The 57,671-nt window shown below is 44.4% G+C and carries 54 protein-coding genes and 1 pseudogene (1 of these 55 cut by a window edge); 28 read left to right on the top strand and 27 right to left on the bottom strand.

Features of this window, described 5'->3' with window-relative positions; genetic code table 11:
* Window positions 1-402: 402 nt before the first annotated feature.
* Window positions 403-1,431, bottom strand: coding sequence for a DNA polymerase III subunit delta (holA, locus tag RCO84_RS03640; RefSeq protein ID WP_144152239.1), 1,029 nt, complete (start codon window positions 1,429-1,431; stop codon window positions 403-405).
* 257 nt (window positions 1,432-1,688) lie between these two features.
* On the opposite strand from holA, the gene RCO84_RS03635 reads away from it, so the two are divergent.
* From RCO84_RS03635 to RCO84_RS03620, 4 genes are all read left to right on the top strand, one after another.
* A complete protein-coding gene (locus tag RCO84_RS03635; RefSeq protein ID WP_022120899.1) occupies window positions 1,689-2,147 on the top strand; it encodes a type I restriction enzyme HsdR N-terminal domain-containing protein in 459 nt (152 codons plus the stop codon).
* 355 nt (window positions 2,148-2,502) lie between these two features.
* A complete protein-coding gene (locus RCO84_RS03630; protein WP_118065241.1) occupies window positions 2,503-3,756 on the top strand; it encodes a nucleotide sugar dehydrogenase in 1,254 nt (417 codons plus the stop codon).
* 102 nt (window positions 3,757-3,858) lie between these two features.
* Window positions 3,859-4,326 (top strand): MaoC family dehydratase, encoded by a 468-nt coding sequence (locus tag RCO84_RS03625; RefSeq protein WP_006847353.1) that lies wholly within the window; start codon window positions 3,859-3,861, stop codon window positions 4,324-4,326.
* 3 nt (window positions 4,327-4,329) lie between these two features.
* The gene (locus tag RCO84_RS03620) at window positions 4,330-5,181 is read left to right on the top strand and encodes a TerB family tellurite resistance protein (RefSeq protein WP_317583948.1); all 852 of its coding nucleotides are present in this window, start codon (window positions 4,330-4,332) and stop codon (window positions 5,179-5,181) included.
* Between the two features lie 252 nt (window positions 5,182-5,433).
* Here the strand turns inward: RCO84_RS03620 and RCO84_RS03615 are convergent, their stop codons facing one another.
* From RCO84_RS03615 to RCO84_RS03605, 3 genes are all read right to left on the bottom strand, one after another.
* Window positions 5,434-6,990 carry an IS1182 family transposase gene (locus RCO84_RS03615; protein WP_317583945.1) on the bottom strand — a complete coding sequence of 519 codons (1,557 nt, stop codon included), beginning with the start codon at window positions 6,988-6,990 and terminating at the stop codon, window positions 5,434-5,436.
* A 179-nt stretch (window positions 6,991-7,169) separates the two neighbouring features.
* Window positions 7,170-7,997 (bottom strand): zinc ribbon domain-containing protein, encoded by an 828-nt coding sequence (locus RCO84_RS03610; RefSeq protein ID WP_117728080.1) that lies wholly within the window; start codon window positions 7,995-7,997, stop codon window positions 7,170-7,172.
* Between the two features lie 66 nt (window positions 7,998-8,063).
* Entirely contained in the window at window positions 8,064-8,855 is a 792-nt protein-coding gene (locus RCO84_RS03605; RefSeq protein ID WP_287572855.1) for a Nif3-like dinuclear metal center hexameric protein, read from the bottom strand.
* A gap of 274 nt (window positions 8,856-9,129) precedes the next feature.
* On the opposite strand from RCO84_RS03605, the gene RCO84_RS03600 reads away from it, so the two are divergent.
* From RCO84_RS03600 to RCO84_RS03580, 5 genes are all read left to right on the top strand, one after another.
* On the top strand, window positions 9,130-10,254 hold the full coding sequence (locus RCO84_RS03600) for an agmatine deiminase family protein (protein ID WP_317583942.1): 1,125 nt from the start codon (window positions 9,130-9,132) through the stop codon (window positions 10,252-10,254).
* 29 nt (window positions 10,255-10,283) lie between these two features.
* Window positions 10,284-11,159: a carbon-nitrogen hydrolase gene (locus RCO84_RS03595; RefSeq protein ID WP_154481142.1), complete on the top strand. Its 876-nt coding sequence runs from the start codon at window positions 10,284-10,286 to the stop codon at window positions 11,157-11,159.
* Window positions 11,160-11,238: 79 nt separating this feature from the next.
* Window positions 11,239-12,147, top strand: a complete 909-nt coding sequence (locus RCO84_RS03590; RefSeq protein ID WP_144152233.1) for an AEC family transporter — start codon at window positions 11,239-11,241, stop codon at window positions 12,145-12,147.
* A 175-nt stretch (window positions 12,148-12,322) separates the two neighbouring features.
* Window positions 12,323-14,092, top strand: coding sequence for a TonB-dependent receptor domain-containing protein (locus tag RCO84_RS03585; RefSeq protein ID WP_317583939.1), 1,770 nt, complete (start codon window positions 12,323-12,325; stop codon window positions 14,090-14,092).
* 106 nt (window positions 14,093-14,198) lie between these two features.
* Entirely contained in the window at window positions 14,199-14,951 is a 753-nt protein-coding gene (locus RCO84_RS03580) for a NigD1/NigD2 family lipoprotein (protein ID WP_317583938.1), read from the top strand.
* Between the two features lie 70 nt (window positions 14,952-15,021).
* On the opposite strand, the gene RCO84_RS03575 is transcribed toward RCO84_RS03580, so the two are convergent.
* Both RCO84_RS03575 and RCO84_RS03570 read right to left on the bottom strand, forming a co-directional pair.
* The gene (locus tag RCO84_RS03575; protein WP_153081227.1) at window positions 15,022-15,120 is read right to left on the bottom strand and encodes a smalltalk protein; all 99 of its coding nucleotides are present in this window, start codon (window positions 15,118-15,120) and stop codon (window positions 15,022-15,024) included.
* Window positions 15,121-15,189: 69 nt separating this feature from the next.
* Window positions 15,190-15,726: an HU family DNA-binding protein gene (locus RCO84_RS03570; RefSeq protein ID WP_317583936.1), complete on the bottom strand. Its 537-nt coding sequence runs from the start codon at window positions 15,724-15,726 to the stop codon at window positions 15,190-15,192.
* 724 nt (window positions 15,727-16,450) lie between these two features.
* Between RCO84_RS03570 and RCO84_RS03565 the strand changes: the two genes are divergently transcribed.
* Window positions 16,451-16,594 (top strand): hypothetical protein, encoded by a 144-nt coding sequence (locus tag RCO84_RS03565; protein WP_317583934.1) that lies wholly within the window; start codon window positions 16,451-16,453, stop codon window positions 16,592-16,594.
* Window positions 16,595-16,626: 32 nt separating this feature from the next.
* A complete protein-coding gene (locus RCO84_RS03560) occupies window positions 16,627-17,292 on the top strand; it encodes a DUF1016 N-terminal domain-containing protein (protein WP_317583933.1) in 666 nt (221 codons plus the stop codon).
* A 264-nt stretch (window positions 17,293-17,556) separates the two neighbouring features.
* On the opposite strand, the gene RCO84_RS03555 is transcribed toward RCO84_RS03560, so the two are convergent.
* From RCO84_RS03555 to RCO84_RS03545, 3 genes are read right to left on the bottom strand one after another with little or no spacing between them, the layout of a single operon-like run.
* Entirely contained in the window at window positions 17,557-18,063 is a 507-nt protein-coding gene (locus RCO84_RS03555; protein WP_144152222.1) for a very short patch repair endonuclease, read from the bottom strand.
* A gap of 24 nt (window positions 18,064-18,087) precedes the next feature.
* Window positions 18,088-18,450: a helix-turn-helix domain-containing protein gene (locus tag RCO84_RS03550; protein WP_144152220.1), complete on the bottom strand. Its 363-nt coding sequence runs from the start codon at window positions 18,448-18,450 to the stop codon at window positions 18,088-18,090.
* 11 nt (window positions 18,451-18,461) lie between these two features.
* Window positions 18,462-18,761, bottom strand: coding sequence for a type II toxin-antitoxin system HigB family toxin (locus tag RCO84_RS03545; protein ID WP_006847328.1), 300 nt, complete (start codon window positions 18,759-18,761; stop codon window positions 18,462-18,464).
* Between the two features lie 262 nt (window positions 18,762-19,023).
* Here RCO84_RS03545 and RCO84_RS03540 point away from each other — a divergent pair.
* Window positions 19,024-19,158, top strand: a pseudogene (locus tag RCO84_RS03540) (PDDEXK nuclease domain-containing protein); the annotation flags it as partial.
* 156 nt (window positions 19,159-19,314) lie between these two features.
* Here RCO84_RS03540 and RCO84_RS03535 read toward each other — a convergent pair.
* Together RCO84_RS03535 and RCO84_RS03530 are read right to left on the bottom strand one after the other, a co-directional pair.
* Entirely contained in the window at window positions 19,315-20,421 is a 1,107-nt protein-coding gene (locus RCO84_RS03535; RefSeq protein WP_182429190.1) for a PDDEXK nuclease domain-containing protein, read from the bottom strand.
* A gap of 42 nt (window positions 20,422-20,463) precedes the next feature.
* A complete protein-coding gene (locus RCO84_RS03530) occupies window positions 20,464-20,673 on the bottom strand; it encodes a hypothetical protein (RefSeq protein ID WP_287797278.1) in 210 nt (69 codons plus the stop codon).
* Window positions 20,674-20,906: 233 nt separating this feature from the next.
* On the opposite strand from RCO84_RS03530, the gene RCO84_RS03525 reads away from it, so the two are divergent.
* Window positions 20,907-21,233 carry a nucleotidyltransferase domain-containing protein gene (locus RCO84_RS03525; RefSeq protein ID WP_117587986.1) on the top strand — a complete coding sequence of 109 codons (327 nt, stop codon included), beginning with the start codon at window positions 20,907-20,909 and terminating at the stop codon, window positions 21,231-21,233.
* Window positions 21,224-21,628: a HEPN domain-containing protein gene (locus RCO84_RS03520; RefSeq protein ID WP_144152216.1), complete on the top strand. Its 405-nt coding sequence runs from the start codon at window positions 21,224-21,226 to the stop codon at window positions 21,626-21,628. Before RCO84_RS03525 ends, RCO84_RS03520 begins: the two co-directional genes overlap by 10 nt.
* A gap of 402 nt (window positions 21,629-22,030) precedes the next feature.
* Here RCO84_RS03520 and RCO84_RS03515 read toward each other — a convergent pair whose 3' ends face one another.
* The gene (locus RCO84_RS03515) at window positions 22,031-22,540 is read right to left on the bottom strand and encodes a very short patch repair endonuclease (RefSeq protein WP_317583932.1); all 510 of its coding nucleotides are present in this window, start codon (window positions 22,538-22,540) and stop codon (window positions 22,031-22,033) included.
* 81 nt (window positions 22,541-22,621) lie between these two features.
* Entirely contained in the window at window positions 22,622-23,461 is an 840-nt protein-coding gene (locus tag RCO84_RS03510; protein ID WP_118081899.1) for an Rpn family recombination-promoting nuclease/putative transposase, read from the bottom strand.
* A 326-nt stretch (window positions 23,462-23,787) separates the two neighbouring features.
* Here RCO84_RS03510 and RCO84_RS03505 point away from each other — a divergent pair, with 326 nt between their 5' ends.
* From RCO84_RS03505 to RCO84_RS03490, 4 genes are all read left to right on the top strand, one after another.
* A complete protein-coding gene (locus RCO84_RS03505) occupies window positions 23,788-24,090 on the top strand; it encodes a nucleotidyltransferase family protein (RefSeq protein ID WP_264900564.1) in 303 nt (100 codons plus the stop codon).
* 176 nt (window positions 24,091-24,266) lie between these two features.
* Window positions 24,267-26,081 (top strand): AAA family ATPase, encoded by a 1,815-nt coding sequence (locus tag RCO84_RS03500; protein ID WP_317583930.1) that lies wholly within the window; start codon window positions 24,267-24,269, stop codon window positions 26,079-26,081.
* Between the two features lie 6 nt (window positions 26,082-26,087).
* Window positions 26,088-27,815, top strand: coding sequence for an LlaJI family restriction endonuclease (locus RCO84_RS03495; RefSeq protein WP_317583928.1), 1,728 nt, complete (start codon window positions 26,088-26,090; stop codon window positions 27,813-27,815).
* 51 nt (window positions 27,816-27,866) lie between these two features.
* A complete protein-coding gene (locus RCO84_RS03490; RefSeq protein WP_317583926.1) occupies window positions 27,867-28,274 on the top strand; it encodes a hypothetical protein in 408 nt (135 codons plus the stop codon).
* An 81-nt stretch (window positions 28,275-28,355) separates the two neighbouring features.
* Here RCO84_RS03490 and RCO84_RS03485 read toward each other — a convergent pair whose 3' ends face one another.
* The 7 genes from RCO84_RS03485 to RCO84_RS03455 form a co-directional block, all read right to left on the bottom strand.
* Window positions 28,356-30,419: a DUF2075 domain-containing protein gene (locus tag RCO84_RS03485; RefSeq protein WP_317583924.1), complete on the bottom strand. Its 2,064-nt coding sequence runs from the start codon at window positions 30,417-30,419 to the stop codon at window positions 28,356-28,358.
* Between the two features lie 73 nt (window positions 30,420-30,492).
* Window positions 30,493-32,442 (bottom strand): hypothetical protein, encoded by a 1,950-nt coding sequence (locus tag RCO84_RS03480; protein WP_317583923.1) that lies wholly within the window; start codon window positions 32,440-32,442, stop codon window positions 30,493-30,495.
* The gene (locus tag RCO84_RS03475; RefSeq protein ID WP_287806410.1) at window positions 32,439-33,461 is read right to left on the bottom strand and encodes a PD-(D/E)XK motif protein; all 1,023 of its coding nucleotides are present in this window, start codon (window positions 33,459-33,461) and stop codon (window positions 32,439-32,441) included. Before RCO84_RS03475 ends, RCO84_RS03480 begins: the two co-directional genes overlap by 4 nt.
* Window positions 33,462-33,490: 29 nt before the next feature.
* Entirely contained in the window at window positions 33,491-35,773 is a 2,283-nt protein-coding gene (locus RCO84_RS03470) for a Z1 domain-containing protein (protein ID WP_317583920.1), read from the bottom strand.
* 5 nt (window positions 35,774-35,778) lie between these two features.
* Window positions 35,779-37,305, bottom strand: a complete 1,527-nt coding sequence (locus RCO84_RS03465; RefSeq protein ID WP_288572151.1) for an ATP-binding protein — start codon at window positions 37,303-37,305, stop codon at window positions 35,779-35,781.
* Complete coding sequence (locus tag RCO84_RS03460) at window positions 37,302-38,660, bottom strand: DNA cytosine methyltransferase (RefSeq protein WP_317583917.1); 1,359 nt, start codon at window positions 38,658-38,660, stop codon at window positions 37,302-37,304. The genes RCO84_RS03465 and RCO84_RS03460 overlap by 4 nt, the downstream gene beginning before the upstream one ends.
* A gap of 87 nt (window positions 38,661-38,747) precedes the next feature.
* The gene (locus RCO84_RS03455) at window positions 38,748-39,818 is read right to left on the bottom strand and encodes a hypothetical protein (protein ID WP_288572154.1); all 1,071 of its coding nucleotides are present in this window, start codon (window positions 39,816-39,818) and stop codon (window positions 38,748-38,750) included.
* A 247-nt stretch (window positions 39,819-40,065) separates the two neighbouring features.
* Between RCO84_RS03455 and RCO84_RS03450 the strand changes: the two genes are divergently transcribed.
* The 5 genes from RCO84_RS03450 to RCO84_RS03430 all read left to right on the top strand — a co-directional run bounded on the left by RCO84_RS03450 (window position 40,066) and on the right by RCO84_RS03430 (window position 46,501).
* On the top strand, window positions 40,066-40,581 hold the full coding sequence (locus RCO84_RS03450) for a hypothetical protein (protein ID WP_317583916.1): 516 nt from the start codon (window positions 40,066-40,068) through the stop codon (window positions 40,579-40,581).
* A 25-nt stretch (window positions 40,582-40,606) separates the two neighbouring features.
* Entirely contained in the window at window positions 40,607-43,183 is a 2,577-nt protein-coding gene (locus RCO84_RS03445) for a hypothetical protein (RefSeq protein ID WP_317583914.1), read from the top strand.
* A gap of 14 nt (window positions 43,184-43,197) precedes the next feature.
* Complete coding sequence (locus tag RCO84_RS03440; RefSeq protein ID WP_317583913.1) at window positions 43,198-43,758, top strand: DUF5675 family protein; 561 nt, start codon at window positions 43,198-43,200, stop codon at window positions 43,756-43,758.
* 255 nt (window positions 43,759-44,013) lie between these two features.
* On the top strand, window positions 44,014-44,976 hold the full coding sequence (locus RCO84_RS03435; RefSeq protein ID WP_317583911.1) for a phage antirepressor: 963 nt from the start codon (window positions 44,014-44,016) through the stop codon (window positions 44,974-44,976).
* Window positions 44,977-45,139: 163 nt separating this feature from the next.
* On the top strand, window positions 45,140-46,501 hold the full coding sequence (locus RCO84_RS03430; protein WP_317583909.1) for an MATE family efflux transporter: 1,362 nt from the start codon (window positions 45,140-45,142) through the stop codon (window positions 46,499-46,501).
* Window positions 46,502-46,572: 71 nt separating this feature from the next.
* Here RCO84_RS03430 and RCO84_RS03425 read toward each other — a convergent pair whose 3' ends face one another.
* From RCO84_RS03425 to nusB, 5 genes are all read right to left on the bottom strand, one after another.
* A complete protein-coding gene (locus tag RCO84_RS03425) occupies window positions 46,573-47,022 on the bottom strand; it encodes a DUF5606 family protein (protein WP_022121573.1) in 450 nt (149 codons plus the stop codon).
* 11 nt (window positions 47,023-47,033) lie between these two features.
* Window positions 47,034-47,606: a dephospho-CoA kinase gene (gene coaE / locus RCO84_RS03420; protein ID WP_317583907.1), complete on the bottom strand. Its 573-nt coding sequence runs from the start codon at window positions 47,604-47,606 to the stop codon at window positions 47,034-47,036.
* Window positions 47,607-47,646: 40 nt separating this feature from the next.
* A complete protein-coding gene (locus tag RCO84_RS03415) occupies window positions 47,647-48,627 on the bottom strand; it encodes a CdaR family protein (RefSeq protein WP_144152185.1) in 981 nt (326 codons plus the stop codon).
* The gene (gene yajC, locus RCO84_RS03410; RefSeq protein ID WP_287860344.1) at window positions 48,620-48,934 is read right to left on the bottom strand and encodes a preprotein translocase subunit YajC; all 315 of its coding nucleotides are present in this window, start codon (window positions 48,932-48,934) and stop codon (window positions 48,620-48,622) included. The genes RCO84_RS03415 and yajC overlap by 8 nt, the downstream gene beginning before the upstream one ends.
* Window positions 48,935-49,011: 77 nt before the next feature.
* On the bottom strand, window positions 49,012-50,079 hold the full coding sequence (nusB, locus tag RCO84_RS03405) for a transcription antitermination factor NusB (RefSeq protein ID WP_144152179.1): 1,068 nt from the start codon (window positions 50,077-50,079) through the stop codon (window positions 49,012-49,014).
* Between the two features lie 284 nt (window positions 50,080-50,363).
* On the opposite strand from nusB, the gene RCO84_RS03400 reads away from it, so the two are divergent.
* From RCO84_RS03400 to RCO84_RS03385, 4 genes are all read left to right on the top strand, one after another.
* Window positions 50,364-50,969 (top strand): 50S ribosomal protein L25/general stress protein Ctc, encoded by a 606-nt coding sequence (locus tag RCO84_RS03400; protein ID WP_144152176.1) that lies wholly within the window; start codon window positions 50,364-50,366, stop codon window positions 50,967-50,969.
* Between the two features lie 49 nt (window positions 50,970-51,018).
* Window positions 51,019-51,591 carry an aminoacyl-tRNA hydrolase gene (gene pth, locus RCO84_RS03395; protein ID WP_006847297.1) on the top strand — a complete coding sequence of 191 codons (573 nt, stop codon included), beginning with the start codon at window positions 51,019-51,021 and terminating at the stop codon, window positions 51,589-51,591.
* Between the two features lie 2 nt (window positions 51,592-51,593).
* Window positions 51,594-52,016, top strand: a complete 423-nt coding sequence (locus RCO84_RS03390; protein WP_022121567.1) for an RNA-binding S4 domain-containing protein — start codon at window positions 51,594-51,596, stop codon at window positions 52,014-52,016.
* 329 nt (window positions 52,017-52,345) lie between these two features.
* Entirely contained in the window at window positions 52,346-52,939 is a 594-nt protein-coding gene (locus tag RCO84_RS03385; RefSeq protein WP_317583902.1) for a porin family protein, read from the top strand.
* A gap of 157 nt (window positions 52,940-53,096) precedes the next feature.
* Here RCO84_RS03385 and RCO84_RS03380 read toward each other — a convergent pair whose 3' ends face one another.
* Window positions 53,097-56,042 (bottom strand): TonB-dependent receptor, encoded by a 2,946-nt coding sequence (locus tag RCO84_RS03380; RefSeq protein WP_317583900.1) that lies wholly within the window; start codon window positions 56,040-56,042, stop codon window positions 53,097-53,099.
* Between the two features lie 235 nt (window positions 56,043-56,277).
* Here RCO84_RS03380 and aroB point away from each other — a divergent pair, with 235 nt between their 5' ends.
* Window positions 56,278-57,324 (top strand): 3-dehydroquinate synthase, encoded by a 1,047-nt coding sequence (gene aroB / locus RCO84_RS03375; RefSeq protein WP_287860336.1) that lies wholly within the window; start codon window positions 56,278-56,280, stop codon window positions 57,322-57,324.
* A gap of 33 nt (window positions 57,325-57,357) precedes the next feature.
* On the opposite strand, the gene RCO84_RS03370 is transcribed toward aroB, so the two are convergent.
* Window positions 57,358-57,671, bottom strand: partial view of an AMP-binding protein gene (locus RCO84_RS03370; protein ID WP_317583899.1) — the 3' portion only. It continues 670 nt past the right edge of the window; only the last 314 of its 984 coding nucleotides appear in the window; the start codon falls outside the window, past its right edge; the stop codon is at window positions 57,358-57,360.

Here is a 57,671-nt window from a genome sequence, read left to right as displayed (position 1 = left end):
TTCAGACAACAGGAAATGGCAATTTTTTCCATTTCTAGCGTATTCCAGCCCATCGGCAAGGAAACGGGCAAATTCGCAAGTAATGAAGAGGGTTAATTTAGCTAAGTTACTGATAACCAATAAAGTTAAGTCTATTTCCAGGCGAAACAGGAAAATGGGCATCTAGCTCAAAAAATCGCTTAAATCCCCCATTTTTGACCAAAAATCGCCCAAAATGAGCCCAGGTAAGCGCCCAAAAAAGAACCGAAAATCTCCTATTTTGGGCAAATTTATAATGCTAAATGCTAGTTGGCTGCTTTCTGGAAACAGGCAGCAAAGAAGGGCGAAAACGGAAACGAGCTCCTGCCAAGAGAAAACTCTCAGCAGGAGCTCGCCTACTCTCCCCCACCTCGCCCTTCAGCATCAGTGAAGGATAAAAAAGATGAGTTCTTTCATCAGTTCACCCACCGGAGTGGATGGATTATCCAGTCCCTTTATCTTCGCATCCACCTCCTTAAACTTCTCAATAATCGCCATCACTTTCACGCCCGTATAGTTCCTCATTCCTGTAATATATTCGCGCGCCGCCCAAGCTGAGCGCAAATCCAGGAATTTTGCGAGCTCATTTTCGTTCTGCCTGTTGGGTGCATAATAAGCAATCATCAGGTTTTGGAAATAAGTAAAGAGCATCGGGAGAAGTGTGAAGAGTGAACCATTCTTCGGATTGCTGTCAAAATAATTTATTATCTGATTTGCCTTGAACACATCGCGGCTGATGATGGCACTTCTCAGCTCGAAGGCATTGAAGTCTTTGCTCACCCCTATTTCTCGCTCCACAATCTCCGGAGTAACACGCCGGTCATTCTCAGGAAGAGAAATGAGCAGTTTGTCGAGCTCGGAAGTGAGTCGGTGCAAATCTGCTCCCACATGATCAGCCACCATCTGGGTAGCTTTGGGTTCTATGGTTGCCTTGCGGGTCTTGAGATATGTCTCGATGAAGCCCGGCAGATTTCGGTCGTAGAGCTTCTTGCTTTCAAAAACCACACCCGCCTTGGCAGCGAGAGCAGAAAACTTTTTACGACTGTCGAGCTTGCCGTTTTTATGACAGAAAACAAGGATGGTTGTTTTTACCGGATTTTCGAGGTACTTCTCGAGCGCTTCCAAATTCCGCAAATTCTGAGCCTCTTTCACAACCACCACTCTATACTCCGCCATCATCGGGTAGCCCTTGCACAAATCTGCCACTTGCGCACCCGTAACATCTGCTCCGAAAACCACCGTCTGATTGAAGTCACGCTCCTCGGGCTGGAGCACATTTTCTGAAATGTAGTCGCAGATCTTATCTATATAAAAAGGTTCCTCGCCCATCAGAACATAGACGGGAGAATACTTCCGAGCCTTCAAATCTTTCATGATTGACTCGTAACTTATTGCACTTTTCTTTTCTACCATTGGATTTTTTTTTGTAACTTTGCACCCAGCAAACTCCGGGGGTGCAGACAAGCATTTGCTCCGCCTCCAGGTTCGCAGTTTTCTGAGGTGCAGTTTTCAGCTGCACTTCGACTGCAAAGTTACAAAAAATAAATTGAACTGCCTATATAAAAGAGGTAGTTTTTTGAAAATGAGGTATGGTTAAAAGAAGAAAAGAAACCATATCGAAAACAGAAAAGAAAGAAATATAACCCCTATATATAATAAGGTATAGAAAAATGATTCGCTTAAATTTGCCATCTTTCGACATCAAGGTTTCGGGCTCAAAACAGCATCCCCAGATACTGGATGTGCTGCGCCGGAAGTTCATCACGCTCACTCCCGAAGAGTGGGTGCGCCAGCATTTCGTTCATTTTCTCATCGAGCACAAGGGGTATCCTGCCTCGCTGCTCGCCAACGAAATCCAGCTGAAATGTGGCGACAAGGTGCTGCGCGCCGACAGTGTGCTCTACTCCCGTGAGCTGCAGCCCCGCATGATCATCGAGTACAAAGCCCCTCACATCCCCATCACACAGAAAGTATTCGACCAGATTTCGGTCTACAATCTTCTGCTCCATGTCGACTTTCTGGTGGTGAGCAACGGGCTGGAGCATTACATCTGCAAGATGGATTATGAAAGTAAAAAATATGTATTTTTAGAGACCATTCCCGATTATTCCGATTTATTGACATTATGAGAGCGTCGGGGAATAGTCCGGAAGTTTTTAAACAGAGCTTCCCCAGCCTTCAAAATTTACGAATTTCCGCCCAACCGGCCATCCGTTTTAGAATTCGCGAATTTTGGAGGCCTTTTTGAGCACTCCTTTTCCACTCCCTTTTTGAGCACTCCTTTCTCTCCCCATCCTCTTTCTCGCGTTATTTTTTAATAAAAAAAACATTTTCATTTTGTAGTCTCCTCCTTTTATACTATCTTTGCATAAGATAAGCTGCACTCGGCAATTTGAAAGCAAGCTTTCATTGCTCTCGTTTGCATTATCTTTGCAACTAATATATATATATTAAGGTATAGACTGCCTAAAAGAACAGAAAGAAATGGAGAATAAAAAGATAAAAATCGCCGTAGCCGGAACAGGATATGTAGGCCTGAGCATCGCTACCCTGCTCAGCCAGCATCATGAGGTGGTGGCAGTAGACGTGGTACCCGAAAAGGTGGAGCTCATCAACTCGCGCCGCTCGCCTATCCAAGACGAATACATAGAGAAATATCTGGCTGAAAAAGAACTCAACCTCAAAGCCACAACCGATGGAGAAGAAGCCTATAAGGATGCCGACTTCGTAGTGATTGCCACACCAACCAACTATGATCCGGTGAAAAACTACTTCGATACCTCGCACGTAGAAGAAGTCATCCGTCTGGTGATGCAGGTGAATCCCGATGCCATCATGGTCATCAAGAGCACCATTCCGGTAGGCTACACCGAAAGCATCCGCCAGAAGACGGGCAGCAAGAACATCATCTTCGCTCCTGAATTCCTGCGCGAGAGCAAGGCACTCTACGACAACCTCTACCCGAGCCGCATCATCGTGGGCAGACCGAACGATGACGAGCGACTGGATCAGGCAGCCCGCACCTTTGCAGAACTGCTGAAAGAGGGAGCCATCAAGCAAGACATAGAAACCCTGTTCATGGGACTTACCGAGGCAGAGGCGGTGAAACTCTTCGCCAACACCTACCTCGCCCTGCGCGTGAGCTACTTCAACGAGCTGGATACCTACGCCGAAATGAAGGGTCTCGACACCAAGGCGATTATCGACGGAGTGGGTCTGGACCCTCGCATCGGCACCTTCTACAACAACCCTTCCTTCGGATACGGCGGCTACTGTCTGCCGAAAGATACCAAGCAGCTGCTCGCCAACTATGCCGATGTGCCTGAGAACCTGATTCAGGCGATTGTGGAGAGCAACCGCACCCGCAAGGATTTCATCGCCGACCGCGTGCTGAACATGGCTGGCTACTACGATTATGCCAACCAGAACAACTTCAGCGAGGAGGAAGAGAAGCCTTGCACCATCGGCGTATACCGGCTCACGATGAAGAGCAACAGCGACAACTTCCGCCAGAGCAGCATACAGGGCGTGATGAAGCGCATCAAGGCAAAGGGCGCGCAGGTCATCATCTACGAACCTACGCTGAAAGACGGAACCACCTTCTTCGGAAGCCGCATCGTAAACAACCTGGATGCCTTCAAGCAGCAGAGCCAGGCCATCATCGCCAACCGGTATGACAAGTGTCTGGATGATGTGGAAGAGAAGGTTTACACCCGCGATATTTTCAGAAGAGACTGATCTGAGTTAAAAGTTAATAGTTAATAGTTAATAGTTGAAAGCTGGAAGCTGAAGACGAAAAATAGAAAACAATAATATTTATAATAAAGAGAAAAATAAGAAATGGCAAAATTAGTAATCAATTCCTACGAGGAATTTGCATCTCACCTCGGTGAGAAGTTAGGAGAATCAGACTGGTTGCAGATTGACCAGGACCGTATCAACAAGTTCGCAGACGCTACACTCGACCCACAGTGGATCCACGTAGACGTAGAGCGCGCCAAGGTAGAGAGCCCTTACCACAGCACCATTGCTCACGGTTACCTCACCCTCTCAGTACTCCCATACCTCTGGCAGCAGATTATCGAGGTAAACAACCTCAAGATGCTCGTAAACTACGGCATGGACAAGATGAAGTTCGGTCAGCCAGTCATCACCGGTTCACGCGTGCGCCTGGTAGCCACTCTCCACGACATCCAGAACATCCGTGGCATCTGCAAGACCAGCATCAAGTTTGACATCGAAATAGAAGGTCAGCGCAAGCCAGCCCTCTCAGGCATCGCTTCTTTCCTCTACTATTTCAACAACTAAAAGATGGCAGCAGGTAAATGGATTGGTGGTGTGCTCGGTTTCATCACAGCCGGTCCGCTGGGAGCCCTGGCAGGCTATGCCCTCGGTTCCCTCTTTGAGCACGGACTGGATGCGGTAAACCGCGACAGCGACCACCATTACAACAACGCCTACGATGCCTACAGCGGCCAGCAGCACAACGGCCGCCAGGGTTTTGGCAACCAGGGCTACAGCCGCCAGCAGAGCTATGAGGGAGAGCGAAACTCCTTCATGTTTTCGCTGTTGGTGCTCAGCTCCTACATCATCAATGCAGATGGCAAGATCATGCATTCCGAGATGGAGATGGTGCGCCGCTTCCTGCGTCAGAATTTCGGCGAGGCAGCCAAGCAGCAGGGCGAGGAAATCCTCCTCAAACTCTTCGAACAGCAGAAGCAGATGGGCATGCAGCAGTACCGTTCGGTGATACAGGACAGCTGTCATCAGATACGTGCCAACATGATGTATGAACAGCGCCTGCAGTTGCTCAATTTCCTCGTCATGATAGCCCAGGCCGATGGAGTTGTGAATCCCCAGGAGATTCAGGCACTCAAGGAGATGGCCATCCACATGGGGCTTTCTGCCGAGGATGTAGACCAGATGCTGAACCTGGAAAGCGGGGCTTCTTCAACCGGCAGTCTGGATGATGCCTACCGTGTTCTGGGCATCAGTCCTGACGCCTCAAACGATGAGGTGAAGGCCGCATACCGCAAGATGGCGCTCAAGCATCATCCTGACAAGGTAGCAGCCCTAGGCGAAGATGTGCGCCGTGCAGCCGAGAAGAAATTCCAGGAAATCAACGACGCCAAAGACCGCATTTACAAGGCTAGAGGAATCTAGAAAAAAAAAGACAGATTTCTCATCTGCCTGAAACGGGAAAAAAATAAAGAGGGTGTGTCATAAGTCTATGGCGCACCCTTTTTTTGTGTGTGTTTCTATATATTCTAGTTGAATCGTAGTCTTTCTTCACAAAGGGAATCTTATTATATTGTATAGAAACTTTACTTTACTTGTTTTATCGATAACAAAACAGCCCCAAAGCTCACAAAAGGGCATAGTTATCCCTGACGATAAAAAAAACAAAATTGAGTTTTATCGTTTTATACCCAAATATTTCTTCAAATTGAATCCCATTCCGAACAATCCTAGATCCATGTAAACCTTGTCCATTCCAAAATGCCTGAATCGCTTATAATGCATATCTGCCTTCATCTGCCCAAATACAGCTTCCGGCTCTATCGGTCGCTGGCTTCTGTGTTTCAAGCCCTCTTCAGACGTTAGTAGCAGGAAGGCTTCCTTTTTATATGCATTCAGTTTATGGTTGACATATATGGTTCTGTTGCCTTTGGATTTCTTGCAGAGACTTCCAAGCGGACATCCATCACATCGTTGTGCTCTATATAATGTAATGACAGACACATAGCCGGAGTCACTTTTCGTTTGCCGTTGTCCACAAGGTTCCATGTGTTGTCCCATGGGGCAGACATAATAGTCATCATCCCTGTTGTAGTAGAAGTTCGCTTGGTTGAAGGCATCCTCCTTGAAAGGCTTATGCTGTTCCTTGTGAAACCAGTTGTACTTTACATAACCCATCATCTCTTCCATCTCTAGGTACTCGTAGTTCTCCTCCGAGCCATACCCTGAGTCTGCGGTGACGCTCTTGGATTGCTTTCCATATCTTTTCTTGTACTTATCCAAAAAAGGCTTGAAGGTCAGGGTGTCTGTTGGATTGGGATAAAGGGCGAAATTCGTCCAATATTGATTCTCTGTCGCAATTTGAAGGTTATAGGCAGGCTTTGTCTGCCCATTGTTCATGGCATCTTCCTTGAGGCGCATGAAGGTCGCATCGGGATCAGTCTTGGAGTAACTGTTTCTCTCGCCCAGTATATCCAGTGATTTTTCATACTCGCGCAGTTTGTCCGAGGCTTTGAACAAGTGATCTATCTGAGTATTTAGCTTTTGCTTCTCTCTTCCTGTAAGCTTTGCCTTAGGAAGGTTCTTCACTTGCCTCTCACACAAACGTGCACTTCTCTCTACATCCTTGGCGAAAGTGGCTGGCTCGCTGTCTTCTTCCCTAATGTCACTCCCGCCATTCAGGCGAATTTGTTCTTTTATCTGAGCCAATGCAGCAGAGGTCTTTTCCAAGAGCTTAGCCCTGTTCTTTTCCACGGTCTTCTTCCATACAAACGTGTACTTGTTTGCTTTCGACTCTATCTTAGTACCATCAACATATTGTTCCTCCAGACTAATCACGCCCTTTTCAACCAATATGGAGACGACTGCATCAAAATAAAAGTCGATGCATTTAATCATATGATTGGATCTAAAGCGGTTGATTGTTGCGAAAGATAATTGCTTACCTCCACAAATCCACATATAGCGAACATCGTATTTAAGTGCGTCCGCTATGCCACGACAGGAATAAACGCCATTGATATAGGCAAAAACAACTAAACTTAGAAGCATCTTCGGACTGTAAGGAGGAGCACCAATCCCATCATAGGTATCCATGAGAGGGTTGATGTCCATACTGCGAACAATACGATCCACCATACGAACTTTGCTGTCTTTTGGCACATAATCATCGAAAGAGTTAGGAAAAAAGCTCAATTCGTGCCGAGTTTCAGATTTTATTTGTATCTTTGCCATACTTAAAGAAGTTTTCTGCAAAAATACAAATCTTTTGCGGAAAGGCAAAGCCCGAGCTTGTGAAAGTTTGGGCTTTGTTGTAAATAAAAATGTTTTTTAAAGATTTCGTATCTGTGAAAAGGCAAAAAATAAAAAGGGGTGCGTCACAGACTTATGACACACCCTCTTCATTGTATCTTTTAATCCTCATCCTCAGTCTTTCTTCTGCGGATAGCGCGCTTGCGCTTTGGCTTCTCCTCAGTCTTAGGAGACTCAATCTTAACACCAGCCAATTCTGGGTCGATGAGGATACGGCCACAATACTCACAAGGGATAATCTTCTTGTGCATCTTGATATCGAGCTGGCGCTGAGGTGGAATCTTGTTGAAGCAACCGCCACATGCATCACGCTGCACGTAAACGATACCCAAACCATTGCGGGCACCATTACGGATGCGCTTGAAGCTCTGGAGCAAACGTGGCTCAATCTTCTTCTCGAGCTCGAATGCCTTCTCCTTCAAATTCTCCTCTTCCTCACGGGTTTCAGCCATGATAGACTCAAGCTCAGAACGCTTCATTACCAAGCCCTTCTCGCGGTCTGCCTTCTGGTCCTCAGCCTTGTGAAGGTCGTACAGGCGCTCGTTGATTGTCTGCTGCGCCTCGCGGATCTTCTTGCTGCAAAGTTCGATTTCCAGCTCCTGGAACTCGATTTCCTTGCTCAAAGTATCATACTCGCGGTTGTTGCTAACCATTTCGAGCTGCTTCTTATAACGCTCCACGCTAGCCTGAGCCTCCTCAATCTCGTGCTGCTTCTGATCGATGGCGCGGTCAAACTGCTCAATATCGGTCTGGATTTTCTCGATACGGGTGGTAAGACCAGCAATATCGTCTTCCAAATCCTGAACTTCGAGAGGCAACTCACCTCTCAACGCACGCTTTTCATCAATTGCAGACAAGGTGGTCTGAAGCTGATAGAGAGCCTTCAACTTCTCTTCCACTGTCAAATCTGTAGGATCTTTCTTTGCCATAACTTTATTTTTTTTAATGTTGAATGTTAAATGTTGAATGTTGAATGAGGCTTGCGCCCTTCCAACCTATAAATACAATATCGGATTCGTATTTATCTCCGAGATGCAGCATTTGGCATCAGGGAAATTCTCCAGGATGATGCTGCGGAAGATTTCGCCCGTAAACTGCTCACTCTGATAGTGGCCGATGACGCAGATCTGAATCTCCTGCTCGTGGCCGAAATACTCGTGATAGCTCATCTCGCCCGTGATGAAGGCATCGGCACCTGCCTTGATGGCTGCGTCGAGCAAGAAAGCACCTGCTCCACCGCAGAGTGCCACCTTCCTGATAGGACGTCGAAGCAACTGGTTGCACTGCACGCACTCCACGCCAAACCGCTCCTTGAGCATCAGCACCAAGTCGTCGGCTGCCAGGTCCTCAGCCACCTCTCCGATGACGCCCTCGCCGCCCTTCACGCCGTCCACTTCCTTCTCGCCTGCAAAGAACTGCACGTTTCGCAGTCCCAGTTTCTCGGCAATCTTGAAGTTCACGCCGCCCGCAGCCGCATCCATGTTGGTATGCATCGCCACGATGGTAATATCATTCTTAATCGCCTTGCGCACGGTACGCTGCACGTAGTTCTCGTCCGAAATTCTCGCCAGTTTGCGGAATATCAGCGGATGATGGCTCACGATGAGGTTACATCCCTTCTGGATGGCCTCTTCAACCACGGCTTCAGTAACGTCAAGACACAACAATGCCCCTGACATTTCTACCGCCTCTGTCAATCCAACTTGCAGGCCGGCATTATCATATCCTTCCTGCAAGGGCAGAGGCGCGTAATGTTCAAGGGCATCAACTACCTGTTTAATTTTCACGCTCCTATTCAATATTTATTTTTTTAGACTGCAAAGTTACTCATTTTTCCCCGATTTTATCTCCATACAGCCCTCCGTTTAAACTTTTTTAATACAAAGTTTCGCTTTTGCGCAAAATATTTCACAAAAACAGCCGATAGTTGTAGATTTTTTATTAATTTTGCAAGCATACTTCATAAAAGCAGAACGGAGCCGTCCCCAAGGAAAGGTTCCCGATGAAGAACAGAGTATAATAAATTGGTTTAGAACATCGTATCATAAAATAGTATAGCTTATGCATCAATCTACATTACCCTGCGATTTCGCACTCCCTGCCGAATGGGAGCCACAGAGCGCCATCATGCTCACCTGGCCACATGCCGGCACCGACTGGAAGCCGTATCTGCCAGAAATTACAGATACTTATCTCGAACTGGCAGATATCATCACGCGCTACGAGCAGCTGCTTGTAGCTACACCCGATGTGCCTGCCACCCGATACCAGCTCAAGAAAAAGCTCTCTGCCGAACAGATGAGCCGCGTGCTGCTCTACGAGGTAGAAAGCAATGATACCTGGGTGCGCGACCACGGCCCCTTCACCATGGTGCTGCGCAAAAAGCAGAACACCTGGATGGTGCCTTACCGCATACTCGACTTCAAGTTCAACGGCTGGGGCGAAAAGTTCAGATGGGAGAAGGATAATGCTATCACCCTGCAACTATACTATCAGGCAGCCTTCAATGCCAATATAGAGAACCACCAGGGCTTCGTGCTCGAAGGAGGCAGCATCGAGAGTGACGGAAAGGGTACACTCTTCACTACCTCACAGTGCCTGCTGGCGCCTCACCGCAACCAGCCGCTCGACCGCGACAGCATCGACCATCTGCTGCAGACTTTCTTCCAGCTCAAGAGAGTCGTCTGGCTGGATCACGGCAATCTGATAGGCGATGATACCGACGGCCACATCGACACCATCGTGAGAGTGGCTCCGCACGACACCTTATTATATGTAGGCTGCGATAATCCGGAAGATGAGCAGTATGAAGACTTCCAGGCGCTGGAGAAGCAGCTCAAGGGCCTCTTTACTTGGGAGGGATATCCTTACCGCTTGCTCAAACTGCCGATGCCCGACCCTATCTATGATGAGGGCGACTGCCTCACCACCAACCCGGAGAGCGAGGGCGACCGCCTGCCTGCCACCTATGCCAACTTCCTGATACTGAACAAGGCTGTGATTTATCCAACCTATAATCAGCCGGAAAAGGACGAGGAGGCACGCAAGCAGATTCAGCTCGCCTTCCCCGACCGCGAAATCATCGGCGTAGATTCGCAGACCATTATCCGCCAGCACGGCAGCATCCACTGCATCACCATGCAGTTGCCCGAAGGCGCCCTCAGAGACTCAACATTCCACATTTAACATTAAAAATTTAACATTAAAAGTAAAAAATGAACGTCGGTTTATTACAACTTCATAATACGGCAGATATCGCCAACAACAAGCAGCGCCTGGCAGAAGGCATCATCGACCTCGCCCATCGCGGCGCAGAACTCATCGTGCTTCAGGAGCTTCATAACTCCCTCTATTTCTGTCAGGTAGAGGATGTTGACCTCTTCGACCTGGCAGAGCCTATTCCGGGTCCTTCGACCGATTTCTACGGCAAGCTTGCCAAGGATCTCGGCGTCGTCATCGTCACCTCCCTCTTCGAGCGCCGCGCTCCGGGTCTCTACCACAATACGGCGGTAGTGATGGAGAAGGATGGAAGCATAGCCGGAAAATACCGCAAGATGCACATCCCCGACGATCCTGCCTACTACGAGAAGTTCTATTTCACTCCGGGCGACCTCGGTTTCCACCCTATCCAGACCTCTGTTGGCAAGCTCGGCGTGCTGGTTTGCTGGGACCAGTGGTATCCCGAAGCAGCCCGTCTGATGGCGCTGCAGGGAGCCGAAATGCTCATCTATCCTACCGCCATCGGCTACGCTACCTATGATACCGAGGAGGAGCAGCAGCGCCAGCGCGAGGCGTGGACTACCGTGATGCGGGGCCATGCCGTAGCCAACGGATTGCCGGTCATCGCCGTAAACCGCGTAGGTTTCGAGCCTGATCCTAGCGGTCAGACCGAGGGCATCCAGTTCTGGGGCAGCAGTTTCGTAGCCGGTCCTCAGGGCGAGCTCCACTACCGTGCCAGCGATCAGGAAGAAGAGAGCCTGGTGGTAGATATCGACCTGAAGCACAGCGAGAATGTGCGCCGCTGGTGGCCATTCCTCCGCGACCGCCGCATCGAGAACTACGGGGATATCACCAAGCGATTTATCGATTAACCCATTTTTGCCGGAAATTCTGAGAGAATATCGGGATTCCGGCATACATATATATATAAGGTATAGATTTTCAGGATAAATGGAAAATTTGGAAGTGATGGTGATACTTTTCATCATCGTGATTTTAGGTTACGTCGCCTGCAAGTTGGGATATATGGGCGACAAGTTTGACAAGAAGCTATCCAGCATGGTGGTAGATATCACCTGTCCTCTGCTGGTACTCTCGTCAGTAATGGGCGATGAGCTGCCCGACCGCACGCTCATCCTTCCCCTCCTGGGCGTAGGTTTCCTTACCTACATCCTTTTGCTGGTATTCGGTTTCTGGGTGCCGCGTCTCATCACGCGCAATCATGATGACCAGGGCATGATAGGTTTTGCGCTGATGTTTGCCAACGTAGGTTTCATCGGCTACCCTATTGTTTCAAGCATATTCGGTCCGAAGGCCATTTTTTATGCCGCGCTGCTCAACATGCCGAACACCTTTTTTATTTTTACGGCAGGTGTCATGCTCATCAAGGGCGAGTACAGCGTCAAGCAGTTCAATCCTAAGGTGCTGTTTTCTCCGGCTCTTCTTGGTGCCTTCGTTGCCGCCCTCCTGGTAGCTTTCGGGGTTCATACACCTGATATCATTGCGCGTCCGGTAACGATGGTGGGCAACATAACGGTTCCGGCAGCCCTGATGATTATCGGTTCCTCGATGGCTAAGTTGCCGGTGAAGGAGATTATCGGCAGTACTAAGGTATACCTCTCCTCGTTCTTGCGTCTTGTGGTAGTACCTCTGAGCATTTATTTTCTGTTCAAGGTATGTGGTGTAAGCAATCAGGTCAACGACATCAATACGGTTGTCATTGCGATGCCCGTAGCGAGTTTCGGCACGATGTTCTGTCTGAAATACGGCCGCAATCCTTCGCTCATCACCGAGATGACGTTCATCACCACGGTTGGCAGCATCATCACCATCCCGCTCATCACCCTCCTCTTTTCGTAATGCAGGAAGGGTGAAATGCCTGGCGTACTTGCGTATCTTACTGCAATGACACCTTTTTTACGCATTGAACGATAAATAAATCTCCATTTTTTCGTTATTCCCCGTTTTTTGCTTATCTTTGCAAATAAATTTGGCACGAAGAAATCCTTTTTACCAATAATATAAATTAGAAAAAATGAAGATAAACAACAGTACGAAGAAAAGCCTGCTCATCATCGCACTCGCGATGGCCAGCACTACTTGCCAGACACAGGCCGCCCCGATAGAACATATCGGCGACAGATACATCATGCATATTCCAGAAATGGAACTCACAGGCGAAGAATCACTCCTCGATGTGCTCATGATGTGCCCGGAAGTCATCTCATTCGACGGCAACAACATCATCGGCGGAGATCCATTCGCCAACCTCTACGGCAAGTTCGTCATCCGTATCGACAACCAGGAATACGGACTCGATTACGCCACCTTCCTCCACCATTTCAAGGCTCGGGAGATAGAAACCATCAAGGTGTGCCAGAACGCCGAAGTGATGAAGGGATGCAGCAGTCTGAAGAAAGTCATCGACATCACACTGCGCAAGAAGGAGAACGGAACCACCGGCAGATGGGGAATCTTCGGTGATACCTACGGTGGCGCAAAAGGCATCGTCAGCGTCATAAGCCAACAGGATAAACTCCGCGTGCTCAGTCATGTAGAAGGCAACTTCCAGCGCAACTCCAGCAGCGATAAGGACGCCTACCAGGGCATCTCAGGCACCACCGTGAACCACTACTCCCACGAGGGTGCCAAGCTCAATCTGCTCTGGACGCCTACCGCAAAGGATGTGCTCGAAATAGATGCGATGCAGACCTATACCCGCAACCATTTCACCCACACCCCGGCCGATTACGTGCGTGCCTATCATCTGCAGGCCGACTATACCCACACGCTCGCCGACAACGGCTCCAGCATCCTCTTTACCCTCGGTGCCGAGCATATCAGCGACAACGGCCGTACGCTGGAAGAAAACCAGACTGCGCCCTACCAGAACCACTCCACCTACCCCTTCATGGTGGTAGAATACGCCACTCCGGTCATCACCCCTGATCTCTGGATTACGGCAGGTTTCGAGGGCGGTCTCTCCATCGAGAAGAACTGCATCGCCGATTACATCAACCATTCCAACTACCAGGATTTCTACGCCCAGCTGGATTACAACATCGGCAAGTGGGGATTCATGGCAGGCGACCGCTTCCGCATCATCAACTTCCGTCCTAAGCAGATTGCGCCGGAAGAGCACTGGAAGCATACCACGCGCAACCATATCTACTCGGCGAGCGCCTATTACCGCTTCACGCCGGGTCATACCCTGCAGGCCACCTACTGCCGCCGCATCTTCAATCCCGAGTTTGGCGATTTCGTAACCGCGGGCGATATGGAGGGCACCTGGCAGCCGGTTTATACCGCCGATATCGGCAACAGCATGGCGAATGTGGTAGAGCTCAAGCATACCTACAGCCGCCCTGCCTTCGTGCTCAGCACCTCGGTGAAGAACATCCACCAGCACCTGCTCAGTGCCATCCACGACAATACGCTCGGCATCGGCTCCACCGCCTTCTGGCATCAGGGCATCCTTCGCCTCACAGCCGGAGTCAACTACTTCTGGCAGCGCAGCGAAATCCCTTCAGAGGAGGCTCAGCAGCGCAATGCAGAGTATAATCATTTTGCCGTGTTCAAGTTGGCACCGCAGCTCACAATGGCCGATGGCTGGCGCTTTACGGGTAACCTCATCTGGTGTACCCGCCGCCGCAGCGAAGCCTACACCCCGGCTAATCTCTATGCCGAAGTAGGGGTATACAAGAATCTGGGCAAGCACTGGACGCTCGAAGGCCGCTTCCACGATATGGCGAGCCAGCACTTCGGCAATCGCGCTGCCACCATCGGCTGCACGTATTATTTTTAACTTGAGCTTTTAACAATCTTTTTCTAAATCAGAAGCAAGATTTCTGTTCCTTTCTCATTTTATTATCAGAAAGAAGAAAATTTAAAAAAAGAAAGGAACATTATATATGAGAAAAATTGATTTCAAGAAGATTGGGCTGGCAGCGATGATGCTCCTGTCGGGCCTCACATTCCAGTCGTGCGATAACGATAACGATACCGACTGGGACCGCGTTTTCCCTAACGCACTGGTAACCGTGAAGAAGAGTGGCGATGCCTGCTATCTGCAGCTCGACGACAACACCACGCTGCTCGCCAAGAACCTGAAACCAACCATCTTTGACGGTAAGGAGGTTCGCGCCCTGGTCAACTACTCGCAGACCTCGGAGAAGAGCGAGAAGTATAACCAGGTGATTCACGTCAACTGGATAGACAGCATCCTGACCAAGAAGCCAGTTCCTTCGCTCGGTTCTGATATCCTGAACAGCGAGAAGTATGGCAACGACATGGTCGACATCGTTCGCGACTGGGTAACGGTAGCCGAAGATGGCTATCTCACCCTCCGTTTCCGTGCTCTCTGGGGCGGTCAGAAGGTGCATTACATCAACCTCGTTACGGGTGTGAATCCAGAGAATCCTTACGAGGTAGAGTTGCGCCACAATGTTAATGGCGACCCTCAGAACTACTGGCGTGATGCCCTCGTAGCGTTCAATCTGAACGGAGTAGTGCCTGATACCGGAGGCAAGACGGTGAAGCTTACCATCCGCTGGCGTTCCAGCCAGGGCTACAAGAAGGTAGATTTCGACTACTGTTCGCGCAAGCCTATCAGCAGCCCGAAGATGCTCGAAGGATACAGCCAGGAAGGAAGAGACATCCGATAACGCAGAAGAAAAGCAGATAAAAGCAAAAGCCCCGATGCATCACGCACCGGGGCTTTTTACTTTTTTACCTTTAAAGGCTGCTGCAGCTAGTTACACCGAGTGTGGTAGCGATAGCTGTGAGAAAGGAGATTGCAATTTGCAAAATTGTTTTCCAGGTACTTGCTTTCATAATCTTTAATTTTTAAATGTTAAGTATTAAATGTTGACTTGGTTGGGGGGTTGCCCTCAGGCGAGGGCTTTATTCAAGCCCGCCGCCTTCCTGCGTACCGCCGCCGGTAGTTCCGGAGCCGCCCTGACTGGTGTCGCCGCCCTGTTCAGTGCCGCCTGAGGTACCACCAGAGGTGCCACCCCCGTCGGTGCCGGTATAGCCGCCGTACTCCTGAATCTTGCACTTCTTGCGCAGTTCCGAGTTGCTCCAGCTTTTTGTGTTTCTCACAATCAGGTGTACACCCTCTACGCTGGCAGCCGTTACCTTCTCCTTGGTATCCTCCGCCTTCGAAGTCATACCGATGGAGAACAGGCCGAGGTCAGAGAGACGCACACTCTTACCGTCGAGAATCAACTCCTGCAGATGGTCGAGTGCATCCATCAGCACACCGTGGATAGTACCTCGGGAGTAAGGCGAACCGTGGTCAGAGATGTGGGATACGAATCCCTCGAAATTCACCTCGCGGTCGGTTACCGCTGTGGCATACCACTTTTTCTTACCAGCGTTCTCGCCGCTCTGTGGGGTACGCTGCAACTTACGATACTTCAATGTTCCTTTCTGTTCCATGATATTAAAATATTAAAGGGTTAATATAAATGTTGAATGTTGAGTGTTGACTTGGTGGGGGTGCGCTTTGTCGAGTGCAGCCTTTCTTGAATCACAGTGCAAAGAAAGTGCAAACGAGAACAGAGCTAAGCTTGCTTAAGCTTTGTCGAGTGCAGCCTTTCTTCGAAACTGCGTTGCAAAGGTACGGCAATTTTCTGATACTACCAAATTTCACCCTGCAGAGTTATGTTAAACGGATTTAACATTTCGGGTACATCCGGTTAATCTTGCCAACTCATAATTTATCGTGCGAGAAAACTATGTGATGTAAAAAGTTTCTCTATGCTTTCTCATCCCGAAATCAACAGGAAGCAAGAAATCCATCATCATCCACCGAACCCATTTTCACCCCAAAAGCGTGACAGTTGTGACGCCTCTCTCAATCCTTCTCCTCTCATTCTCCCTCCATCCTGTTTTGTAAAGAAAAAAGGAATATCTCTAAACCTGATTTCCTATAATCTTCTGAACTTCGCAAGTAAGCTCCACACACTCTAACAGGGTGCCGAGTAGTTACTTCATTTTTCATCCTTTAAAATCAGTTAAAAAATGGGTGCTCCACATAAAATGTGCAAAAGCATGATAGGATTCCCTCATAAAATGTGTATATTTGCAGCGTTATTCTCTCATAAAATGTGGGATAATAGATGATTATTCCCTCATAAAATGTGATTTTAAGATACGGATTATGGAAAGATTAGCTATCAATGAACTTCTGAAATGGAAGAATAAATTGGGTTACAAACGTACCGCTCTATGCGGTAAATGGTCTCGAATTTTATTCGATACAAAATTAATCTTTTCTCACGAAAACACAAAAGAAATCCCTTAAAAACTTGCATAAAAGAGAAATATTGCTTATTTTTGCAGCAAATAAAAAGAAAGAACGATGGCAAAAGAAAATATAAGCTGGGACGAGACATTGAAGCTAAGCAATATACCAACAATTATGGTTCTGGCTTTTACAAAAATCTCAGTCAAGATTTGAAAAATGAAATGCCTGGAGTGAAGGGATTCTCGCCAACCAACTTGAAGTACATGAGCTACTTTTATAAGCTCTATGCTCCATTGGCTGCAAATCGTCAGCAAGCTGCTGACGATTTTGAAGAGGACTTGTATAAAACAGATATTCAGCGAGTTAGAGATAAAAAACAAAATCGTCTACACGGTGTAGACGATTTCAAAATTCTATTCTTTATTCCATGGTTTCATCATCAACGTATCATCGACAAATGCAAGGATGATGTGAACAAAGAGAACTTATCCATAGCAGAAATGAGCGGTAAGAAACTCGACAGGTTCCGCAAGGTCTGCGCATCGGTACACTTTATTCCTCCTCGTCTCTACGCCTCCTATGCCACTTGTAGTCATTGTACAATACCCACAGACCGCCTCCCCCAGAGAAGAGACAGCCCACTACTCCCACTATCTGACAATATGTTTCAGATGGCACCCTACTTGATACTTTCGGATGAAGAAACATATCAATGCCGCCACACGCAAAAATCAGACACAACAGGTAAAACTTAATTTTAATCGATATTTTCTTCCTATAAAAAAGGAAACAAACCAAAGAAATACCTACCATTAACATTAAAAATAATGAAGATATTCTCCCAAAAGTAAATTCTTCATGCCTCAATAACCTAAGGCATAGCGTAAATATGGAAACAGTAACCAATACAAGACCAACTACATAACCTATCCAAATCACTTTTCGATTATCTTTAGAATCGAAAAGTGAATCCACGTTCTTCCAATATTTATCCATATCTTTCATAAGCCTAGCAGTTACTAATCACGATGCCTTGGTTCCGGCTCCGCCACCATTTCCGGCTCTTCTTCCGGCAATTCATATCTCCTGATATGATGATCTTCCAGATAGATATGATTCAGCGTAAAGGCGAGCGACTCCAGTGTCTTCTCCCTTACCGCCGGCTTCAGTTCACATTCCCATATCACGATGGTATGCCATCCCATTTCAGCCAGCCGGTGCAGCACCTCATGGTCCCTCTCCCGGTTCCTCCTGATCTTCTCCATCCAGAACCCGGTGTTCGATTTCGGCACCACATAATATTTGCACCCCTCATGTCCGTGCCAGAAGCACCCGTTCACCAGAATACAGGTGCGATATTTCCTCAGCACGATGTCCGGCTTGCCCGGCAACCGGGGATGATTGAGCCGATACCTGAATCCCCTACTCCACAGAAATTTCCTGACAAGAATCTCCGGTTTGGTATCCCTGCCCTTGATTGCCGCCATATTGTTATGGCGCTGTTCTATGGTTAAACGGTCCGACATCTTTAATTTATCATCAACATCTGTTTAACATTGCAACATCTCAGCAGGCGTTATGTTCAGAACCTTGCATAGCAATCTAGCTATTTTTAGAGTAGGCTCAGAGCGCCCTGTTACATAATCGTTAATACGTGAAGGACTTACTCCAATTTCTGAAGCCAGTTGTTTTTGAGTCATTTTCTTTTCATTTAAAGAAAGTTCGATAAGTTCAGAAACAGAAGGCTTTCCGATAGGAAAATGTTTCTTTTCGTATGACTCAACAATGTCCGACATTAATGTCAGTTCTATGGCATTCTTATCGTTGGCAGGCGTATCGTCCGTTACCAATGGCAGGAGATTTTCTATTCTGTTGAGTGCAAACTCATATTGTTCTTTCGTAATTCTATCCATAATTGTTTTTATTAAATGGTGGAACAATCTATTTTGTCATATTCACTATGTGTTCCGACAAATCTTACGAAGAGTCGGCCTATTGTAAATTTAATTACCACTACCAACCTATACCTGTTTCCTCGAATGTTGAATACGTAATGTTGATTACCTACGTAGTCAGCATCAGGAAAGTCAGTTCTTATATCAGAAAAGTTGCGCCATTCTGCTTCTTCCGCAATCTGGTACCATCTTTCCAGAGCTACTTTTGAGTCTTCTCGCCCAGGGGTCTCGTAAAACTCTTTTAGTTTCCTATGCGAAATAATTCTCATAATTCCATGATTTAAATTTTCATTGCAAAGATATATAGAAATATTGAAATACAATAGTTTCTTCCATAAATATTTTGTTTTTTAGGATTATTTATATAATTAAGCTTGTTTTTCTACTATTTAGCTTCCACTTTTCCCCCTTACGGGCTGAAGGCCCAGAAGCTCCTAGCCCAGGGCATCACCCTGGGTATAAGCGCAATCAGCCATATTGTTGTGGAGCTGTTCTATAGTCAAACGGTCCGACATACTCTTTATTTACAATTGGGGACGTGACGCTCTTCTCAACTGGCTTGATACCGACCTTTATGAGCGTGACGGCAAAGCCATCACAAACTTCCAATCCACGCTCCCTGCTGTGCAGAGTGACTTAGCGCAACAGATAACAAAAGACCCTTATCAGATCATACAAGGAACCGATGGGAATATCAGAATATCAACTATCCAAACTCTTTCCGAAAGACTTTAAGTCTTCTATGCCGACTAAAAGGTTCGACCACTTTAAAGCGGATTTGCAATCCGCAGCCGTAGGCTTTTCATATTGATATCTTACGTATCAATCCTTAGTCTCCTTTATATCAGAAAGCGTTGCTTCAATATCTTCGATTGTAGGCAACTGGCTTTGTATGTTTTCAGGCATGAGCTTAGACAACTGATATTCGGAGATGCCTATTGGCTGATTGGTTGATTCAAGAGCATATTGAGCCATCACATTGTTCTTGGTTTTGCAGATAAGCAATCCAATTGTAGGGTTGTCAGTAGGCTTCTTTTTTATATGATTTACAGCACTTATATACATCCCCAACTGTCCCAAATGTTCAGCTTTGAATTTTGTAATCTTCAGTTCTACGACAACATAACAGCGCAGTTCCAAGTGATAGAAAAGCAAGTCGGGATATACAGTGTCTCCCCCTACTTGTAGAGGAACTTGACTTCCAACAAAAGCAAAACCTGTACCCAATTCAAGCAAAAAGCGTGTTACATTTTGGGTAAGTCCTTGCTCCAATTCTCGCTCCCGATACTCACCGTCAAGTGTGAGGAAATCGAAATTATAAGGGTCTTTCAATGTTTGTGCTGCTAATTCGCTTTGAGAATCCGCCAGCAGCTTGTTAAAGTTATTCACAGCCTTTCCCTGTCGCTCATACAGATTAGTGTCAAGGAAATTAAGCAGAACAGCACGACTCCAACCATTTTCTACGGTCTTATTCAGATAGAACACAGCACGGTTAACATCCTTACATTGCGATATGATATACAGATGATGCCCCCAAGGAACGGAGAAGAATACGTCCTCGTTTATTTGGGCAACAGGTTGTTGCCCATGTCCTTTTTGTAATTGTGCAACAACTTGTTGCACAATTATATTTCCTTGATTATAAAAGAGATACCATTGCCTAATGTATTGTAGATTCCTGTATGAAAGCCCTTTCATATCTGGAAACTCCGCCATAAGTTCACGGCTCAATTCTTTGAGCCAGCCATCGCCCCAAGATGCAGATTTCTGCTTTTCACAGATGTCTGCACCCATACGCCAATAAAGGCGGAGCAATTCTGTGTTAACCTTGATTGCCGCCTTAACCTGTGCATGGCGTATATCTTTCTTCAACTGCGAAACCCAACTTTTGAACTCGCTGTTTCCTGCCAATGTCATATTTCCTGCCATATTATATGTCTTTTTTAATGATCGATTTGAGCATTTCCGTATTCACTTTGGCAAATCCATATTATTGATTTCGTCAAGTCTTTTCTGGTCAAGCACGCCCGAATCCCAAAGTTCATTCAGAGATTCATCCATTTTCTTTGAATAATAAGAATACAACAATTCCTTCAATTCTTCCAAACCTTTCTGAGTATCATCTACTTGAAACATTTGCAAGAGGTGTACTTGTGTACTATTCAATACCGTTGCTGCCATAACCTTCACATTAAAACGTTCTACATTTTTCTGCAAATTTACATTTTTCCTTTGAAAACACAAAAGAAATCCCTTAAAAACTTGCAGAAAAGAGAAATATTGCTTATTTTTGCAGAAAAAAAGATGGCAAAGGAAATATAAGCTTATCAGTAATTTCTCATAAATCGTGTAATAATTCATAAAAAAGAAGGCTTTAATTTGGAAGTTTCAGGTTTTTATCTTATCTTTGCAATATGAAGAAGGAACAAGAACTTACATTGACAGCCATCCGTGAATGCCTGGCAAAGAATATGCCACCATACGGGAAAGCGATACTTTTTGGCTCACAAGCTAGAGGTACCGCTAGAGATGATAGCGACTGGGACATTCTTGTTATCTTAGACAAGGAACAGCTTCTTCCTTCTGATTATGACAAAGTTACCTATCCTCTTACCGAACTAGGTTGGGATTTAGGAAAAGAAATAAACCCAGTAATGTATTCCGCTAAGGAGTGGCAGAAATATAAGATTACACCATTTTATAAAAATGTTGAAAAGGAAGGAGTAAGTTTATGGGGCTAACAAACGATGAAAGAAGTTCTTTAGTAGAACTTCGTCTGGAAAAAGCAAAAAGATTTATAGCAGAAGCAGAGCAAATGCTTTCTATGGGATTATGGGATTTGGCAGCTAATAGGTTTTACTATTCTTGTTTCCATGCTGCTCAGGCACTATTAATACATTATGGGCTTTCGGCACATACTCATGCTGGTACTTTAGGCGTATTTGGTATGAATTTCGTTAAGACAGGTAAAATTGACAAAGAACTTGGTGCATTTTTCTCCAGGATGGAACAATTAAGAATGAAAGCTGATTATAACTGCGAATATGATGTAAGTAATTCAGATGTCGAGAATATGCAGCAACCAGCTCATGACTTTTTAAATAGCATCATCAAACTTATCAAAGAAAAACAATAATGTGCAATATAACTTTCACCCAAAAGTCGTACTTTTGCGGCTCAGGGGAGATTGTCCGTGGGATAGACAACTGCTATTTGCGCAGTTGTCACCTTTGGATTAGAAGTGATAAGTTTGTAGATGGCTCTTTTAGCCTTCGCGAACTCTTTTCTTAGCTTGACTTCTTGGGCTGTTTCTTTCTTTTCGTTGGCGAACTCTTTGGTGTCGTTGGCGAACTGTTTTTCCGAGTAGGCGAACTCTTTGGTGTCGTTGGCGAACTGTTTTTCTGAGTTAGCGAACTCTTTTGAGTCGTTGGCGAACTGTTGATTTATGACACACCCTCTTGTGGACCTTCAGCCCGTACTTAAACCACATGCGAAACTTGAGTTAAGAGTCCACTTTAAATTTCCGTGAAATCCCTGCCTATTCCTCTCGTCTTTCCGCCTCCGGCTCCGCCACCATTTCCGGCACTTCTTCCGGCAATTCATATCTTCTGATATGATGATCTTCCAGATAGATATGGTTCAGCGTAAAGGCGAGCGACTCCAGCGTCTTTTCCCTTACCGCCGGCTTCAGTTCACATTCCCATATCACGATGGTATGCCATCCCATTTCAGCCAGCCGGTGCAGCACCTCATGGTCCCTCTCCCGGTTTCTTCTGATCTTCTCCATCCAGAACCCGGTGTTCGATTTCGGCACCACATAATACTTGCATCCCTCATGTCCATGCCAGAAGCACCCGTTCACCAGAATACAGGTGCGATATTTCCTCAGCACGATGTCCGGCTTGCCCGGCAACCGCGGATGATTGAGCCGATACCTGAATCCCCTACTCCACAGAAATTTCCTGACAAGAATCTCCGGTTTAGTATCCCTGCCTCTTATTGCCGCCATATTGTTGTGGCGCTGTTCTATGGTCAAACGGTCCGGCATACTCTTTATTTACAAATACATCTTTTAACGTAACTTAGAAATAAAAACGAGGTCACTCTTACCAGCAACCTCGTTCAAATATTAGTTGAGTTTTAAAATATCCTCCTTGGCAAGCCCTGTATATCTTGCAATTTTATCAATAGGCTCGTTTTCCATCAGCATAATCTTAGCCATTTCTATTTTACCCTCTTTTTTACCTTCTATTCTACCTTCTATGATAGCTCCTTTATATGCAGCAATGTTATCACGCATCACCTTGATACTTTCATCATATTTTTCACGGTCTTCCTTACTGAGTGCAGTGATATCCGCTATCTCAGCCAGTTTCTGGAAGACGGCATTTCTTGCCATAAACGGCATTCTTTCCAATGTACTCATATTCTTTAAAACAAATATCCAACGTTCAAAATCAGTTTCACATTCATCCTCCTCCTTAGTAAAGAGGGGAAGCATAAGATATATCATTCTGAGATTATCAGAGAAAACCCGTCCTGTTTCTGTATCCACAAGACAAACATCTGTTCTAAACTTCTCAGGGCTTCTACTCTCTATATTGAAGTTCATAAAACATACAGTATAGACCGGCGCGAGGTGATAGTCCCATTCCCCCTTCACGCCTTGCTTTACTATAGCACGCGAAGCATAATAAAGAGAGCGATCTACAAAATGTTCCTGATAACGGTTTTGCATCTCCACAATAATATGCTGTCCCTGATCTGTAGTACAATATATATCATATATGATACCACGCATATTCTTTGCCTCGGGCAATTGCTCCTTGTCCTTAAAGGTGATATCCGTTATCGTATGCTCACCCTTCAGGAGATCATTGAGGAAACTAATCAGTAAATCTTTAGTGATTTCCTGTCCAAAGATCAGTTTAAAACCCCAATCAGAAAATGGATTTATAAACTTTCCCATACGCTATCTTATTTTTTTCTGCAAATTTACATTTTTCCTTTGAAAACACAAAAGAAAAAGCCCAAAAACTTGCAGAAAAGAGAAATATTTCATATATTTGCATAAGAAAAGCTGCACTCGGCAATTTGAAAGCAAGCTTTAATTGCGCTCGTTTGCATTACAAACATTTTAAATTATATAATTATGTTAGGAACTGAACTTCCGCATGTGGTTCAGGCACGGGCTGAAGGCCCAGAAGCTCCTAGCCCAGGGTAACACCCTGGGTATAAGCGCAATCAGCCTTGCGCCCTGTAAGGGCAAAAGCCTTTTAAAAAAGGATATTAAGAATGAAAACAAGAGAAGAATACATAGCCCTCATCACATCTCATGCCGAAGAACTGCAAAACACCTTCGGCATCACCTCCCTGCGCCTCTTTGGTTCTGTAGCAAGAAACCAGCACCGCGATGGCAGCGATGTAGATATCTATGTAGAAATGCCCCCTAAGTTTTTCCTGATAGTCCGTCTGAAAGCATACCTTGAAGCCCTTCTGGGCTGCCCTGTTGATATTATCCGGAAGCACAAGCACCTCAACCCCTTCCTGCTCAAGGAAATTAAGAGAGAGGGGATTGAAGTAATAGCGGAGCGATAGATAGGGGATACCAACGATCCGACATCTTATCTATCTTTAAATGGATTTAGTCAATCCATCCACTATTTTCATCAGTAAAACATTCTTTTCTCACGAAAACACAAAAGAAATCCCCCAAAAAACTTGCAGAAAAGAGAAATATTTCTTATTTTTGCAGCAAAATAAACTGTAGAAATATGACAACAGAAGAACAATATAAAAGTTTTATACTGAATTGCACTACATCACCCAAAAGTGTCAACAACTATAGTGATTTTAAGCGCATTAATGAAACTATTGCCCAAATCAAAGGAGTTGATTCCTTTGATATCTACTCTTGTGTACATACCAAAGAGCTACAAGATATCATTGATTCACTTAACAACAATGAAGAATTCAAGCAGTATGAGAAGACTGGTAGTTACCAGTATTCTAACGCATTAAAGACATACATGCGTTTTCTATGCGCTAAGGAAATTTTCTCAAACGAAGCAAAAAAAGTAAAGTTCCCTTCAAATCTTACTCTACAGCAGATTTACTTTGGTGCTCCTGGCACAGGCAAATCAAAGACCATCAAGGACTTGACTTTCGGAGAGAGCGTGATTCGTACTACATTCCATCCAGACTCTGATTACGCCTCTTTTGTAGGCACCTACAAACCTATCACAGAAGAAGTTGTACTCCGAGATTGTAATGGCAAAAGGGTAATCGATGAAGAAACGAATGAAGTCGTAAAGGAAGAAAGAATTGCCTACAAGTTCATTCCTCAGGCTTTTCTCGAAGCCTATGTGAAAGCGTGGAAGAAACTAGGCTCCAGCAAGAAGCAATTTCTTATTATCGAAGAAATAAACCGAGGTAATTGCGCCCAAATCTTTGGTGATCTGTTCCAATTGCTCGACCGCAACGAATATGGTTTTTCTGATTATCCTATCGTTGCAGATAAGGATATGCAGAAGTATCTCGAAAAGGAATTTGCGGGATGGGAGATTACGAATAAAGACGAAATCAACCAGCTCTATGGCGAAGCCAATATGGTAAACCTCATCATGAAGGGAGAGCGCCTTGTTCTGCCTTCAAACCTCTATATTTGGGCTACAATGAACACCAGCGACCAGAGCCTCTTCCCTATCGACTCTGCCTTTAAGCGCCGCTGGGATTGGAAGTATGTGCCTATTCGTGAAGGTCGTGACAAAGAAACCAACGTTCCTCTCAACTGGTACATCAACACGGGTGATAAGCAATACAATTGGTGGTCATTTATCAGCAAGGTTAATGAGCTGATTGGTTCACTTACCAATTCAGAAGACAAGCAGCTCGGCTATTTCTTCTGCAAGGCAAAGGATGGCGAAATTGATGCCGACTTGTTCGTTAGTAAGGTTATCTTCTATCTCTGGAATGATGTGTTCAAGGACTATGGTTTCGATGATAAGGACTTTCAGGATGAAGAAGGCAAGATTTTGTCTTTCGACCGATTCTATGAGGATAAGAACGGCAAAACTAACGTTGATATAGCTATCGTTGAGCAGTTCTTGGAGAATTTGGGAGTAGAGGATTTCTTTTCTGATGAAGGAGAGGAAGAGGATTCAGAAGATTCATACGAAAAAGAATCTGATTGGAACCTTAACAATAACAACAATAGCAATTCAAATTCATACGATTACACTAAATATCGAGTTAACGGAAGTAGCGAACTCCTAGGAAAAGGAAGAATGGCTCTTGCCGTAATGGAATATCTGGTTAATGATAAGAAAGAAACATATTCTGAAATATTATCAGATATATCAAGGATTATCAATTCAAAAACAGATCGAATAGTTATAAAAGTTGAGGACTATCCTCTTTGGAAAGAAAAATATAAAAATGACAAAGGTAAACGTTGGTACGACGATTACCCTTTAACAACAATAGATAACGTCAAATTTTATTTTACAACACAATGGGGCAAAGGAAACATCCAAGCTATTCTTCATTTAGCGAGAACAAAAGGATGTACTGTTGAATCCGTAAAATGACATAACATGAGAATCCTCATAGAAGAACATCAGTATCAGGCTGATCAGATTAGGGATGTTCTGCACGGCATTGACGTCATGCAGGACATTGATGGCAACGTCAGCATCAACTACGTTGGGTATTACTACAATACCCAGCTCAACGATTGCGTCTTTATTTTGCCGAAAGTACTGCTCGAAGACACCTCTGAGGGCGAAAAAGTATTCGGCAAATATGCCCCGGAAACCATCGTCAACCTGAACCAGAACAACCCACTCTCTCAACAGGAGAAAGACTTCATCTATGAGTTCTCTGTCTGGATTTACCGCACCATCGAGGTTTACAACAATACCACCAGAAACGGCATTGTCTATCACCAGAAAATAGCGTGCCTCGGTAAAAGTAACAGACAAATCAACAACACATTCCTCGATATTCTGCTGGCTCTCATCGACTTCAACAAACATAACCAGGATTTCATCTTCTTCATCCTGAAGAACATCCATTCCGGTTACAACCGCATTCATTGGTCAAAGACCATAGCCACCAAGAGAGCCATCATCAGCAAAAACAGCCCTGTTTATCCCCATCCTGTCAACAGGAAAAAGCAGATCAATTTTGATGAAGAACTCCTGATTATCTTCTATTCCATCCTGAATTATATCAGCGAAAGATACGGCTTTGCCAATCATATCAACTGCAATTTCCAGCTGATAACAGGCTATCGTTTCAAGACCTATCTGGATGGATTAGGAAAGACCAGACTGTTCCAGATTAAGTATAAATACTTCTCAGACAAGGCTTTACACCTCTGGCAACTATGCTACGATTTCTTTGATAATGCCAAGCGCATGAACATTCAGCAGGAACGCAAGGAGTATCTTCTGGTTAAGAGTTTCAATATCGTTTTCGAGGCCATTATTGATGAACTTCTAGGCGAGAAGAACATTCCAGCCGGCCTGAAAGAACAGGCCGACGGCAAACGCATAGACCATCTGTACAGCTACCAGAACCTGATTACAACAAGAAATCAGGAGCCAGTTTATTACATCGGCGACAGCAAGTATTACAAGTTAGGTCATTCCATCGGAAAGGAATCTGTGTATAAGCAGTTTACGTACGCCAGGAACATCATCCAGTGGAACCTGAACCTCTTTATGAACGACGATAAGGACGATGAAGAACTGCAATACGACAAGCGTAACTTTGGCAACGTACCCAAGCTTCGCGATGACCTGACGGAAGGCTACAACATCATTCCGAACTTCTTCATCAGCGCAAAGATGGCAGAGAATCTCTCTTTCTCAGACCAGATTTCGTCAACCGACAGGGAAAAGAAGTGCTTCAACACCCAGCATTTCAACGACCGCCTGTTCGACCGCGACACCCTTCTCGTCTTCCACTACGATGTCAACTTCCTCTATGTAGTATCTCTGTATGCCCGTCATAACGAGCACCAGAAATTCGCCTGGAAAAACCGGGTTCGCAAGATGTTCCGTGATGAAATCCAGAAGATGCTGGACGAAAGATACGACTTCTATCGCCTCACGCCGAAAGAAGATACGCAAGTAGAAGAATTCGTCAGCCAGAATTTCAGAAAGCTTATCGGCAAGATATTCTCACCAACGAAATCCAATGATTATCTGATACTTGCGTTCGAGAAAGAAGACTCCAACGAGGAGCAGAAAGAAGCTATCATAAACGATGTTAAGGAGAAATTCTATATAGGTAAATTTGCTTTAGCGGATAATTGACGAGCGATTATAACTTACCGCAATAAAATAATTAATTTAATTGAATTGTCTATGGAATCAAAAACGAAATTTATTTTGACCTATGTAGCAGGTATTGTTACGGGTTGCGTATTACTGTTTGTTATAGGCTGCATTATTAATACAGAAAATTCTTCATCTTCATCCCCAGAGGAAGATATTGTTATGTTTGATAATCCACGCAATACTGTACCCGGAAAAGCCTTTAGAGTTATACAAGTACTTCCTGACGGAAGTGCTTTGGCTAGTGGAGATGATTTTTCTGATGATAATATCGGTATGGTTGTTCTATTTTTGGGAAACGAGGGTACGTCTTTCTATGATAACCAAAAGATTGAAATTCCGAAGGGAAAGGTAGCAAAACAAATTGGAAATTACAGCTATATGTCCCAATCGTATAATGAAAAGACTGTGCCTATAGTGAAAATCATGGATGAATAATAAGATACCTCAAATATTCAATCAATGGGTCGGTCAGTTTACATGAGACGCATGTAAGACTGCCCGCCCCATTTTAATAGGCTATATTTCCTTTATACCTATTTCCTTCAGATAGTTATAAATACCATCATACCACTCCGGTTTGCGTGTTTCATCTGGCGGTACACCATGATCGCCATTCGGTACAACTAAAACCATTCCTTGACGGGCACGAGTCAGCAGAACTCGGTATGCGTTAATCTGATATTCCCGATTTATCGGCTTATTGATATTTTGCCATTTGGTTCCACTACGTAACTGATAGTGCTCCCATTTTGTATGGTCTTTATTAAGCCTCAAATCTGCATCCCAAGCAACACAAGCCCAATCAATTTCCAGCCCCTGAACCTTAAACTCGGTGAGGGTATCTTCAAGAGCGTTGGAAGAACGGATATCACTTTCGTCTTCTAAGAACCAATGAACAAAATCTGGCTGATAACGCACGTTGATACTGATAGCCTTCAACCTCTCAGCTTTACTACTAGCTAAAAGACCATATCTTTCACTACCTCTAGCATGAGCCTTTAGCCACTGCTTTGCTGTATCTAGCGACCTTGTAAGAACTATTGGATAATTCTGAAGTTCCCTCAACGTCAATGCTGCTTCATCTTTTTGTAGGTTGAGAAGTTGGTGCACAAACATACTCACCTTTTCTGCACGGAAAGAACGCATACTTACAGATAAATGCAACGATTGTTCAACATGAATCTGGCTGTTGTCTATGTCTAATAATTCCAAAGCCTTACCGTCAGCATACTCTTTTTCAGTGAGCATATTGCTCATATATACATGCCAATCGCTAAAACTCCTGTTAAGAGAGGTAATCCATTCTGAGATACCTGCTTCACCCTTGTTAATCTCTTGACCACCACCAATCAAGCAAACAACCAATCCCCAATCTGTTTGTCTATCCATACAAGACATCAAGTATTCAGGCTCACTATAAGGAAAATCTTTGATAGATTTCTTTTCTTTCATAAAGCGAGCTAATTCTTCTTTTGTCCATGCACGCTGAGCTTCATCAAAGATGGCAACGTGTTCAGTAGGGATATAGGACTTATCAGTATGACTCAGGAAATAGCCTTCTATAGGAACTATTTTCCCATTTTTCACTTCAGTTCCGTTAAGGTAAAAGTCCCGATAATGATGAATCATCTGGATAAAAGCCTTCACTTTACTCTTTGCTTCTGCCTTGGTACAACGCTTACCTTTCTCCTTACATCTCCTCACATAATCGCGCGTAAGAGCTTCCTGCAAGACTTCTACCAGAGGAAAGTTACCTGACAGGTATACCGCTTTTTCATTCTGCTCAAACTGGCTGATAGCTGTCTGTAATCCAATAAGAGTTTTCCCTGCTCCTGGTACTCCTGTAACGAAACAGATTGCTTTCTGTTTCTTTTCACGACATTCGTTGATAATATTCTCCAAACATTTTGAGGTAGCATCAATATCACCGTCATGTTTGGTAATATCCTCTACAGTATTTTCTTCATAGAGCGCAATAGCTGCTTCGATAATCGTAGGTGTTGGCTCATAGCCGCTCTTGGCCCAAAAATTATCTCTATCAGCCGAGAATACAACCTCTTCTCCTATTTCCGCTAAAACGTTATCTATCGCATTTTGCAATTGTTTTCCGTTTACTTGCATTGGCTTATAAACAAGGTCCTCAAAATGAGACAAATCCATCACGCAATGCTTATCTTTTTCTGAAGGTGCAACAAGAATCGGAATCATCTTACGACAGCGACTTCCTTCCTGAAAGTTTTTTAAGTCTAGAGCATAGTCCCAAACCTGAATGTAGGCATCTCGTGTAAACTTTGACTCTGCAGTTTTAAACTCGAGAACAAATACAATATCATCTATCAGAACAATAACATCAGCACGCCGCCCCATTCGTGGTATATTGTATTCAAAATACACACTACCACGGTCTCTATATTTACCTAAAACAGAACGCATTACTCGTATTTCATCAAGCCAGGATCTTTTAGTTTCTTCATTGATGTCGTGCGAATAAGCAAGAGCTAGTTCTCCTACTATAGCTTTTTCCTCTTTTTGTATAAAATCGGAAATTGTATCACTATAATAATATCTTTTTACAGACATAAGCAATGGCTTTTATTTAAGAGTTTGCATGGAGCAATCAGAACAATCTGTTTGCATTCAAGCAGACTGCATCTTAATATGAATTGTTATGAAGTGGATCAACCTTTTCTATATACCAACCAAGGTTCAATTTTTCATTGATTTCTACCAAAGTATTATATTTACTCTCGGTATCACTATTGGTGTCAATCCATAGATTTTCATCCACTTTCTTGAATTTTGTCATTTTCTGTTCTTCTTCAGAAAGATGATTCAACATGAAAAACCTTTTACCTATTCTAAGATTAAGCCCCAAGACTCTTTCGGCTCCAGCTAATTGTACAGCTTTTACCAAAGTTGTTGAGACCTGATTCTCTTGAATAAAGGTACCATCAGAGAATGAAATTCTAATCTTCAGTCTATTTGATGATGTCTTTGGTACAAAAGGTTCTTTCACTATATATGGACTAAAGTCTAAGTCTTCATCTTCAAAATGAGATAGTGGAATTACCGCTATTTTAAAATCCAAATGAAACTGATTTATCGCATAAAACAGCATATTCACTTTTTGAAATGTAGACATATTAGTCATGATGTAGTAACCAGAATCTGTTACATGTTGAGCAGACGCATATTTACTATCGGCATATTCTGAAACGACAGGAACATTTGCTGCTGATAAATTAAGAGACTTAAACTCTTCAATACCAATTGCTTCGATAGATTCAATAAAGGTTTGAGCTACATTTTTATACATAATGTAACTACTGTCTGGAAATATGGTTGCAATAACATATTTTTTCTTGCGCTTACTTTCATCTGATTCCTCTACAGGTATAGGGTTCTTCCAGTCAATAGCATCTATCAACTTCTTCCAGTCTCTAAATTCCATGTTAGGACATCTATCGCTATAATAGTCATAAAGAATATTCATAGCACCCTGACTGTTTTTATACTCTACATCAAGATATGGACGCAAAGAATTTATGATGTCAGGATTTGCTATTCTGAGCAATTTCCCATTCTTTATGTTTTTCTTGTCAGGATCCACAACTACTGGCGTTCCCTCTACATCACTCCCTTCCTCATCTTGCTCCTCATCATCAGTTTCTTCATCGTTCATATACAAATCTTCAGCAGAGCTTTCATTTGTTTCATCTTTAGAATCAACATACTCTGTGGTTGAATCAACTGAAACATTTTTAAGATATGTGATATATGCAATCAATGCAGGTTCAACACATTCAATTTCTTCAGGACTAAGGATATTGATTTCGTTTGTATTAAGAAGAGGGACAATAGCCTTAGTATACTCTTTTATATCATCATATTTAACAAAGATTTTTCGGCAAGATATTTCTGGAGTAATAACATCTGAAATCAACTTCTTAATTACCTTAAAATACGCCAGACATTGCTCTTCCTTCAGATAATCTTTACTTCTCAGATACGCCAAAAAATCTTTGATATTCTTCAGGTCTACGAATCTTTTATAAGCTTCATCAGCAGCTTTTCTTCTCTTGGACCCGATAGCAACGTATTCTGTCATTTCTGGGAAATAGTCAGCAATATTCAACAGATAATCAGCCAAACGAGTTCTTGGGAACGCCAAGACTATGCTTCCATTAGTTTGAATCGCTTGCTGAAAAGCACCAGTCTCACGTGCTAATTGTTGGGCATTTTTTCGTGAATAAAAAGAGACATTCTTAGTTTTGTTCAGACGCTGTTTGGTTGTATATGGGTTCCATGTCACATATACATCATTATCGTTGTCATAACCAAGAAATATAAATGCTATATCAGAATCCTTAATTGGCTGGAAGGTTGATCTTTCAGGCAATTGGATACGATTAACATCAGACTGATCGCTATCTTTATTAAAGGCTGTAGAAGTAATATTCTTCTGATAAATCCAAAACTTAATACCATTGAGGGTAATTAGACATGGGTTTACACCTTCTATACAGCGAAAACTTTCTCTACTTCCTAAAGCATCACATAAGAGTTCTTTGAGAGAATCTCTACTTGTTTTTTCACTATTCATGATTCTTCGTTTTTAGGGGTGAATAAACTTTTATATAATGGACTCTTACTGTAATCAAAGTCAGAATCACCGGACAGGACGTCTTCGACATCGCTCAAATCGCTCGCAAATTTCACTTCGCTAACATGAGCAGGAATCCCATCTTCATTAATATGAGGCACTTTTCGCGCATCATAGAATTTTAAGGAATCAACTGCCTGTATATAATCGAAGTGCACCTCCTTGAGTTTTACAACATCACTTCCTACGGTTTCGGCTATCACTTTATACAATTTCAAACGATAATCTGTAACATGCAGCCGTTTATAGATTTTCTCATAGAGGTCATATATCGAAAGACCATTCTCGTTCTCACCAGATTCTCTAACGATGGCAGAAGCTATAAGAAGCTGCGAATGAACAGATGGATTCAACTGGTCATAAGAAAAGTGATGCACTCTCTTCTCACTAGCGGTGCTCTTCACTTCTATCTTGTCACGTCCCAGGGTAAAATCATATTTCGCTGTAGGGTCATTATGCCAAGCTGTAATCAGCGTATTGGGGAATGATGCTTGGTCTATGACTAACAACTCTGTCCAAAGTCCCTGTATCTTCTTTCGTGGAGGATTATTCAATGCCGAGAATATCGATATCAAATTCTCAACCTCTACTGCTACTTCATGACAAGTTGGTTCTTTCTGAAACTTCTCCAGCATCATTACAACAATCTCTATAAAATAATCTTGTAGTGCATGCTCTGGAGTTCTCAGTGTTATTACGGTAAAAATATTATCTTCTTTAGCACCATCATCTTTAGAGATGGTACATTCTAAGTTATATTCTACAGACAACAACTCTCTTATGATATTTTGAGAAGGAGAAGAAGTAGTGCTAGTTGCCACAAAAAAGCGTGGGAATCCCTCAGGAGATACACTCAACTTGTGAAGCATACCTCCGATAGAAACGACAGGCAAGACGTCATCATTAGAAGAAGGGCGCTCTATGTTTCTAAATTGTTTTATGATATCTTTTATGTCCATCTTGTTTGTTATTTTTGTTAAGATGTTAATTATTCTTCATCGTCGTCAACATCCTCAGTTGTACCCCTGGTACTAATGTAGTTGGTTGCTATTTTTTCAGGATAGTTGATAGCCAACGCATAAGCGTCTGGTGGTAACTCTAGAGTACTATCAATGAACTTTACATGGTGCAACTGAATAGTAATCGTATCCGGATCGCACATCTTTCGGTCACCAGGATAAATTACACCATCTTCACTCTGACCCGCAAACAGGGATGTAACGCACTTGCTATCCTTGATAAAGGAACGTTCTCGAATAGGATTCTCCTGCCATGCCATCTGAATGAATCTAACGTTTTTGATAATCTTCTGGGAGTCCAGATATCGCAAATATCTAATTGTATCTATCTTTCTCATCTGTTCGTTCAAATCTGAAAATCTGAACTTACGCAAGAAATCTATGGCTTCTTCTACTGTCAACATCATACTACGATGCTGACGGTCGGCAGTTTGATATCTATACTGAACGTATTCAAAGTCATTCTTATGCTGTTCGAGGAAAGCTTTGACAAAGACTTTGTTGTTCTCGATAAGAGAACGAGTCTGGAAAGCCTGTAACTCGCTGATACCCTTTAGTTGGGTGCTTACCACATCAATAGGCAGCACGTTAGCTCTTGTAGGTTTTAGTCGAGGTGATAACATGATTTTTCGCTCAACTTCTGCTAGAGAATCACAAGATTTAAGCGTAGCACGCAATTCTTCCTCATGCTTGATATATTCTACATAATTCTGGATAGATATTTGAGGCAGGAATACTCTGCACGATTTGATGTAATCGCGCTTATAACCAAAGAATCGACAACGCTGCTGAATGGTGTCAGCATTGGCTTTGCCTGTAGTATATCGAGGCATATACGTTGTTGCAAGATTTTCTATTGTAAAACCTCGATTCAGCATTTCGGCTCCCACCAGAATATGCATACAATGACTATTCCAATCTATGTTTACCTCCGCTTCTTTATCTGAATTGACAAGATAAACCTTATGATCCAGAATAATATCTCTTAGCAATGGCTGAATGTCTTCCCAGGAAGGTCGTTCTTCTTCATCATAATATCTGATAGCCTCTTCAAAATTCTTTTTGAATTTGCTGATAACACTGGCATAATCCTCCGTCTTATCATTTCTAAATGCTTGACGCCAATTCTTTATGGTATTATCTATCCATTTTTTGAATTTTTCATTCCAGGTTGTAGTTTCATCTGGGTGTACCATCATAGAGAGGAAGTTGATGCCTTCTGTTTTTCTCCATTTTACAACTATGGCAATCGCCAGAACATGCAACATGAGCGCATCCACCAGAGAATCTGGAATTTTCTTCAGTTTATTTCGTTTTTTATGGAACACATCCATTGGCGGAATTTCTTTTACAAGGCCACAATTATACAGTTCATGGTTCTCACCCATACCGAAATATAACTTGCCACCAATGTATCCATCGCCAGGAGTCAATAGTGTATGACTTTGAGGCGACAATGTATCTTGCATACTAATCAACAGATTAGCCTGCGGTGTAGCCGTATACTGGACATAAGTGTTGCCTGGCAAAGCAGCTCTCATCTCAAGAATTGCTTTGTAGGTAGTTGATGCTTCGTTCCCATTTGTCTTGCTGTTTTTCTTTCCATAGGCATTAAGAGATGCCTGGTCAGCCTCATCGTCAATAATGAGCACAGTTTCTTGACCCATCAACTCTTTAAAGTCACGGTTTTCAAAGAGTTGAATAAGTTGTCTGATATACTTTGCATGCTTAAGTAAAGGTATCAAAATCATCGGCTTAGAACTCAATTCCATCTGGCTGATAATTTCATCTATTTCCCCTACTTTAGGGTTCTTGTGCAACTTATAATCATCTGCATTCTCCCGGTTCTTGCCAATCAAATCTTTTCTTAAACGATCAGTAGTTTGCTCAACAAGATTTTTCTTGGTTCCAGCCAAGTACACGATGAGGCGATAGCCATTATCTTTGGCTAGTGCAGAGAGTGCCGTAAACGACATTGTTTTTCCACTTTGTACATAACCAACTACAAGATGTGTTGTCTCAGGACTATTGTAGGCATTATGAGCGTTACAATGGGCTAGAATATGGCAAGTTTCCTCCCTAAGATTTACAGCACTTTCTGGAGTGATACCCTTTTTAAAGGAGCCGTCAGGCTGGTAACCTTGTTTCTTTGCTTGCACAAAACGTTCAAAGAAATTCCCTCCAGATACCACCTGTAGGGCATTTCCTTTACATGCTTCCTTTTTCTTTTTATTAATTTTTATTGTTTCCATATTCTCTAGCTTTGAACTTTCATGATATAATCATTAAACAATCGCATGAATCCCGTAACAGAATCATCTTCTTGCTTATATGCTGCAAATTTTGCGATAGCCATAGACTTAATCAACACAATAGAACTAGATGATTTCTTCGGATCGATATTCTCAAAGAAAGGATGATTCATATTTACCTTACAAATGAGATTGTTATTAGCCTCGTCAGAAATATCGTTATAAAATAATTCTGTTCCACCCTTACAGAAATCAATCTTCAGCGTATATTCCTTACCATCTACGCAGAATGACTCTTCGTATGAGTTATCTTTGTCATCAGCAGACATTATGGATACCATATTGCTGACTTCACTTACAGCAGGTTGATATGTCGTACTAATACTTACAGGAGTTTTCTTGTCCTTTGGTGTATTTTTGTGTTTTCTGATGATTTTAAGTACATCCTTTTTGGTTGTAGATACACGATAATCTTCTGCCTGTTTAAGCATATTGAAATCAGGAAGGTGGATTTGCTCCTTTATCATATCAAAAAGAGCATCTAGATTTTCGCGATCAGGAATATCGTTTTTGTTAAAGGACACGTTGAATCCTTCAACTTCAATTTCACCAAACAATCGTTTATACTTAAAGGTACCTTGAGCGCCCATGAATTTAGGATAAAAACGATGATTATCCTCATTTCCAACCACAACTCGGCCTCTTCTTAAAATCGCAAAACCGTTCCTACCCTGCTTGATATCTTTCAGGATACCCACAAATCCCTTTCCCTTATAAGGACCTACCTGAACTCTTATTTCTTTTTTCCAGAATATTGGGTTACCATCTGGATCATGAACATAAGGCGCATTGAGTACTTCATAATCCTCGAAAGTAATAGCCGTATCTTGCACGTAAAGTTCAAACTCTTTATTGCGTAAAGAAACACGATAGATACTGCTTAATTCATTACAAATCTTAGCAATACTTTTTTTGCTAGGCATATTGGATGTAGGAGTCTCGATATGAACTTGAGTATAATGACTTAAAGCATCTTCTGCTTCGTATTTTACGGGCAGTTCATCCAATTCTTCTGCACAAATATCATTGAGGCAAAAACTAACGGTTTTACTTTCTGGCTCATTTATAGCAGATGTTTTTACTACCCAATCTTCTCCAAGCCAACTCGCAGCTGTTTTCAGCCCCATACCAAATTCATTAAGTCCCTGGTTATTATCTGGTTTCTTAGCTGGCATAAAGGCAGTAACGAATCTATCTTTACCTATACCACCTGCATTATCACTTACATCGACACTAATAATCTTTCCATCAGCGTCCATTTCAAAATGAATACTGACTCTAAGTTTGTAGCCTTGTTCCAGAGACTCTAAGATAGACTTATTGTCTCGATATGATTGCAGAGCATTGTCCACAAATTCGGCTAACACATGTGAAGGCGTATTAGCTAAAGAGCTGAATCTGCTATACATGCTTGTACCTATAGCCACGCTAACTGTTTGTGGCTTGCTTTCATACTTCCCATTTTCCATCATAACCCCAATAATTTTTTAGCAATCATTTTTACTATTGTAACGTTTACTGCATTTCCTAGAGCCTCATAACATCGGCTAGTTGAGAGTTTAAAGTTTTTATCACCAAATTTCAATTTTTCCATTCCCTGCAGCCTAGCACCCTCTCTTACGGTCATGTATCTACCATGATCTGCATCTCCTTCCTTAAGAGTAGATTTTGGAAGTTTTACCCATGGAAAGATAGGAATCTGTGTACCTACCAGGTTGAGCGCAGGAGAAAAAGTAGGAAGTTTGATACGAATGCCTGAAGCTCTAAATTGTACTATCTTATCGAAGAGCGTTGGGCGCACATCAGATCCACAATTCCATTCCAGTTTGAGATGGCTATTAGAGAATTCTTTCACTTTCTCTATCCAAGGATCAAGCCATTCTTTGTTTCTTTCGTAAAATCTACGGTTCTCTTGAATGTACTTTTTCTTCCATTTTGGAAATTCCTTTGTCTTAGTCGTTTGAGCATAGACAGGTATCTTTCCTAATAACTCTTTACGACTATTTCCTGAAAGAGCCGCACCAAACTTTCCCTTGCACCCCCTAAGGTTCTCTATAGGTTGATAAGCAGGAGCAAGTGCTTCGTATTCATAGTTTGCACCGAATTCCATTGCCCAAATTGGGAAAGACGGTATACTTTCGTTATGTTTTATGCAATTATGTAAAAACTCTTCCCATACTTCCAACTGTTTCCTCGTATCTGGCTTTAACGGAATATAATCTTTATCTTTGCTATCTATGATATCGTTAATATGGAGTTCTTTATCTTCGGCAATTGGAAAACTAAACCCGTCAAGTGTTCCATAGTCCTTGTTTCTACAAACAATATAGATTCGACGACGATGCTGAGGTATACCAAATTGGTGTGGAGAAAGAATTGCCGGTTCTGCTACATCATAATTAAGATCTATCAACTTTTGGTGTATCGTTTTCCAAGTTCTTCCGTGATCATGTCCTTTTAGATTTGCAACATTTTCAAGCAAGACGTATTCAGGGCGGTGCTTTTCCAAAATTGCACAGATATAATCAAAGAGATTTCCCCTTTGTTTCTCATCATCAAACCCCTGGCGTTTGCCAGCTTGACTAAATGGTTGGCAGGGGAAACCAGCACATAAAATATCATGTGAAGGTATTTTATCTAAATCAACTTGCGTGATATCTCCTTCTATAATAGGCGTTTTAGGGTAATTTATATGATAAAGATCTTGAAGATCTTTTTTTAGTTCTGATGCGAAGACACATTTACCCCCACCTAATTGTTCAAGGGCCAGATGAAAACCACCTAGCCCTGCAAACAAATCTATATATCTATAATTGTTTTTGTTCATATTGTAATTTTTTACAAAGATACATTATTTTTGTATAATGTCCAAAACATCAACGCATATTTAATGCTTTTTAAACTAAAATGCCTATCATCTGCTGTTGAAGATTTCTTCCATTTTATCTTTCAAATCTTCAAAAACTTTAAGATGCTTCTCCAAAGCCGTACTATCTGTCAAAGAACGCGACAAGTCGTTTTGAAATTTAGAAAGATCCATATTGAGGCATTCACCAAATGTTTCAAAAACCTCTTTCTTGCTTATCTTATTTTGCTGTTCATCCTTGAAAAAGCCTTTTTCATACATAGCATTAAGAACCCTGATAAAATCAAGTTTCATACCCTTTTGAATATTCAGGTGAATTCTACTTTTTTTACCACTACATTCTGTATTACTGGACTCTGAATATTTACTTTGAAGTGGCTCTATTATTCTTTCGATTTCTCTGATACAATGGTATGTTGTATCATCCGTAGAACAAAAGGCGTCAAATAGATTCTTTGCAAGACATAGAGTTAAGTATTTCTCTAATTCATTAGAAAATTTAAAACTATTTAGATAATTGCCTATCTTAGACACTTTATTTTTGTAGCATCTTACAACATCGAATACTTGATATGCCATATTAAATATTGACAGAACAACATCAGTATCAGCAATAAATTTACTGATAACTGAATCATACTGAGTATAGTTAAATCTGTCTTCTAGATAGCTATCAAGATTTTTTTTAGGATAATCATCGCGATTAGTCTTAATAGTTTGTTTTATTGTTTTTCTATTAGGGATACAATCAATAGGCACATTCCCCTTTTTGGCATTCCGTTCAGTTCCCAAAAGATAATAAAGGTAACCAAATGATTTGTCTTCTGAGATTATATTAAACAGTTCCTTACGAATCTCTTTTGCTATGTCTAAAGATAATTCTTCTTGGTAATGTTCTTCTGTAGGAATTTCTATCTGCATGGCATTCTTCCGCTCATGCATCTTTAGTTGCAAATCATAGTTTTGTTTCCGGATGTCAGGAGTTAAGACATTGTTATAGTAATCCTCTGTTGCCTCTTTGTCTAATCGTAGGGGTAACAAATCAGATAGAATCTTATCTATTTCCTTTGCATAAGCCAGTTTGTCGGCTTGTGCTATTAGCTTTTCTTTTGCTCTCATAGATATATAAATTAATAATTGGTTACAAAGGTAATATATATTTTTTAAAACAGGAAACTTTTAAAGGAAAAATTTCTACCATATAGAAAAAACTTCGTGTAGTATACATGTAGTGAACGAATGCTATCGCAAAATACCCCTACCTTTGCCCCCGGAATTCAGAATCAATGCGGTCTGAGTTTCGGGGGCTTTTGTGTATCTGCACATCAACCGTGGTGGGAGCCTCCAATCTTCTAAATTATTTAAAATGATGGAAGTGAAAGCGTATGTGTTCAGTCATCCTGCTTACGGACAGCTGAGAGTAGTGAAAACGGAAGAGGGCATCTTCTACAATCTGGAGGATGTCATTTGCCTCTACGAAAAAAGCGGACATGAGACCTTTGAGGTGATTGCTGATTCTGAGGGGCAGATTTCGGGATTCGAGATGAATCTGGCGCCTGAAGAGAAGGGCGAGCTCAACTTTATTACGGACCGCGAACTCGGGTATGTGGGCAAGAGAAAGAAGAACGTGCGCACTACTCAATACTTTATCGATGAGGTGATGCTGCACGACCTGGAGACGAATCTGACTACCGAACTGAAACTGGTAAGGAAATGGATTCACGGTTTCGTGGAGAAGGTGCTGGCGAAGTATGACCTGGCTGAACAGAACCGGGGAAAGGGGCTGCTGGGCATCGAGAGGATTCCGGAACTGCAGGAACCGCTCGACATCGCATACAACGATTACGGACTCTGGATCAACAGCCAGTATCTCACCCTCTAAACCAATCTTTTATTAACGAAATAACATGACAGAAACACAACATGTAATTGCACTGAACCCTTATCGCAAGGGCAATAAGGGGAAGGTGTTTTCCAACAGTCTGGAGATGTATGACAAGGTGATTGCATCGCCGGAAATCAGGAAGATGATTCAGCAGATCAGGGGCGAGCTGCCTATCCCGAAGGTGAATGCCAACGACGAGAAGGCGGTGAAGAAGGCGCAGGACAGGCTGAAGAGCGAACTGCCTTTCTTCTGCCCCCACTACGGCATTTTCAAGAACAATGTGCGCAGACAGGAGAATGCCCAGCCCGAGAGCTTCATGTTCCAGACTATCATCGACGTGGATGACAGGGAGTATGTAGACAAGGCTATCGAGAAGGCAAGGGAGCTGAACTGCTCTGACAGCATCTGGAACGGCTCGCTGCTGCACCTCTGCTACAGTGCCCGGAAGAAGCTGCACATCGGTATCAGACTGCCGGTGGGAATGACTATCGAGGAGACGCAGAAGGCGTATTGCGAGGCGCTGGGGGTGCCGTATGACGAGAGCTGCATCACTCCCGAGAGAATGATTTATCTCACGGATAAGGACTCGGAAATCTACAGGTCGAAGATGTGGTGCGCCGTGCTGAGCGAGAAGGAGATTCTGATGCGAAGGCAGGCGTATCTGGACCGCGGACTGACCGTGGACGGAAGAGGGAAAGTTAATAGTTTACAGTTAAAAGTTAATAGCAATGGTAAGAATAATGAAAATAATAGACTATCGGGCAACGACGGCAATCCTGCTGTTTCTGCTGGCTCTGCTGTTCAGCCTGCCCAACCTGGTGATAGCCATGGTGCTGATGCTCCTCATATCGGGGATTCTGGAGGCAATCAGGATGCTGGCGGATTGGGAGCCAGGGAGAAGAATCTGATTGCGTTTGACCTCTTTACGCAGGCTGCCGGACTCGGGGGTATGGAGATAGATACCGTGGGGGCGAGACACTCCTCGCTGCTGGCTATCATGAGCGCCGGTGCTTCGAGGGTGATGGAGGAAGAGGAACTGATGAAGGTGGTGAGGGTGAAAATGCCGAGCTACTATCAGGAGAACGACTGCCATCAGCTGATTCACGACTTCTATGCGAAATATGCTGACAATACGAAGCCGATGTCGAGGGAAGTGATGAGGGTGAATGCGCTGGCGGAGCAGAAGGCGAATGAAGTGAAGAGTGAAGAACGAAGAGTGAATAATTCGAATGCTGTGACTAATTATACTGTTCAAAGTTCAAATCTCAAAGTTCAAAGTACCGAGGAGGATTATCCTGACCCGCCGGAGATGCCGAAGAAACTGCCGAAGCTGGTGGAGCTGCTGATATCGAGGACGCCGGAAATTTATAAGCCGGCTGTGGCGCACGCTATCTTCCCGCCGCTGGCTACGCATCTCTGGAAAACGAGGTTCCGGTATATTGACAACGTGGAGCACGAGGCGAGACTGATGACGCTGCTGCTTGCGGGTACCGGAGCGGGTAAGAGCAGCGTGAACAGGCCCATCGATTTCATTATGGAGGATATCAGGCTGAGGGATGCTGAAAACCTGAAGCGCGAAAAGGCGTGGAAGGATGAGATGCTGCGCAAGGGTGCCAACAAGGATAAGCGCAAGAGACCTGAAAACCTGATTATCCAGGAAATTGATGCGGATATGACGAACCCGGCTTTCGTAATGAGAACGGCCGAAGCACAGGAACATTTCCTCTATACTTCGCTCAATGAGCTAGACCAGTTTGATGCGCTCAAGGGTAGCGGAAGCCAGCAGTTCCGTATCATGTGTCTGGCAGCAGACCCAGGCAATAAATATGGACAAACTCGCGTAGGAACGATGAGTGTTACGGAGCGTGTTACCATCCGGTTCAACTGGAATGCATCTACCACAATCCAGAAGGGTCAGCGTTACTTCTCTAAGGTTCTTACCGATGGTCCTATCAGCCGTATCAACTTCTGTACCATCCCCGAAAGGGAAATCGGCGAGGATATGCCTGTTTACGGAACCTATGATGAATCGTACCGTGAGGCGCTCAGGCCTTACATCGAAAATCTGAACAAAGTAACGGGTCTGATTGAGTGTAAGGAGGCGTTTCAGCTTGCCCTCAAACTGAAGGATGAGAATGCTGAGTTTGCCCGACTGTCGCAGGACAGGACGTTTGAGAATCTCTCGTTCCGTGCCAACGTCATCGCTTACCTGAAGGCGTGTGTGCTGTATGTTGCCAATGGTTGCAAGTGGGAGCCGGAGATTGACGAGTTTATCCGCTGGAGTGAGCAGTATGACCTGTACTGCAAGATGCGGTTCTTCGGCGATATGATTGCGAAGGAGAACTATACGGCGGAGAGGAGTTCGAAGCGTGGGCCTCAGAATCTTTTACAGATACTGCCCGATAGCTTTACGGCTGCGCAGTTGCTTGCCATCCGGCTGGAGCATGGTTTGGATGCGAAGGGTACCGATATGATGATCAGGCAGTGGCTGCACCGGAATTACATCAGGCGGGCGTATCAGTATACGGGCAAGCGTGACAGTTGTGACAGTTTTGAGAAGCTGAAGTACCGCCACGACGGTATGGTTATTGAATCTTAAATTTATTTTTACTTATGCAGATAGTTTTAAAACGTATAGCGAAGAAGAAGACCTACACGATAGGTCGCCTTTACATCCTGAAGGATGAGGATGTGAAGAAGCGCACGATTGAGAGTGTAAACAAGTGCAGGGGGCTGAAGACGGTGTGTGATGTGCCATCGGAGAAGCTGAATGCGGACTCGTATTTCTGTGATACGCTGGAGCCGTGCTGGCGCAACCTTCTGGGTGTGGAGCTGAGTCCTGCCGAGGAGAATGTGCGGTTGGGGCGTGTATCGGGCAAGAAGGCGCAGAAGATGAAGGGCAAGACGGCGATACCTGAGGGCACTTATCCGGTGGTGATCAGCAAGTCGCCGAGGTTTAAGATGTGGTTGCCGCTGCTGTTGGGTGTCCCCAATTTTGAGGGCATCCGCATTCATGCCGGCAATTATCCCGATGATACGCAGGGCTGCATCCTGGTGGGTGAGAACCGTGTAAAAGGCATGGTTGTGAACTCCCGCATCTGGCTCCACCGCCTCATCAATGCCATTACCGCTGCGAGAGACAGGGATGAGAGCATTTGGGGAACGATTTTGTAATGTTGAATGTTGAGTGTTGAATGTTGAATTAGGCTAGCGCCCTTGAGTCCGTTAGGCAAAAAATCAACAATCAACATTCAACACTCAACACTAATAATTCAACATTCAACATTCAACACTCAACATTCAATTTAACATTCAACATTCAACACTCAACATTCAATTTAACATTCAACACTCAACACTGATAATTCAACATTAATAATTAAACATTTTTATATCATGGAAAAAAATTATAAAACAAAAAAAGAAGAAATGGAAAATGGAAAGATAGCAGGTAATGCTGTCGTGTTTGAAAACCCTGAATTCGGTAAGATTCGCACCTTGACCGATGAAAACGAGGAGCCCTTGTTCTGCGCGAAGGACATCTGTGATGTACTGGGATACAAAAGAGCGAATGACGCTGTAAGCCAACTAGTTAAACCACTTGATACGGCAAAACGCAGTGCATGGGTAGTGACAGGTTTTAAGAAGGATGGAAGCGAGGCTAAACGCTGGACTCAGATGCTTTTCGTCAACGAGAGCGGATTCTATGCTTTGGTGCTCGGCTCCAAGCTTCCAACGGCGGTGAAGTTTAAGAACTGGGTTACTTCCGAGGTGCTGCCACAGATTCGCAAGACGGGCGGTTATATTCCGGTAAAGCAGGGCGAGAGTGATGAGGAGACGATACGGCATGCTGAAGAGATTCTCAGAGCTACACTCAAGGAGAAGGAGAATCTGCTGAAAAACCAGCAAGTGCAGATTGATCAGCAGAAGAAACTCATCGGAGAACAGGATACGGAGATTCGTCGGCTGAACGGTGTGGTAGACGAACAGGTGGTTTGCATCGCCAAGAACGGTGAGAACATCATCCAGTTGGAGAATCAGGTGGATCATCTTCTGCCGAAGGCGCTCTACACCGATAATGTGCTCAACTCTGTTTCCTGCTATACCACCACGCAGATAGCGAAGGAGCTGGGTATCACGGCGCAGGAGTTGAACCGCCAGCTCTGTGCCCTTCATATCCAGTACTACCAGAGCGGCCAGTATCTACTCTATGCTGATTATGCCCACATGGGCCTGGCGAAGAGCCGCACCCGCTACTCTACCCTCCCCGACCCTCACTGCGATGGGGCACAGGAGAAACTGGGCACCGCCTACACCCACACCTACCTCGTATGGACAGAAAGAGGAAGAAAGTTCATACATTTAAAGGTAAAGAAGGGCCTTATTCGATAAAAAGGCTAGGGACGGGGGCAGGAAGGGGGAAAGCCTCTTCCTGCCCTTTTGCGCCCCCGTTCCCTAAAAAAAAGGAGAAAAATTTGGTAGTTAGTGAATAAAGCCGTAACTTTGCATGCTCTTAAGCAGAATAAAGGAAATAGATTAGTAATTAAAAGCAAATATGAATAATCATACGACATCAATAACGACAAACAGAAAACATCACTACCGGGAACTGCTAGCTATCGGCATTCCTATCATCATAGGACAGCTGGGTACCATCATCCTGGGATTTGCTGATACGCTGATGATAGGCCATCACAGTACACCCGAACTGGCGGCTGCCGGACTGGTGAACAACATCTTCGGTCTCGTTTTCGTATCCTATATGGGATTCACCTACGGACTCACTCCTATCATCGGACGACTCTACGGCGAGGAACGGACCGACTGCATCGGACAGAAAGTGCGCAATGCCTTCTGTGCCAACATGCTGACGGGCATCATCTTCACCCTCGCCCTCGTTGTGCTCTACCTGAATCTGGGGCGCATCGGACAGCCTGAAGAGCTGCTCTCGCTCATCCGTCCTTACTTTCTGGTAAATCTCGCCTCGGTGCTCTTCATGGGCATCTTCTTCACGATGAAGCAATTTCTTGACGGACTCGGACAGACCAAGGTGGCAATGTGGGCGATGATTGGCGGCAACGTAATCAATATTCTGGGCAACTGGGTACTGATTTACGGTGTGGCGGGGTTCCCGGAACTGGGTTTGCTGGGAGCCGGTATTTCGACGCTGGTGAGCCGTATTCTGATGGCGCTGGCGATGGTGGGCATGCTGATGACGGGCAAGAATCTTGGGGAATACAGACGCGATATTCTGCGCAGTTCTCTGACCAAGGCTGACTTCAGGGAGATGAACCGGTTGGGCTGGCCTGTGGCGCTGCAGCTGGGCATGGAATCGGCTGCCTTCACGCTGAGTTGTGTGATGGTGGGCTGGCTGGGAACCATTCCGCTGGCAGCTCATCAGGTGATGATTACCCTCTCGCAGCTCTTCTATCTCGTGCTTTCGGGCATGGCGGCAGCGCTGGCTATCCGCGTGAGCCATTTTATGGGTCAGAAGGACTACGGGGCAGTTCGCCGAAATGCCTACGACGGGTTCCGGCTGAACCTGCTGTTCTCGCTGTGCATGGGTTTGCCGGTGTTTCTGCTTCGCCATCAGATAGGTGGCTGGTTTAATGATAATGTGGAGGTGCAGGCGTATGTGGCTACGCTGATTATCCTGTTGATGGTATATCAGTTTGGCGACGGACTGCAGTATACCTTTGCCAATGCGCTGCGTGGCATCGCCTGTGTGAAGCCGATGGTGCTCTATGCCTTCATCGCCTATTTCGTCATCTCCTTGCCGCTGGGCTACACCCTGGGGTTCCCATGCGGCTTGGGCATTCTGGGCATCTGGATTGCCTTCCCGTTCGGTCTGACCATAGCGGGAGAAATGTATCGCAGAAGATTTGAAAAGGAATTGAAAAAGATTGAAAAGGAATAAAAAAAGGGTGTATCATACTCTATTACTAGAAATATGAACACCCTTAATATATAAACCAACTGCAATTTACTTTACTCAGCAACCTGCTCAGCACGATCATCTACGTTCTCACCCTCTGTAGGAGCGAGAGTAGCCTTGAAATCGGTGATGCCGTACTTAGCAAGAATGTTGTACCACTGGAGGAGCTTCTTGATATCGCTGTCGTGAACACGGTCGCGATCGTAGTTAGGAAGAACCTCAGCAAAATAAGCGTGGAGTTCAGCAACAGGCGCCTTCTTGTAGTTGAAAGTGCTAGGCTTGCCCTCTTCCTTCTTGCTTACGCTGTCGAGCACTTCCCAGAGTGGCACCTCATCAGCATCTGTATACATAGCGATGTCACCAAGGCTTGTTACGCGGTCGGTAGCGAAAGCTGGGATACGCTTGTGAGTCTCATCGAGTGTTTCTACGATGAGATTTCTGTTGCCTCTTGATACCAATTTATAAAGGCCTGGTTTGCCTGCAATTGAAAGGATTGTTTCCATTGTCTTTTCTATTATTCTTTATTATTAATGATATCCAATAATTTCCTTACCTGTGCATCAATATCCTGCTCGCCATCGTTCACGATTTCGAAATCGGAGCGGGCTGCAAGTTCTTCCTGCGGCATGACGGCATCTATCCACTGCTGCGCCTTCTCGGCCGGGATATGGTCGCGCTGCATGATGCGCTGGATGCGGACCGGGACGGGAGCCGTTACGCAGACCACGAAATCGAGGTGGATACGGCGGTAGAAACCGCTATCGAAGAGGATGGCACTCTCCATCCACTCATAGCTGCTCTGCTCGAAATCGCGCGCCACAGCCGGATGAACCACATCGTTGACAGCCTGCTTGTTAGCCTCGCCAGCCAGCAGAAACTGAGCCAGCACAAGCTTCTGCAAAACGCCCTCTGCACTGTAAACCTGCTCGCCCACCAGCTTCTTCAAACCAGCCTGCAAGCGGGCATCGGTGCGCATGAGCCGCTTAGCCTCAGCATCGCAGTCGTAAACCCGGATGCCCTGTTTCTCCAATATCCGGCACACATAGCTCTTTCCGCTACCTATACCACCCGTTATCGCTATCTTCATCACGATGAATTATTAATTGTAAATTATAAATTATTAATCATCATTGCTGTTCCAGCAGATAATCTACCGTTTCCAGTTCGAGATGCGCCTTGCTCACCGAGCGCGGCACGCTGCGCAACTGGAGTTGGCACTTGTCAGAAGGGTTGTTAGCCAGATCGTTATAATCTACTACCACCTTAAACTGGCTCGGCTTGATGGTTCTGAAGAGGCTGGCGCCGATGGTGAATCTTACCGCCACTTTAGAAGGGAAGGTACGGAGCACCATGTTATCTGGCATGTTGATGGCCGTAACAGGCACATCGACCGACTCTTCGGTAAGCACATCAGGATATACCGCCAGTCGCACCATCTGAGGCACAATCTTCATGCCACGTATCTTCTTGACAGGTACGCTGCGATGAATGGTATCCTGCAGGTTGCGCAGGTTGAACGGCTCGATTTCTACCGATTCCAACTCATCGAGCAGCTTCTTGTTGGCATAAACCGTAACCGTAGACGGCAGGAATTCGGTATGTGCCAGATAATAGCTCTTGCTGGTTGTAATCTTACCTCTGAACACCACAGGCACTCGCTTGGAAGAGCCGTAGGTGAAGAAGAAATCGAATTTTGCCGGCTTGATGGAGAGCAGTTTGGTAGAGCCATAGAGCTGGGATGCCACCTGTTTCTGCACATCAGCCATCGGAATCTGTCCCGTTCCCGTTTCCTCGTCGGCATAATTGGCAAACCGGAATGTGAGCGGATGAATCTTGCCTCCGTAAGCATAGGTAACGAGTGTGAATCCCTTATCGCGCACCGTAATATGCACGGTATCAGGGAGTTCACCGGTTATCACCGCATTGCGGGGCACGCCCGTTAACTGCACAGGAATATTGAATTCTCTCTCGGTAGTCTCATTGAGCGTCATCATCAGCCAGAAGATGCCGCTGAGAGCGAGAAAGAACAAAAAAATCAGAAACTCCTTATTCAGACCACTGAACAGGAAGTTTCTGACAGCTTTTAATATGCTCTTGATACTATGCATTAGGTGTCTTACTAGCTGCATCAGCAAACACGTAGCCCTTAGCTACAGTGATTACCACGCCACGAGCTATCTCAACATCAACGGTATTAGCCTCGAGGTTAACACGCTTAACAGTGCCATAAACACCACCGCCTGTAACCACCTTGGTACCCTCTGCCAAAGCATTCTGGAACTTGCGGATTTCCTTCTGCTTCTTCTGCTGAGGACGGATCATAAAGAACCACATGATAGCGAAGATAGCTACCATCATGATAAGAAAACTCATGCTGCTACCACCGGCAGCTGCTTGCAATACTAAATTTGTCATGTTGTTAAAGTATTATCTATTATTATTTATGTTCTATATATAAATAAGGTGTGACCAGCAAGAAAGGCCTCCGTTATTTACTCACCCTCGCCCGGAGTGCGGTGAATGCGCGGACGACGGCTGGCTGGGTGCTGGTTGTCTGGGCGCTGTTTGCCGGCATGTTCGCCGTGCTGTGCATGCTGATGCTGCTTACGCTCAGGCATCTCCTTCTGGATGAGGTTGCGGCTGATGAGCTCGCGGCAGATGCTGTCGAGCATACCGTTAACATAACCGCCGCTGCGAGGAGTGCTGTATGCCTTGGCAAGTTCTACATACTCGTTGATAGAGACAGTAGCCGGGATGCCAGGGAAGTTCACAATCTCAGCGATGGCAATCTGCATGATAATCACATCCATATAGGCAAGACGTGAGAAATCCCAGTTGCGCAAAGCCTCGCTCATATAGCGCTGGTAGGTATCGCAGTTGAGGATGGTAGCACGGAAGAGCTTGCGTGCAAACTCTCTGTCTTCAGCATCCTTATATTCCGGCAGCAATTCCTGCTTGGCCTTAGCTTCCGGGTCGAAACGCTTGATAGTCTTCAATACGAAAGTATCTATGATATCCTTGTCATCGTTCCAGTAGAGGCTCTTCTCCTCGAGGAATGCATCAAGATCTTCATTATTCTGAATGAACTGCTTGTAGATGCGGCGCCATACCTCGCGGTCGCGGCTGTACTCGTCGAGATCGGCGAGTTCCTCATCAATAGCACCGCTGACATAATCAGCATAGAGATCGCTAGACGTAATCGCAGTATACAGTTTGCGCACCATTTCGATATCCTCATCCCAATTGGAATGCTTTACATCTATCCATTCGAGCAGCATCTTGTTCTCTTCGAGCTGCAGAGCGAACTTATTGAATGCAAAACGTGGTGAAGGTTCCTGCTCACCCTCTCTCTTGGCACGAGCTACATCTACATCGTAGCGCTTGCGTGCCTCCTGGGTGATGGCAACGATGAGCTGCAACATGTAGTTGTACAAATCGTATGACTTGGAGAGACTAAACATCAGCTCCTTCTCAGCGTTCTCCATGTTATGATCGCTGTTTTGATAGTATGCGTAGGTTAACTGCACAATCTTACGTCTTATCAAATCCCTATTAATCATTCTCTAATGTTTTTAAAAGATTCATTTATTAAATTACCTAATACGCTTGCAAAAATACACATTAAATAGGTAATAGACAAGAAAACGGGCAAAAATTTCAGTTTATTTAAGCAAAAAATTGTATTTTCAATATTTTTTCTGCATGTAGAACATGTTTTTCGGCAAAAAGTTTGCTCATTCCAAATAATTTTCGTAATTTTGCACCCGCTTTAAGCAAAGCTAATCCGTGTGATGGCGAGTTAAGGCACATTTTTTATTAATAACTTAATTTAGAGTAACACAAAATGAAAGAGATTAATGTAACAGGTCAGAAGCGTACAGACCTTGGCAAGAAAGCTTCTAAGACATTGCGTAAGGAAGGTTTGATTCCATGTAACCTTTATGGTGAGAAGAAGGGTGAGAACGGTGCTCCTGAGGCTTTGTCATTCGCAGTTCCATTCGCTGAGTTGCGTAAAATCATCTACACTCCTCATGTATACGTTATCAACCTCATCATCGACGGTGAGAGCCACACAGCTATCATGAAGGAGATCCAGTTCCACCCAACAACAGACGCTCCTCTGCACGTTGACTTCTACGAGATTAACGACCAGAAGCCTATCACTATCGGTATTCCAGTTAAGTTGACAGGTCTTGCACAGGGTGTACGTGATGGTGGTCGTATGAACCTCTCTATCCGTAAGATCAACGTTACAGCTCCTTACCAGGTTATTCCTGAACACCTCGATATCGACGTTACTGAGTTGAAGATTGGTAAGAGCATCAAGGTAGGTGACCTCTCATTCGAGGGTCTCGAGTTGGCTACAAGCAAGGCTGTCGTAGTTTGCTCTATCAAGATGACACGTAACGCTCAGCTCGCAGCTCAGGCTGCTGATGATGCAGAGGCTTAATCGCTGAGTCATCAAGATTTTACGAACCTGAGTAAAGCATTATCAAACATTGGATAAATATTTGATTTGTGGGCTTGGTAACCCTGGCGATGAATACGCCGGCACCAGGCACAACACAGGATTTATGGTATTGGACGCTTTTGCTAAAGCGTCCAATATTCATTTTGAGGATAAGCGATATGGCTTCGTAGCCGAGACTACGCTCAAGGGGAGAAAGATTTTCCTGCTCAAACCTACCACATTCATGAACCTCAGCGGTAATGCGGTAAGATATTGGCTGAATCAGGAAAAGATTGACCAGAGCCGACTGCTCGTTATCAGCGATGAGCTAGCCCTGCCTCTGGGTGCTTTCCGACTGAAGGCGAACGGCAGCAACGGCGGCCATAACGGATTGGGACATATCCAGCAGCTTATCGGTCAGAATTATGCCCGCCTGCGCATGGGCATCGGCAACGATTATCCGCGTGGCGGCCAGATAGACTGGGTGCTGGGCAAATATACTGAGGAAGACATGAAGCAGCTTCAGCCAGCCATCGACCTGGGTGTAGAGATTATCAAGAGCTTCGTATTGGCTGGTATCGACATCACCATGAACCAATACAATAAGCTAGGAAAGAAATAATCATGAAAGAATCAGCAAGAATAGACAAGTGGCTCTGGGCTGCCCGCATTTACAAGACCCGCAGCATTGCTGCCGATGCCTGTAAGAATGGTCGCGTCATGGTGGGAGGCGTAACGAGAAAGCCTTCCTTCATCATCAAGCGTGGCGATGTGGTGAGCGTAAAGAAAGCCCCTATCACCTACTCTTTCGAGGTTCTCGACTGCATAGAGCAGCGCGTAGGCGCCAAGATGCTGTATGGTGTCTATAAAAACGTAACCGACCCTAAGCAATACGAGCTCCTGGAGATGAGCCGCATCAGCGGATTCGTAGACAGGGCCCGAGGCACTGGTCGCCCAACCAAGAAGGAACGCCGAGCCCTGGACGCCTTCGTAGATCCCGCCATGTTTGGATTTGACGAAGAAGACTGGGACGAAGATGAAGAATAAAATAAAACTCCCCCTACACTTCAAAGAGTATAGGGGGAGTTTTATTGTGTAGTCATAATTATTTTCCTTTCTTTCTTACTTTGCAAAGATACAACATTTTAAGATACGATGCAAGAAAATTGGGATAATTATTGCTAAAAATATACGAAATAGAAACTTATATGTGATATTTTGCTGCTTATTTAAAAATAATGCTTAAAATATTTGGAGCGAATAGAGAAAAAACATACCTTTGCACCTAGTAAAAATGATGGAATCAGCATACACACTGATAACCAATCATACTTTATATGAGCATTATATACTATTAATTTAAAATATTAGAGATTATGAAAAAATTATCCGTTATGGCAGCTATGGTGCTGTCTTCAGTAGGTGCTTTCGCACAGTACAATGCAGGTGACATCACCATTCAGCCTAAGGTAGGTTTGAGCATCGCAGACATGACTGACCTCGATAATTCAAAGACTCGCGCAGGTGTAGTGGCAGGTGCAGAGTTGGAGTATCACGTTTCTCCTATGTTCGGTCTTAGTGCTGGTTTGCTCTACTCTATGCAGGGAGCTAAGGGCGATGCAGAAGAAAAGGGTGTTAAAGCTTCAGCAACTATCAAGAACGATTATCTCAACATTCCAATCCTCGCTAATGTTTACGTAGCTCCGGGTTTGGCTCTCAAGGCTGGTCTTCAGCCAGGTTTCAAGGTAAGCAGCAAGGTTACAGCCAAGACTGGTGGTTTTTCTGTTACTGAAAACCTCGATGATGCATTCAAGTCATTCGACCTCTCAGTTCCTGTAGGTATCTCTTACGAGTACATGAATGTTTGTCTGGATGCTCGCTACAACATCGGTGTAACAAAGGTTATGGACGGCGCTGATAGCAAGAACTCTGTATTCCAGATTACATTGGGTTACAAGTTCGCTCTCTAATCAAGACTTCTTGACAAGACAAAATAACAATCCCCGTTCTTCATTACGAAGAGCGGGGATTTCTTTTTTTCTCGTCATACCTGTTTGAAATAAGCCCCACGTAAACATGGAGTGAGGCTTACTATCGTTTAAAATGAAGCTTACTTCATTTTCTTTTCTAGAACATTCTGCCGCCTGGACGACCACCGCCAAAACCGCCATTGAATGGACGACCACTGAAGTTTGGACGACCACCAGGACCACCAGGACCTTCAGGTCCACCACCGCGAGCCTGCTTGCCTCCGAAGAGATTCAGGCGGTAAATCACGTGCAGCATCGCATAGCTGTTGATGGCATTATACTCCGTATCCGTACGGGATGTAGCAGAAATGGCACGAGAGAAGGTGCTCTGCTGGCGGAGAATATCGTAGAACTGCAGCATGATGGTAAGAGGCTTGCCCTTCAGGAACCCCTGAGAAAGCTGCGCATTCCATACAAACTCATCCGTATTCATGCTGCTGTCGCTATAACCGCGGCGGCTGCTGATAGAGAGGCTTGAGTTCAGACTGGTACCCCAAGGCGCTGTAAGCGTCATGCTAGGACCATAAGAGAACTGCCAGGTATTGAGGTTGCTGTTAGGCTGCAACTTGTTTGTAGCATAGTTATAATTCAATGTTCCATCAAGCGAAAGCTCCAGCCAGTTGTTGCGATAGCTGAAAGAGAGGCGTTCTCTCCAAGTGGTACTGCGGGTGGTATTCTTCTGGGAATCAGACTGCTTGTCGAGACTCAGATAACTCACGTAGTTGTCGTAACCCAAGTAGGTGTCGGTATTCAAGTTCCATACACCGGCACTATCGATAGAGCAGTTGAACATAAAGGCTCCCATTACATTCCAGTTGCCATTGATATTCTCAGGTCGGGTGATTCTACCACCAGTCTTCTCATCGTAAGTCACCTTATTGCTGATGCTATTGTTGGTGGTTGAGAAGTTGATGAAGGTCATGACACCCTTGTTGTGGTTCTGCACGAAGTTGTTGTAGAACAATCGGAAGTTCTGGGTGAACGATGGCTTCAAGCCAGGGTTACCCTTCGAGATGTTCAGCGGGTCGCTGTTATCTGTGATATCAAGCAACTGAGAGATGCTTGGCTGAGAGGTGGTACCACGGTAGTTCACGCGCAGGTTACTCATCTTGGAGAAGCGATAACGGAAATCGAGGGTTGGACTGATATTTGTCACGTTACGAACGGTATCTACATGCACTCCCTGATAATCCTGGATATACTTCGACTGTTGTGGCTGAATCATCACACCGAAGTTCAAGTTATACTTCTGACGGACGAATCGCATCATCACCTGTATATCATGATTGTAGTTGCGATACTCAGAGAAACGGCTCTGATCATCATCCTTGTAATCTTCGAGATGACCGGCAAACGGATTCAGGTAACTATCCCAACCACGGTACTCCTGATCACCACTCATAGCATACTTGCTGAAATCGTAGGTGCTGCGGTCGCTCTTGGAGTAGCTGTAAGTAAACTTATAGCTGAACTGCAGGAAGGTAGCCTTCCAGAGCGGCTCACTATAGGTCAACTGGCCCGCATAACTGTAATTCTTCGAAGGAGTCAGGTTATAGCGATTGGTCTGATAAGTAGAATCCTTACCCTCCGCTGTCTGTACAAGATAGAGCTTGGCATTGTTGAGCGAGATGCTCTTGCTGTCATTATCCGTATATTTGGCATCCACACGGAAGGTGATGTTACGTCCCTTGTTGCCCAACTTGCGGTTCACCTGCAGCATACCCTTGATATTGTTATTATCAGAATAGGTGATTCCGTTAGTCAACTGACTGTTCACCATAGCCTCAGCCTTGTCCAACTCATCAATACCTTCCTCAGAAAGAGGGTCTTTGGTGGTAATGGTATAAGGATCCTTGTTGTAAGAAGCCGATTGGCTGCCACTCAATCCATCGCTGGTACTCCAGGAGATGGAAGGACGGAAGAGGATATTGGTCATGGAATCAGGCATCCACTCCAAGCGGATGTTGCCGTTCCAGCTGTTGCTGCGGGAGAAATTCTGAGTCAAGCTGTTGCTGAACGAAGAGCTGCTACCCATGAAGTTCTCGCTGGAACGACGGCTCCAAATATCGCCATCGCCGTGATTCCAACGAAGTGAAGTATTGAACTTGAATTTATCCTTCAGTTCGTAATTGTAGTTGGCGGCTATCATCTTGCTGGCATTCAAACCGTTAGCACCTCCGAAACCTCTACCCGGTCCACCGCCTCCGAAACCACGGTCGCTGGTGTTATTGGCATTGGCAAAGAGCATGAATCGGTTGTTATCATTGAAATAACCGCCCATGCCACGCATGTTATAGCGGCTCTTGTTGCCCACACCCAGGTCGATGTTGGAAATCAAACCCTTGTTCATACCCTTCTTCACACCGAAGTCGAGCACGGTCTGCTCCTCGCCATCATCAATACCGGTCACCTTAGAGAGATCACTCTTCTCATCGTATGCCTTGATCTTATCGATGATGCTGGTAGGCAGGTTCTTCAGGGCAGTCTTGGTATCACCGGTCATAAACTCCTTGCCATCTATGAGAATCTTCTTTACCTCCTTACCATTAATCTTGATAGTACCGTCATCGCTCACCTCTGCACCCGGCAGACGCTTTACGAGTTCCTCAACTACCGAGCCTTCCGGTGTGCGATAGGCAGAAGAATTGTACACGAAAGTATCCTCCTTCAGAGTTACCTTCTGAGCCATGGCTGTTACCACTGCGCCTTTCAGCATGATAGCCTCAGCATTCAGCACTATCTTACCCATAGCCAGATCCTTGTTATCAGAAATTTGGATACGCTTCACGGTAGACTTGTATCCTACGCTCGAAATCTTGAGCAGATACTTGCCATTAGCCGGAGCGGTGACATGAAAGAGTCCGTTCTCATTACTGATGGCACCAGCCACATACGTGCTGTCGCTCTTAAGCAATTGAACAGTTACCTGCTCAATGGCTTCCTTGGTATCGCGGTCGGTAATCTGACCGGATATCAGTCGCTGTTGAGCAAAGGATGCCATTGCCATCAATAGCAGCAGCATCGTTAGAATTGATTTTTTCATTCTTATTTTTAATTTGTTATTATATTCACTTGTTCGTTATTTCCACCTGACCATTATTTTCACTTAACCGTTATGATATTTTAATGACCATTTTTGTTAATCTGGTAGTTTTGACGCGTTAAATACACCAAGGTTTAATGCATTCTGAGATAAAAAACGCAAATTTAGCAACTTTTTTTTTGTATTATCTCCATTTTAGTGTATCTTTGCACAAAAATTAATACGTTAGAATGTTATGGAACAAAGAGTAATCATATCAACCCAACTGGAAAGCGAACTGGTAAGTGCACTTTCTGAGTGTGAGCACGACAAGCTTTTTGTGCTTACAGATACTACGACATTGGAACTATGCATGCCTATATTGCAGAATTTTTACTGCATGAAGGAAACCCATATCATCACTATTCCGGCTACCGACAGCCATAAAGACATCGAGAGTCTGATGATGGTATGGAAAGGACTGCAGGAGGGAGGAGCTTCACGCCACTCCTGTATGATTAATCTGGGCGGGGGTATGGTAACCGACCTGGGTGGCTTTGCTGCCAGCACTTTTAAGAGAGGTATCAACTTTATCAATATCCCTACCACCCTGCTGGCTATGGTAGATGCATCGGTAGGTGGAAAGACAGGCATCAACTTCGGCGGACTGAAGAACGAAGTAGGTGTGTTCAATGATTCTAAATTTGTTATTCTCGATACAGAATTCTTAAAGACGCTCGATGCAGAAAACATCTGTTCGGGCTATGCAGAAATGCTGAAACACGGTCTGATTTCTACAGAAGCAATGTGGGAAGAACTGGTCAGTTTCGACCTCGACAAGCCTGATTTGAAGCAGTTGCAGCGCATGGTAGGCGACAGCGTGAAGGTAAAGGAGCGCATTGTAGAGCAGGATCCTCACGAGCAGGGCATCCGCAAGGCGCTGAACCTGGGTCATACATTCGGTCATGCCTTTGAGAGCTGGGCTTTGAAGCGCAAGCCTATCCTGCATGGTTACGCTGTGGCATTCGGCCTTATTCCAGAACTCTATCTGAGTGTTGCCAAGACTGGATTCCCTACTGAGAAGATGCGCCAGACCGTAAACTTCATCAAGGAATTCTATGGTACACTGGATATTACCTGCGATGACTATGATGAGCTCATCGAGCTGATGCATCATGACAAGAAGAACCAGAATGGCATCATCAACTTCACGATGCTGGGTGGCATAGGCGATATACGTATCAACCAGACTGCTACGACAGAAGAAATCAAGGAAGCACTCGATTTCTTCAGAGAAGGATAATTCAGCTAAAGAATCTTTCTTCAGAGAATCCCTTTAAAGAAAGATAGCACGCTTCGGCTTTCCGGTTTCGGTAAGCGGAAGATGCTCTACATGAAGGAATTCCCTTGGAATCCAATATTTATGATCAGATAAGAGGCGGCGAACAGTCGCCTCTATTTTTTCTATCTCCTCATCTTCCGTTAAGAGGACTGCAATCTCTCCAAACTTCCCGTCTTTCTTCTTGGCTATCATGAAAGGTTTTTCAAGATAAGGCTTCAACAGGGTTTCAACCTCTTCTATCTGAATCTTGATACCTCCGCTGCAAATCACATTGTCTTTTCTGCCTTTGATGCGAAAACGGAGTTTTT

The organism is Segatella copri (genome assembly GCF_949820605.1).
In the GTDB taxonomy this organism is placed as follows: domain Bacteria; phylum Bacteroidota; class Bacteroidia; order Bacteroidales; family Bacteroidaceae; genus Prevotella.
Note: the sequence above shows the minus strand (reverse complement) of the source record. Positions and strands in the feature narration are given on the sequence as shown.

Excerpts from the sequence above, each read along its gene's own strand:
- RCO84_RS03550 (WP_144152220.1), bottom strand. The coding sequence starts at position 18,450 with ATGGATAGAATTACGAAAGAACAATATGAGTTTGCACTCAACAGAATA.
- RCO84_RS03450 (WP_317583916.1), top strand. The coding sequence starts at position 40,066 with ATGATGGAAGTGAAAGCGTATGTGTTCAGTCATCCTGCTTACGGACAG.
- RCO84_RS03505 (WP_264900564.1), top strand. The coding sequence starts at position 23,788 with ATGAAAACAAGAGAAGAATACATAGCCCTCATCACATCTCATGCCGAA.
- RCO84_RS03580 (WP_317583938.1), top strand. The coding sequence starts at position 14,199 with ATGAGAAAAATTGATTTCAAGAAGATTGGGCTGGCAGCGATGATGCTC.
- RCO84_RS03615 (WP_317583945.1), bottom strand. The coding sequence starts at position 6,990 with ATGGCAAAGATACAAATAAAATCTGAAACTCGGCACGAATTGAGCTTT.
- RCO84_RS03555 (WP_144152222.1), bottom strand. The coding sequence starts at position 18,063 with ATGTCGGACCGTTTAACCATAGAACAGCGCCATAACAATATGGCGGCA.
- RCO84_RS03425 (WP_022121573.1), bottom strand. The coding sequence starts at position 47,022 with ATGGAAACAATCCTTTCAATTGCAGGCAAACCAGGCCTTTATAAATTG.
- RCO84_RS03610 (WP_117728080.1), bottom strand. The coding sequence starts at position 7,997 with ATGGCAAAGAAAGATCCTACAGATTTGACAGTGGAAGAGAAGTTGAAG.
- RCO84_RS03515 (WP_317583932.1), bottom strand. The coding sequence starts at position 22,540 with ATGCCGGACCGTTTGACCATAGAACAGCGCCACAACAATATGGCGGCA.
- RCO84_RS03465 (WP_288572151.1), bottom strand. The coding sequence starts at position 37,305 with ATGATGGAAAATGGGAAGTATGAAAGCAAGCCACAAACAGTTAGCGTG.
- RCO84_RS03480 (WP_317583923.1), bottom strand. The coding sequence starts at position 32,442 with ATGAATAGTGAAAAAACAAGTAGAGATTCTCTCAAAGAACTCTTATGT.
- RCO84_RS03430 (WP_317583909.1), top strand. The coding sequence starts at position 45,140 with ATGAATAATCATACGACATCAATAACGACAAACAGAAAACATCACTAC.
- RCO84_RS03470 (WP_317583920.1), bottom strand. The coding sequence starts at position 35,773 with ATGGAAACAATAAAAATTAATAAAAAGAAAAAGGAAGCATGTAAAGGA.
- RCO84_RS03445 (WP_317583914.1), top strand. The coding sequence starts at position 40,607 with ATGACAGAAACACAACATGTAATTGCACTGAACCCTTATCGCAAGGGC.
- RCO84_RS03620 (WP_317583948.1), top strand. The coding sequence starts at position 4,330 with ATGGCAGCAGGTAAATGGATTGGTGGTGTGCTCGGTTTCATCACAGCC.
- RCO84_RS03625 (WP_006847353.1), top strand. The coding sequence starts at position 3,859 with ATGGCAAAATTAGTAATCAATTCCTACGAGGAATTTGCATCTCACCTC.
- RCO84_RS03545 (WP_006847328.1), bottom strand. The coding sequence starts at position 18,761 with ATGAGAATTATTTCGCATAGGAAACTAAAAGAGTTTTACGAGACCCCT.
- RCO84_RS03440 (WP_317583913.1), top strand. The coding sequence starts at position 43,198 with ATGCAGATAGTTTTAAAACGTATAGCGAAGAAGAAGACCTACACGATA.
- nusB (WP_144152179.1), bottom strand. The coding sequence starts at position 50,079 with ATGATTAATAGGGATTTGATAAGACGTAAGATTGTGCAGTTAACCTAC.
- RCO84_RS03585 (WP_317583939.1), top strand. The coding sequence starts at position 12,323 with ATGAAGATAAACAACAGTACGAAGAAAAGCCTGCTCATCATCGCACTC.
- RCO84_RS03390 (WP_022121567.1), top strand. The coding sequence starts at position 51,594 with ATGAAAGAATCAGCAAGAATAGACAAGTGGCTCTGGGCTGCCCGCATT.
- RCO84_RS03565 (WP_317583934.1), top strand. The coding sequence starts at position 16,451 with ATGGAAAGATTAGCTATCAATGAACTTCTGAAATGGAAGAATAAATTG.
- RCO84_RS03485 (WP_317583924.1), bottom strand. The coding sequence starts at position 30,419 with ATGTCTGTAAAAAGATATTATTATAGTGATACAATTTCCGATTTTATA.
- RCO84_RS03435 (WP_317583911.1), top strand. The coding sequence starts at position 44,014 with ATGGAAAATGGAAAGATAGCAGGTAATGCTGTCGTGTTTGAAAACCCT.
- RCO84_RS03380 (WP_317583900.1), bottom strand. The coding sequence starts at position 56,042 with ATGAAAAAATCAATTCTAACGATGCTGCTGCTATTGATGGCAATGGCA.
- RCO84_RS03520 (WP_144152216.1), top strand. The coding sequence starts at position 21,224 with ATGGGGCTAACAAACGATGAAAGAAGTTCTTTAGTAGAACTTCGTCTG.
- RCO84_RS03510 (WP_118081899.1), bottom strand. The coding sequence starts at position 23,461 with ATGGGAAAGTTTATAAATCCATTTTCTGATTGGGGTTTTAAACTGATC.
- RCO84_RS03530 (WP_287797278.1), bottom strand. The coding sequence starts at position 20,673 with ATGGCAGCAACGGTATTGAATAGTACACAAGTACACCTCTTGCAAATG.
- RCO84_RS03525 (WP_117587986.1), top strand. The coding sequence starts at position 20,907 with ATGAAGAAGGAACAAGAACTTACATTGACAGCCATCCGTGAATGCCTG.
- RCO84_RS03595 (WP_154481142.1), top strand. The coding sequence starts at position 10,284 with ATGAACGTCGGTTTATTACAACTTCATAATACGGCAGATATCGCCAAC.
- RCO84_RS03635 (WP_022120899.1), top strand. The coding sequence starts at position 1,689 with ATGATTCGCTTAAATTTGCCATCTTTCGACATCAAGGTTTCGGGCTCA.
- RCO84_RS03500 (WP_317583930.1), top strand. The coding sequence starts at position 24,267 with ATGACAACAGAAGAACAATATAAAAGTTTTATACTGAATTGCACTACA.
- RCO84_RS03495 (WP_317583928.1), top strand. The coding sequence starts at position 26,088 with ATGAGAATCCTCATAGAAGAACATCAGTATCAGGCTGATCAGATTAGG.
- RCO84_RS03490 (WP_317583926.1), top strand. The coding sequence starts at position 27,867 with ATGGAATCAAAAACGAAATTTATTTTGACCTATGTAGCAGGTATTGTT.
- RCO84_RS03600 (WP_317583942.1), top strand. The coding sequence starts at position 9,130 with ATGCATCAATCTACATTACCCTGCGATTTCGCACTCCCTGCCGAATGG.
- RCO84_RS03415 (WP_144152185.1), bottom strand. The coding sequence starts at position 48,627 with ATGCATAGTATCAAGAGCATATTAAAAGCTGTCAGAAACTTCCTGTTC.
- RCO84_RS03400 (WP_144152176.1), top strand. The coding sequence starts at position 50,364 with ATGAAAGAGATTAATGTAACAGGTCAGAAGCGTACAGACCTTGGCAAG.
- RCO84_RS03535 (WP_182429190.1), bottom strand. The coding sequence starts at position 20,421 with ATGGCAGGAAATATGACATTGGCAGGAAACAGCGAGTTCAAAAGTTGG.
- aroB (WP_287860336.1), top strand. The coding sequence starts at position 56,278 with ATGGAACAAAGAGTAATCATATCAACCCAACTGGAAAGCGAACTGGTA.
- coaE (WP_317583907.1), bottom strand. The coding sequence starts at position 47,606 with ATGAAGATAGCGATAACGGGTGGTATAGGTAGCGGAAAGAGCTATGTG.
- RCO84_RS03630 (WP_118065241.1), top strand. The coding sequence starts at position 2,503 with ATGGAGAATAAAAAGATAAAAATCGCCGTAGCCGGAACAGGATATGTA.
- RCO84_RS03575 (WP_153081227.1), bottom strand. The coding sequence starts at position 15,120 with ATGAAAGCAAGTACCTGGAAAACAATTTTGCAAATTGCAATCTCCTTT.
- RCO84_RS03590 (WP_144152233.1), top strand. The coding sequence starts at position 11,239 with ATGGAAAATTTGGAAGTGATGGTGATACTTTTCATCATCGTGATTTTA.
- RCO84_RS03385 (WP_317583902.1), top strand. The coding sequence starts at position 52,346 with ATGAAAAAATTATCCGTTATGGCAGCTATGGTGCTGTCTTCAGTAGGT.
- RCO84_RS03475 (WP_287806410.1), bottom strand. The coding sequence starts at position 33,461 with ATGGACATAAAAGATATCATAAAACAATTTAGAAACATAGAGCGCCCT.
- RCO84_RS03570 (WP_317583936.1), bottom strand. The coding sequence starts at position 15,726 with ATGGAACAGAAAGGAACATTGAAGTATCGTAAGTTGCAGCGTACCCCA.
- yajC (WP_287860344.1), bottom strand. The coding sequence starts at position 48,934 with ATGACAAATTTAGTATTGCAAGCAGCTGCCGGTGGTAGCAGCATGAGT.
- holA (WP_144152239.1), bottom strand. The coding sequence starts at position 1,431 with ATGGTAGAAAAGAAAAGTGCAATAAGTTACGAGTCAATCATGAAAGAT.
- RCO84_RS03455 (WP_288572154.1), bottom strand. The coding sequence starts at position 39,818 with ATGAGAGCAAAAGAAAAGCTAATAGCACAAGCCGACAAACTGGCTTAT.
- RCO84_RS03460 (WP_317583917.1), bottom strand. The coding sequence starts at position 38,660 with ATGAACAAAAACAATTATAGATATATAGATTTGTTTGCAGGGCTAGGT.